Below are 56847 nucleotides of genomic sequence, written 5' to 3'. Positions count from 1 at the left end.
TGGGGTTCGAACCCATGACCCCTACCCTGTCAAGATAGTGCTCTCCCGCTGAGCTACCGTCCTGCAACGAAATTTATAATACCACAGGATGTGAGGAGATGGCAATGTTTTTTTCACGGTGAATTTACTCACTTACAACTTGTTCCATAGTCTCTATGCTCGGATTAAATTAACTTTTGCGTAGGGAGTGATTCCATGGCGACCATTTTCAATGAACACAACATCTCTTTTAAACAAAGGCAGTCTCCGGTTCCGGAATTTGCTTGGCACACCAGCGAGAAGCTGGCGGGGGTGGTAGGTTCGAAGCATTTGATTTTTGATATCCGGTCATTGGACCCGGGCAAGTACTCGTATCCGTATCACTTTCATAGAAATGCTGAAGAGCTGTTTGTGATTTTGGCGGGCAGTGCTATGTTAAGAACTCCCGACGGGTTACAGGAAGTCCATGAGGGCGATACGATATTTTTCGAAACCGGTCCATCAGGTGCGCATCAGCTGTTCAATCATACGGAGACACCTTGCCGCTATCTCGATTTACGGACGAATAACGGGTTGGATGTTGCGGAATACCCTGACTCCGGGAAAATCAATATTTTGCCGTATGAAGAGCTGTATGAAACGGAGGATAGGGTGGACTATTATAAAGGCGAACATTTGACCCGGGAGATATGGGCGCAATTGAACGCTCAGGGCAAGGGTGAGGAGAAGCGGGGAGAAGACGGTGGTGAGTGATTCTTTTGCCGGCGGACGTGTGAATGCTTCTATTATATAATAGATGAAACTGTTGGAAGAAATATCAAGGTATTCTATACATAGGTTAAAACCAGAGATAATAGGAACGTCACATCCGGTAATCCACCAAAACTCTATCGGTTTTGCCGTCTAAGGAGATGCTTGTGAATGAAAGTTACTATACACGAGACGGGAATAAAGGAGGAAAATCTAACCTACGTCGTTATTATCGTAAGGCATAATGAGCAGTGGATATTAGCTCGGCAGAGTGGTCGTACCACATGGGAATTTGCAGGTGGACATATTGATGAGAATGAAACGCCTGATGAAGCAGTTGCAAGAGAACTGTATGAAGAGACAGGAGCGGAAGACTATACGTTATTTCCAATAAGTATTTATTCGGTTACCGGAGAGTCAATGCCGGATAGTTTCGGAAAGCTCTACCTGGCCACCGTTAATAAGTTCGGACAATTGCCGGCTTATGAAATGGAAGAAATATGCGGGTTCACGGAGGTGCCGGAAGAGTTAACCTATCCGATGATCTATCCTGCATTGCTATCCAAAGTCAATGAATTTGCTGAGCAGTGCAATATTCAACTATAAAGATCATGGGAGGTCAATAACATGGCTATGCCAACTCATATTGTGGCTGTCGGCGGGATCGTGGAGAATGAGCAGGGAGAAGTGCTTTTGGTCAAAACGTTTCATGGTGGCTGGGTGTTCCCTGGGGGTCAAGTGGAGGCCGGAGAGAATCTGATGGATGCGCTCATCCGGGAGATCAAGGAAGAAAGCGGAATAGACACCGAGGTCTCTCACCTGATCGGAGTGTATTCGAATACCGGAATGTACAAATGGTATGACGGCATCACCGATGTTCCGACGAAAGTAATGCTGGATTATGTATGTAAGCCGGTGGGCGGAGAACTTGCCGTTTCAGAGGAAACGTCGGAAAGCTGCTGGGTGGCTAAGGAGCTTGTGTTGGACAAGATCACAAGCCCGGCGATCCGCACGCGTTATCAGGCTTATTTGGATTTTGCAGGGAGAGTATCCTACATGGCCTATGAGACCAAACCGGAGTTTGCCGTCTCGCTGAAACGGAAGATATAGAACCAGCGTGGCAATCCTGCTATTCTTCACTTCGATGGCTGCAGCTAGCCTTTTTTTCTCGTTCAGGGTCAAATGTTGCTAAAGCGCTGTCTTCGTTTCTTGTTAAGGGTATGGATCAGGATATCCATCAACCAGTGACTAAAGGGTTCCCTGAATATAAGTCCGTCAATAACAGGATTACAGCCGACCAGCAGCACATTGGCAAGGGCGCTCCCAAGGTGGTCGCTGAGACAAAGACATAAACTTAGGAGGGGCAGCCACAATGAAAATCTGCGCATAAACAAACACCTCGCTTCGACTATTTACTAATATACACCTAAGGGGAAATTCAAATGACAGTCGAATACGGAAAGCTCACCTTTTTGGAAATTAAAGAAAAAGCAGCGGAAGGTTATCTGGCAATTATTCCGACGGGCTGTACGGAGCAGCAGGGTCCACACTCCACCGTTGATTTTGATACATGGCTGGCCACAGAGCTGTCCATTGAAGCAGCGCAGCAGGCCAAACTGAAATATGGAGTCAAGTCTCTGGTGATACCGACAATTCCTTTTGGACCTACGCCGGAGCACCGCAGCTTTGGATACGGCTTTATCGATATTCCGCAGAAGCTGTATGAAGATGTAATATACGCTGTTCTGACTTCCCTGGTGGACCAAGGCTTTAGACAGCTGGTTATTTTTCGCGGCTGCGGCGGTCACTTGCTGGGCAATGTGGCAGTAAGGTTCAATCAGGAATATGAGGGAAAAGCCAAGGTCGATATTCCCCATCATCCGTTTCATGAGATCTGGTGCAGGAATGCTGATCCCGACATTCCGGGTGGTCATGCAGACAGCTTCACTACTTCTCTGGGACTTTATAAACATCCTGAGGATATTAGGGAAGCGCAGATCTTTAATCCTGGCAGCAGTGAGCCGGAATGGGATGATACCAATCTGGATTTTGGCAAGTATTCCACAACAGGCGTTATAGGTGACCCAACCCATGCCAATAGGGATCTTGGCGAGAAGTTGTGGAACGGCTCCGTTGAAGCCATTGCAGCAATGCTGCAGGAAATTGCTCTAGCTCAGTAAAAGTTGCACAAAAGTGTGTCCGCAGCAGTCGCGTTTATAACTGTTCGGGCACTTTTTTTATTATGACGCTGTGGGACACGTAACGACGTAGGCTTGCTCAATGATGAACATCCGTTTTAATGGATAACAATTAATGGAATTTCATTAAAATAGACGCCTTAGCTCCCTGAAAGTTGCTGCTAGTGGATATTTGAGTGCAGCAAGCACGGACAAAGGTTTAAGTATGGAACATGTTAAGCTAAAATGGATCGTAATGATTCAGTGAGAAGAGGTTGTGTATGCTTAGTGAGAATAGTAAAGCCAAAACGCTCGGCGATTATCTGAAATCGCGCCGAAACCGGCTTCAGCCGGAACAGGCAGGGCTTAAAGCATCCTATAGCCAACGAAGAACGCCGGGACTCCGAAGGGAAGAGGTTGCTATGCTGGCAGGTGTCAGTGCAACTTATTATACCTGGCTGGAGCAGGGCAGAGAAGTAACTGCGTCCAGAGATATCATCGAAAATATCGGGAGGGCGCTGCAGCTGACGCCGGATGAGCAGCAACATCTGTTCGAGCTATGGAATCCCCATGAGCGTGCTGCTGTTTCTTCTATTAGTACAACGCTTAATCCGCAGTGGAGGGAAATCATCGGGCAGCTGCCCTATCCGTCTTTCATCAGCAATGAAAGATCCGAGGTTCTTGCCTGGAATGAAGAGGCAGCGAAGATGCTGATTGATTTTGACGCAATACCTGATTCTGAACGGTTGATGATCCGGCTGCTGTTTCTGGATTCCGGGCTTCGCCGCCGTATGATCAATTGGGAAGAGTTCACTCTGCATTCAGTTGCCGTGTTCAGAACCTACTATGATAAGCATCCGGAAGATCCATGGTTTCAGGATATCGTCGAGCAGTTGTGTGTGGAGAGCAGGGAGTTTGCGGACATATGGAAGCTGCACAACATCCAGCTCAAAACTGTAAACCGGGTTTACATCCAAACTCCTGCTGGTGATGACAAGACGGTTGCCTACGACATTCATTCCTTTGCAAGTCCAACCGATCATCCCGATCTGCATGTGTGCGTATATACACCGGTTAAGGATTGACAGCCTGGTAATGATCTTACTAGCATAAACATACTGTGGTTGCTTTTGTTCGGGCTGATTAGAATAAAGTGCATGTTCATTTATTTTAATCTATAGAAAAGAGGAACCACACATGTTGACAAGAAAACTGGGAAACGAAGGGCTGGAAGTGTCAGCTCTGGGCCTCGGCACCATGATGATGCCGGACAATGAAGAATCGGTAGATACGATCCGGGGATCGCTGGAGCTGGGTGTGACACTTTTTGATACAGCAGATCTTTATGGTGAGGAATACCTGCTGGGGCGTTTCGGAGGCAATGAGAAGCTGCTGGGCAGGGCGCTCAAAGGCCACAGGGATAAGGCTGTAATTGCGACCAAATTCGGGGTGACGCATACACAAGGCCCCAAGGGAGATCCCGCATACATTAAAAAATCAGTAGACGCCAGCCTGTACCAGCTCGGGGTCGATTATATCGATCTGTACTATCAGCACCGCATGGATCTGAATACACCTATTGAAGAGACGGTTGGAACGTTGGCTGATCTGGTGAAGCAAGGGAAAATCCGTTATATCGGTTTGTCGGAAGCTCCTGTGGAGTTGATCCGCCGTGCACATGCGGTGCACCCGATAACTGCGGTGGAGACCGAATACTCGCTGTGGAGCAGAGAAGTAGAGGATGAGATTTTGCCGCTGCTGAAGGAGCTGGGCATTGGATTTGTGCCTTACAGTCCACTGGGCCGCGGGTTTCTGACCGGTCAGATCAGAAGCTTCGACGATTTGCCCGTGGATGATTACCGCCGCCACTACCCAAGGTTCCAGGGCGAGAATTTCGCTAAAAACCTTGAAGTCGTCTCCCTGATTGAAGCGATGGCCGTACAAAAAGGCTGCACGACTTCACAGCTTGCTCTGGCTTGGCTGTTGGCACAGGGCGACAATGTTGTTCCGATCCCTGGGACAAAGCGGCTGGATAGAGTGAAGGAGAACCTCGGAGCGCTTCAGGTATCCCTGTCGGCGGAAGAGCTTGCCCAAATCGAAAATATCTCACCGAAGGGGGCTGCAGCCGGCGGGCGGTTTCCGGGCCAGAATTAACCTGGATAACCGGTAGAATTAGAGAAAGCATGAGGAATACCGTGGTCTTTTGCAGTACAGCCGTTTTTTTCTACAGCCTTACGATATCAACCGGGCTATAGAAAAATCGGCTTTTTTCGAGAGAAGGTACCAGTTATTGTATTCCTGCATTGATAGTTTCAATGAATTCATAATCATAGTAGAACTGAGCCGCCGCCTCTGCTCCGAAATCGTTGTAAATGACCAGCCTCTTGTCGGGTAAATTCTAGTAATACCGCTGAAAATTGGCATCATTGCTATACTTCCCTACACCGTAGATGCCCGCGTATTTCTCCGACAGTTTCCGGACGAGTGCTGCTCTGGCCTCTTGATCCTTAATATAATAGATGTAACCGGCGCCGCCTAACTTGTGATTCTGCTGTTCCGGGAACAAATAGTACACCCAAGCATCGTCAAATTCCGGTGAAAGATATTTATATTGCAGAATCTTTAGAGCACCATCGCCGAGCTCTTTAAAATCCAACGTTTCGCTTTCCCTAACCTCGGTAATGCTCATTCCCCAGTCGGCGCTCCGAAAGGAATGCTTCATTAGAAAAGAAGAAGAAGGCAGAAAAAGCAATATACATAAAATTGGAGCTAGAGTTAGAGTTTTTCTCATAGTTTCACCTTTAATAGAATTGATATCATCCCGAATATAAGCGGAACTTACAGGCGGAGGCTGCCTACCACATAATAATCTCATCCTCCGCCATATGGCAGTAGTATCTATAAGGATTAGTTACTTAGCATCTGGCTCTCCAGCCGCGCTGTTTCCTCTTCAATCCGTCCGGTATCAATGCGTTCGAAGAGCAGCTTCAGTTCATTGATGGTCTGTCCTGCCGGAACATAGGACTGCTGCCATCCAGCCTCATCAAGGGACAAGAAGGTCCGGAGTTCATCACAGGAAAAAGGAATGAACGGATTCAGCAGATTAGCCAGATTAGCAATGATCTGTACGCAGGTGTAGAGGGTATCTCCGCAGGCGTTGCGGTCTTCCTTGATCTGCAGCCAGGGTTTCTGTTCATCAAAGTATTTATTGGCTTGGCGAATATAACCAAAGATAAACTCCAGAGCCTCCTTAAAACGCCCGGATTCGATCAGCCTGCCGGCTTCGGCGTATAAGGTGTCGAAGTTCGCTCTCCACTTAGGTTCCAGTACTCCGTCCGGCACACAACCCCCGAAGGCTTTATTTATGAAGGCCAGGCTGCGGTTTACAAAATTGCCGAAGGCGCCGAGCAGCTCGCCATTATGGCTGTGGATGAACTCCCTCCAAGAGAAGTCGGTATCACGTTTCTCGGGGCCGTTCGCAATCAGGAAGTACCGGATTGAATCCGGCTGATAGCGGCTGAGAATATCCGGTACCCAGACCGCCCAGTTGCGGCTGGTAGAGAATTTCTGCCCTTCCAGCGTCATGTATTCGCAGGCAAACAGACGGTCAGGCAAATGCAGTCCGCCCACTCCCAATAGTATACCCGGCCAAATCAGACTATGAAAAGGCACGTTGTCTTTCCCATGCACATAATAAGCAGTTGTCTGGCCATCCTCATCGACGCTGTCGCGATTCTCCAGCCAGAAATCCTCCCAGCGGTTTCCAGTCTCTGCGGTCCACTGCTTGCTGGCAGACAGATAGCCGCTGACCGCTTCGATCCATACGTAGATTTTTTTGCCGGTAAATCCGTCTACCGGCACATCCACGCCCCAATCGAGATCACGGGTAGCCGCGCGGTCTTGAAGTCCCTCTTGCAGATAACGCTGAGTCAACCGGACGGCATTATCCCTCCATCCCTGAGATGATCCTGCATAGTCTGCCAGTTCCTTTTGAAAGCTTGAAAGAGAAAGATAGTAATGCTCTGTAGGCCGCAGCACCGGAGGGGTTCCGCAGATTTTACAGGATCTGTCCAGAAGATCGGACGGGTCGAGCAGGGTGGAGCAGTAATCGCACTGATCGCCGCGTGCCTGCTGCCCGCAGACCGGACACGTTCCCTCCACGTACCGGTCGGGAAGAAACCGCTGATCCTGCTCGCAATAGCACTGGAGCGTTGTCTTTTTGTACAAGTGCCCGTTGTCCAGAAGTTTAAGAAATAGCTCACGAACGACCGTGTGGTGGGTTTCCTGATCTGTCCGCGTGTATAAATCGTAAGTAAAACCAAGCTTGCCGAAGCACTCCACAAATTCCTCATGATAGCGGTCGGCGAATTCGCCCGGCGTTACGCCCTCTTTGGCTGCCTGGACAGCAACCGGTGTTCCATGGCAATCGCTGCCGGACACATACAGCACCCGATCACCGTTAGCCCGGTGGTAGCGGGCCAGAATGTCACCGGGCAGAATGCTTGCCAGTCTTCCCAGATGCAGAGAGCCATTGGCGTAAGGCCACGCCCCTCCGATAAAGATATTGGACATTTTATCTCCTCCTAAATTTTAATGCCCTTGCGGGCACAATGTGTTATGAAAATAGGTTTGAGGTTTAACCGACAAGCATCCTGTACATACCAGATACTAAGCAGGACAGGTAAAGTCGGTAAACTTATTGTGTGTACGACCTCGACTCCTAAATTGAAATACGGCCGTCTTCGAGTACAATGTATTGTTGCCCCGAGCACCTCCATCAAATTTCACTGGATCGGACGGCCCGTAGCCCTGCCAAGAAAGGATGTTTTGTTTTGGACGCTATTCGTCAATGCTGTGCCGGCCTGGATGTTCATCAAGCCACGATTGTCGCCTGTATTCTCAAAGGACCTTTAGACACCAAACCCACCAAACAGATTCGCGAATTTCCTACCGTCCTCTCCGGTTTACTCTCTCTCGCCGATTGGCTGGAGCATGAAGGCTGTACCGACGTCGCCATGGAAAGCACCGGCGTCTTTTGGAAGCCTGTCTTCAATGTCCTCCAGGATTCCTGCTCCTTAACCGTCGCCAATGCGGCTCATGTCAAGAATATCAAGGGACGCAAGACCGACGTCAAGGATGCCGAATGGCTCGCCCAGCTTCACCGTTGCGACCTCATCCGCAGCAGCTTTGTTCCCCCCCAAGAGATTCGTAACCTCCGTGACTTGACGCGTTACCGCAAGAAGCTCCAAGGTAATGAGGCCTCCGAACGCAATCGCATTCACAAGGTTCTTGAGGATGCCAATATCAAGCTCTCCAGTTTCGTCTCCGACCTCTTTGGCGTTTCCGGACGCCTTATGCTTCAAGCCATTGTCGACGGTGAAGTCCTCGACCCTGAGGTTGTCGCCGATCTGGCCAAAGGTAAGCTTCGGGCCAAACTTCCAGAGTTGACCGCCGCCTTGAACGGTCGCGTCACCAAGCACCACCGCCAGATGATTTCCCATTCCTTGAAGCATCTGGTCTTTCTGGAATCTTCTATTGCTGAACTGGAGGCAGAGATGGACATCGCCTTTGCTCCTCATCTTCCGAAACTTCAGCACCTTCAAAGCGTTCCAGGTCTCGGTCCGCATACCGCCAAGATTCTAGTCGCGGAACTCGGGATCGATATGTCGGTGTTCCCGACAGCTGCTCATCTGGCTTCCTGGGCTGGACTTAGCCCAGGCAGTAACGAAAGCGCCGGTAAAAAAAAAGTTCAGCTACCCTCAAAGGCAACGCCGCACTTCGCAGCGCACTCGTTGAAGCCGCTTGGGCTGCCAGTAAAACCCGAACGTTTTTAGGGGCAAAGTTCTGGGCTCTTGCCCGCAGGCGGGGAAAACCTAAAGCCATTGTTGCCCTCGCCCATAAATTACTTGTCATCGCCTATCACATCTTGAGAACGAATGAACCCTACCGGGAGCTTGGCACCGACTTCTTACTCTTGCGGAATCCGATTTCTTCCGAAGATCGTCTAATCCGCCAGCTGCAACGACTCGGGTATACCGTTCAGAAGCCGGCTCCCTCCGTATAGTCCCTTTTCAAAAGGAGATTCCAAGCCTCCCGGGCATCCTATTGCCTTTTTTAGCGTTCACCTCGCAAGGGAGTGATTCGTTTGGACAAGACCCCGTTGAAGTTACTTCGTCCGTCCGCGTTATTTTCCCATCAAAGTTTTGTGAGCGTTACTCCCAGATTGTCCATCGAACAAAACTCGCTTCGGAAGCATAGGCTAAAGTTTTGTGAGCGTTACTCCCAGATTGTCCATCGAACAAAACTCGCTCCGGGAGCATTTTTGGGCAACAAAAAAGACTCCCGTCCCCAAAAGGGACGAGAGCCTGTGCTCACGTGTTACCACCCAACTTCATCAATGCCTTGCGGCATTCACCTCTTCAGGTACGTCCGCTGTTCGCGGGTATACCCTAGCACGATAACGGATGCGGGTTCCGGCGCAGCCTACAACCCTCCTGGAGGGGTTCGATGCGCAGCTCAGAGACCATATTCCCTTGGATTTTCTTTGCTCCTTTTCAGCGGCCGGAGCTCTCTGTGAAAGATTGGCCAAGGTACTCTTTCTCTTCTTAGCTTTTGTGGTTATCCTAATTAATGGTTATCTTACGGGAGGAACGTGGTAGAAGTCAAGCGTTAAATGCAGTTTTTGAATCTGGATTCAACAAAGACCGCTGATCAGTTTAATAACCTCACGAATCGTCAAAGCTGTGTAGAGCAGAAGACGATAGGAGGGAAAAGATGCGCAGAATTAAGATATGGAAAGCAGTAGTGTGTTTAATGCTGCTTCTGACGGCAGTTGGATGTGCTTCGTCCTATCAGGCGCCGAGTGTTGTGGAGATCCAGAGCATGACTGGCTTGGATGGAAAGCCTGAAGGTTTAGACAGCCCTTTATCGCCTGTATTGGAGGATGTATACGACCGCTCGATTTCCACTGAGGTCTATTCGGTCGAATAATGGCGCTCTTCACAGCGTAATGAAAATTCTGTATAATGGGTCAACTATCGTTTTTATATAAAGAGAGGAGACCTGTGGAAGTATGGCGGCGGAAATCGTACATGTAACGACAGATGAACAGCTCCAGATGGGACTGGACATCCGCAAAAAAGTATTTGTTGAAGAGCAAAAGGTACCGGAAGAAGAGGAAATTGATGAGTATGATGTAATCGGCGACAATGTGCATCATATCTTGCTGATGGATGAGGGTCTCCCGGTAGCTACCGGAAGATTGATTTATTATAAAGCGGGCACTGCGAAAATGCAGCGTATAGCAGTCGACAAAGACTACCGCAGCAAGGGATACGGGCGTATCCTGCTGTTGGCACTGGAGGAGCTTGCCCGTGAGCTGGGCCTCGAATCATCCATCCTTGATGGACAATGCCAGGCGGAAGACTTTTATAACAAGCTGGGGTATGAAGTGATCTCTCCAGAGCCATTCTATGATGCGGGTATTTTGCATGTGAGAATGCAGAAAACGCTGTAAACCTCAAAGTACATATTCTTTCGTTAGCAGGGCAAGCTAGAGTTGAGCCTAATGGCCAATCCAAGCGCGAAGGAGTAGATCCTAAGTGATGAACAATGAACGCGAACGGTTTACAGCGGCCCAAAGAAACGGTGACGGCGACCTGATGAAGTTCCAGACCTCTTCAGGTCGTGTGCTGGACTACCAGCAAGCGCTGCAGGAGGTTCAAGCGGGAAGTATAGCCGGAGTGAATGTGTTCAAAGGCAGAGATGGCGAACTATACATCCGTGGCGATGCGGATGGCGATCCCACGAATAATCTGGATCAGCTGCCGCAGTTCTAAAACCGCATAGATAAGAACAGCCGGACAGGCAGTGTCAGTTGACACTGTTGTCCGGCTTTTTTACAGCTTCAAGGTTATAAACTGCGGAAAATAAAGATACGCGAAACTGAACCTCAAAGCTCATATATCTCATGCTGTACAAGAAACTCCATGCCACCGGTCATCCCCTCAAATTCAGGCTTCCGGTCGCTGTAATGCATTAAATAGATCAACTTGCGTACATCATCAGGCAAAGACATCAGTTCCCGGAGTGTAGTATGAACCTGCCCCGATCCGCTGAGCTCACAGTCGTGAAAAATCTTCCGGACGCCATGCTTGCGTACAAGTTTGATCAACAGCTCAGGCTGGAAGGTCATATCGGCGCTGTAAAAGATATCGTCATTCAGCAGCAGCGAGTAGCTGTCCCGGCCGCGAATATGCGGGGTGCGAATCAATTGCAGTGTAATTTCCGGGGAAAGGGTATAAGACTCACCTGGACGCAGGGCAGTTACATTGAACAGTTCTTCGAGGGAATCTGCACGGCCTTCCTTTGAGTGAGCGCTCTTGCGGATGTGATCCCACAGCGGTTTGAGCAGTGTTTCTGACAACAGCAGCTGCATCTTCCGGTTATTATCTTGCTTCAACTCCAGTGCCAGCTCCTCCAGTCCGCCGACATGATCATTATGGATATGTGTGATTAGCGTCGCGTTCACCTCACGGAACGATCTCCCTAATTGATGAATGGCGAGCGGGGCTGTAGCACCACAGTCTATGAGAAGCGAGAAGTTGCCATCCAGCAGCAGCCCGTTGTTATTATAGTAGTTATTGGAAAAAGCATCGCCTGTACCTAACATTTGCAGTTGTATTGTCATACCGAAAATCCTCCAGTTCTAATTGTTGCCAAAGCAGGTTAACGTTATATTTTCAATATAGTAACATTTTGATGACAGAAATGAAATTTTCATCTCACTTCGGCGCAACTTGTGTCACCCATGGCAGTATATATTAACAGCATGAATTATTTGGAGGGTCTCTGCTTATGAGGTGGAAAAAAGTTGCTCTGTGCGTAGTTGTATTTTCCCTGATGGGAAGTTCATTATTGTTCGCGGACGCTGTAAATCAGAAAATCAGGGTATGGAGCAATGGGAAGGAAATGGCCGATGGCGGCTATTTGATTGATGGCAAGGCTTATATCCCGGCCAGGGAAGCTGGAGGCGTCGTGAACTGGGACGGTTCAGGCAAAGTGACCATTCTTAAGCCGAATGTACAGATTATTCTGTATAAGGGCGATGATGTATTTGGTAACGTGAATATCGGAAAACTCAAATTTAAGGTGTTGTCACAGGTGGACAGCTTGACAGATAGCATCGCAGCAGTAAAAGTAGCCATTACCGATCCATCGGGAAATGTGAAGGACATTCAGTCGCAGGAGCTGGGCGGTTCGAAAAAAGAAGATTTCTGGTTCTCCACTTCGGAGTTCACCTATGATTTTAAAGAGTCCGGGAAGTACCGTGTGGGCTTCTATATTAAAGCCTCCAAGAATGTAGATTACGTACTTGTGTCAGAGAAGGTAATCACTGCCCTAGATTAGGTATTTTGCGCCTCCCTCAAATTGACCTGAACTTATCATACGTGTTACGATACCAAATGTAGGATAATTCAATTCAAAGTGAGGTATTTCAATGAGCGATCACAAACATGAGCATGGCCATGAACATGGTGAAGCATGCGGTTGCGGACATGATCACGACCATGAGCACGAGGAGTTTGTGCTGACCTTGACGAACGAGCAGGGCGAAGATGTAGAAATGGTGCTGGTAGAAACGTTCGATGTGGGCGAGAAATTATACGCGCTGTTGCTGGAACGCGAAAACCCTGAAGCGGATGGCATCATTCTGCGCATGGAAGAAGAAGATGAAGAAATGGTGCTTTACAACATTGAAGATGAAGCTGAATGGAAAGCCGTTGAAGAAGCTTACAACGAGCTGCTTGCCCAGCAAGAATAGATTTCAGTGTAGCACAGCCTGAGGTTGCATGGATTCAGCACTGAGGCTTGCATGCAAAAACCCGATACCTAAAGTATCGGGTTTTTGTATGAATGCCTATGTTTTGCGGAAAGCCGGCCGATCAAGAGATCGGATCAGCTTCCACGACTACCTTGACAAAGTTGATGCTGCGGTCCTCCGGACCTTTGACCGGCAGTCCGATTTCCACATGGTCGATGATATAATCAATGTTATCCTGGGTAATTATTTCACCGGGGAGCAAAATCGGAATGCCCGGAGGATAAACATAGATGAATTCCGCAATGATATAACCTGCGGATTCGCGGAACGGAACAACCTGAGTATCCGCATAAAAGGCATCTCTTGGAATAAGGGCAAGCTGTGGAATTTCCGGCACCTGCACCTTAAGCTCATAGATCTCACCTTTGCTGTAATGGATGGCTGACAATACCCGCAGGGCAGAAAGCAGCTTATCTACGGAATCTTGGGTATCACCAGGCGTAATCAGGCAAAGAATATTATACATGTCGCTTAGTTCTACTTCGATGTTATACTTTTGGCGCAACCAGTTTTCTGTTTCATAACCGGTTATTCCCAAATGGCGGACATGAATGTTAAGCTTGGTTGGATCAATATTAAAGGTGGCCTCTGTGCCAAGAATCTCTCTGCCAAAGCTGTACAGACCGTCGATGTTGTTGATGGCCTCCCGGGCATAATTGGACAAGGCTATCGTTCTTGCGGCCATTTCATGGCCGTTCAGAGCCAGATTGCGTCTGGAAGTATCCAGTGACGCAAGCAAAATATATGAGGTGGAAGTTGTTGTAAGCATACTGAGAATCGTCTGTACCCGCTGCGGGTTGACCAGCCCGGTTTTGGCATTCACGTTAAGCACTGAGCTTTGCGTCATGGAGCCGCCCAGCTTGTGAACGCTGGTTGCCGCCATATCGGCACCGGCCTGCATGGCTGATACCGGAAGATCCTCATGAAAATGAATCAATACTCCATGTGCCTCGTCCACCAATACGGGAACCCCGTAGCTGTGGGCCAGGTCAACAATCGAACGCAGGTCAGCGCATACGCCAAAATACGTTGGATTGATTACTAGAACTCCTTTGGCGTCCGGATGGCGCCTTAATGCTCGTTCCAGCGAGCTGGTGGTAATGCCGTGGTCTATCCCAAGATTCTCATCCTGTACAGGTGAGACGAAAACAGGCTTGGCTCCGGAGAAAATAATTGCCGACATCACGGATTTGTGAATGTTCCGCGGCACAATTATTTTGTCTCCTTCTGAGCAGACAGAGAGGATCATAGTCATGATGGCATTGCTCGTGCCCTGTACGCTAAAATACGTATAGTCGGCGCCGAAAGCCTTCGCAGCCAGCTTCTGAGCTTCTTGTATTACGCCGGTAGGCTGATGAAGATCATCAAGCGGTGCGATATTGATCAAATCTATGGATAGAGCGTTATCGCCGATAAACTCACGGAATTCGGCATCGGTTCCTAGCCCCTTCTTATGCCCGGGAATATGAAATTGAACTGGGTTTCCAGCGGCATGCTTTTTGAGAGCAGTGAAGAGGGGAGTACGGTGTTGATCCATTTAATGCTGTCACAACCTTTCGCGAATAGTTTTTTTCAAGCAAGCATCAGTATAACAAATCAATCAACATAATACTAGGATGTGATCTAATGTCTGGCAAAGTAGCACAACGTATGCATATCAGCTTGGCCTCGCCCTTCATTATGGAAATGTGGGCTATTATCTTTTTGGTGGAATTTGTGAAAGGCTCGCTGCTTGTCGCCCTCCTGCCTGTGTATATGGAGAATATCCTCGGCTTGTCGGTAACGGTGGTAGGTTTTGCTTTTGCGTTGCAATATCTGGGGGACAACCTCTTCCGCAGCCCGTTCGGCTGGGTGATGGAGCGTATCGGCTACCGCTGGACAATGACGGGCGCCCTGCTGCTGCTGGTAGTAGCGGTAGGAATGATTGTCTATGCCAAAGATGCGGTCAGTTTATCCATAGCCTGCCTGATTCTGGGCATTGGAACATCGCCGCTGTGGCCTTGCACAATGACAGGGATTACGGAGCTGGCCGGTTCTACGAAGAGCGGCAGCAGCGGTGCGGCGATGGGCGCAGTAGAGATGGCCTCGCTGGCCGGAACCGGGATCGGGCCGATCACCATGAATTTTCTGATGGATCATGGCGGTCAAGGCTACCGTACGGTATTTCTTGTGCTTATGGGATGTGCAGCTGCTGTTGCTGCCGTTGCCCTGCTGCTCCCGTCCAAAATCGGTGGTCATGCTCCCCATGTTGTGCGTGACCTCCACAGTGAAGAAGCTCCTGTGGAACAGCGCAGACCGTTTCAGCCGCTGCAGAGCCTCAAGCGGACGATGCACGCGGTCAGAAGCTCGCTGAAGGTAAGCCGGCTGCTGTTCCCGGCATTATTTCTGCAGGCTTTTGCCATCGGCCTTATGACACCGGTAGTTACGTTGTTTGCCCATTCGGAGCTGCATGTCACGCCGAATCAGTTCAGCCTGCTGCTCATTGCCGGTGGGGGGATCACAGTGCTGGCGCTCATTCCCGCCGGGAAATTGGTGGACCGGATCGGGACTACAGTGTTTCTGAACATCGGATTTCTGCTGGCAGCCGGTTCACTGGCCTTCTTCTCCCAGGTGCGCTGGCTGCCGCTGGCCTTCTGCGCTGTTGCGCTGGTTGGTGTAAGTTATGCGCTTATTCTTCCGGCCTGGAACGCATTTATTGCTTTACAGGTGCCAAAGGGGGAGCGGGGCACCGTATGGGGCCTTTTCCTGACACTCCAAGGCTCCGGCATGGTCGCAGGCCCCGTGCTGTCAGGCAGACTGTGGGATTCCGTCAGCCATAGCGCTCCTTTTCTGGCCAGCTCATTTGTGATGGTGCTGCTCTTCGGACTGCATCTGCTTATTGTCCATCGGACAAAATTAAAGACAGGAACTAGCTGAGCTGGAGTGGGTTGGGAACGATCGGTGACACCAAATAAGCCGCAGGCTGACGGAAAGAATTCATCCGTCAACCTGCGGCTTTATTGCAGCCATAGACTTATATATGTCTAGAAGGACATACGGTACAGCGGCAGCAGCGTCTCGAAGGTCTGCTGAATAAGCTCAAGGAGCTTATCCTCATCCGACAGAATCGGATCATCCTTGTCGATCCGCAGACCACACGTAATCTCGGCTTTCTTGACTTCCTTCAGCTTGCGGGCAAGCTCGGCGAACTGCCGGTCGTCCATGTCCGATTCCTGGATACCCTTAGGATCCAAGTGGTCGGTCGACCAGAAATAGCTTCCCGGAAGCTCGGCGCGGATATCTGCGGATTGCTTCGCCAGCGCATTCGCAAAGACCACCTTGTTGGAGCTCTCATAGATAATGGCAAAAACAACAAACAAGTGGCTGTGGAACATACCAACCTGGAAATGCGGCAGAGCCTTGTACCCGCGTTTATTCGGGCCCCAGGCCACCCATGTATCATTCGGGGCATGAACGGTGCGCCGGGCGTGCTTGGCTACATGCGGGAACATTTCTTCTCCGCACAGCGCGGACAGGACTGGAGCAAGTTCGTTGCCAAGCTCATTCAATTTAGGCCGCACCCGGGCGATGAGGGCGTCCATTCTCGGCTCCAGCCCCTCAATTTGAAATACTGCAAAATCATCATGTGTAAATCCTTGAAATGGCATTATAGCGTCTCCTTGTTCAAAAGATAGATTAGCATGCACATAAGCATTGCTGAAATTGCTGCCGCTGCCGCATATTTCCATCTCTAAGCCTCTAAATCCAGTAAAAACAGCGGGAAGCGTTTGGGATTAGCAGGAAACGGGTAAAAATAGTCAATAAACCAAGTTACCGCTACATAAAATGAAGTATAAAATAAGAGTAAGACGAACGCAAAGTAAAGATCGCAAGTGGAGGTCCGGCAGTCAATTTTACCTAGGAAAAAAGCTAATAAAGCTGGTTTTGCAGAAGCAAAGCTGTTAGGGGGGAGTGCCGTGAACAAAAACGACGAAGTGGAGTATTGCAATCTGGAGCTGCGGTTTGACCGACAGCATATACAGGATCTTATCAAGGACTTGATAAAAGATGGCTATTCCCTTTACTGGAGTGAGAATGAAAGTGTTTTTTTGATTTCGGTGCGCACCGGCCGCAAGCTGGTAAAGCTCCGCTTCCAGCGGATTAAGGATGGCTACAAGCTGGTGGGCGATTATATGATCCGTGATGCGCGCCTGTCCGAATGGATGGAGAAGCTGATTGGCGATATGCGAGGGCATGCCGTAGTCAAACGTTTCCGCGACCGCCAGATTATCATTGAGAATATTTTATTTGGTGAAGTGATCCGTCTGGTGGAAATTTCCGGATACCAGCAGCGTGTCCTGTATCAGAAAGGGCCGATGCTCACGGATCAGGAGCTGACAAAGCTTTTTTACTCCGGTGAAGGAGAAGAGCGGATCCGCCAGCGGAGGATTGAGGTTGATGAACAGCTGGACCGCTTGAATCAGGCCCTTCGCAGTGAAGACGCTGCACTTGCAGAGTCCTGTATGGCGGAGCTCAGCTTTTTGCAGCGGGAGCTAAATATGCTTGAATGGTAACAAAGATCGGCTTCATTTGGTTAAGGGCATCCCTCAGCAGGGGTGCCCTTAACTTTGTATTTCAACTTGTGGACAGGGGTTCACTTCTAGCGGTAAAAACGTTAAAATAGTCATTGTGAGCAATTTCCTGCAACTTAAGGACTTTGTCAATGAAATTGCTCTCTATTTCGCAGGCGGAACTTTGCTGTATCTGACAAAGGGTGGTATTCTTATACTGCGAGAAATGGATTTCACAAAAATATAGGATGCAAAGGGTGGAGGACCAGATGGCAAAACAACAAATCGGCGTTATTGGCTTAGCGGTAATGGGTAAAAATTTGGCTCTTAACATCGAGAGCAGAGGCTTTACCGTATCGGTATTCAACCGTTCCCCGGAGAAGACACATGATCTTATTGCCGAAGCGGAAGGCAAAAATCTGGTGGGTACTTTTTCCATTGAAGAGTTTGTAGAATCACTTGAAGTGCCGCGCAAAATTCTGATCATGGTTCAGGCGGGCAAAGCTACCGATGCCACAATTGAGCAGCTTCTGCCGCATCTTGATCAAGGCGATATTATTATCGACGGCGGTAACGCTTATTTCCCTGATACGGTTCGCCGCAGCAAAGAACTGGAAGAAAAAGGTTTCCGTTTTATCGGCACCGGAGTTTCCGGCGGTGAAGAAGGTGCGCTTAAAGGACCTTCCATTATGCCAGGCGGTCAAGAAAGTGCATATAAGCTTGTTGAACCTATCCTTACGGCAATTTCGGCCAAAGTGGACGGAGAGCCTTGCTGTACATATATCGGACCGGACGGTGCAGGACACTATGTAAAAATGGTGCACAACGGCATCGAGTACGGCGACATGCAGCTGATCTGCGAAGCTTACCAGCTTTTGAAGGATGTGCTTGGTCTGGATGCCAAAGAGCTGCACAGCATCTTCAAAGAGTGGAACAGCGGCGAGCTTGACAGCTATCTGATCGAAATCACAACGGATATTTTCGCACAATATGATGAAGAAACCGGCAAACCGATGGTTGATGTTATCCTCGATGCCGCCGGCCAAAAGGGAACAGGCAAATGGACAAGCCAGAGCTCGCTCGATCTTGGCGTGCCGCTGTCCATGATCACCGAATCCGTATTCTCCCGCTTCCTGTCTGCAATGAAGGATGAGCGTGTAGAAGCCAGCAAAGTGCTGAGCGGACCGGAAACAGAGCCTTTCCAAGGGGACAAAGCAGAATTTATCGAAAATGTGCGCAAAGCATTGTTCGCGAGCAAAATTGTATCCTATGCACAAGGTTTTGCGCAGCTGCGCGTAGCTTCCGACGAATACGGCTGGGATCTGAAATACGGCAGTCTGGCCAAGATTTGGCGCGGTGGCTGCATTATCCGCTCCCGTTTCCTCCAGAATATCACCGATGCCTATGAAACCAATCCAGAGCTGAAAAACCTGCTCTTGGATCCGTTCTTCAAAGACATCATGGGTTCGTACCAATCCGCATGGCGCAAGGTTGTTGCCGCTGCTGTAACTCAAGGGGTTCCGGTTCCGGGATTCGCAAGTGCATTGGCCTACTATGACAGCTACCGTACGGAACGCCTGCCTGCGAATCTGCTGCAAGCACAGCGTGACTACTTCGGCGCCCATACTTTCCAACGTGTGGACAAAGAAGGCGTCTTCCACCACAACTGGCTCGCTGAATAGGTTATTTGGCTTAGCTGCAAACAGCGGCCCGAACGGCTTCCCGCACCCGGGAGGCTTTCGGGCCTTTTTTTTCGGAATCTACAGGACGGGAATCGCATTGTGCAAAGTTTTCACCCTGTGTTATGATATGACAAATGTCGCGGTTGGAGGGTAGTCATGACTGGGGAGTTAGAACAACAACAGAGTTTCAATACCTTGCATAAAAATATTATCCTTGTAGGAATGATGGCCACGGGCAAGTCGACAGTGGGTGCCATGCTGGCGGAGGAACTGGGCTTTGAACTGGTTGATTTGGATCATGTCATTATAGAGAGTGAAGGCCGGAGCATTGCCGATATTTTTGCCGATGGGGGTGAAGCGTATTTCCGGAAGGTTGAAATTGCAGTACTTCAGCGGATGCTTGAAGGAGAGGGCAGAATTATTTCGACAGGCGGAGGTGCAGCACTGGCTCCAGGGAATGCCGAGATGATGTTGGAAAAGGGGCTTGTTGTGGCGCTTACGGCCACGGAAGAAGTCATTTTATCCCGTGTCAGCGGAGATCAGAACCGGCCGCTGCTCGCTGGCAACGCGCAGGAAAGGGTCCGCACCATCATGGAGCAGCGCCGGGAGGCTTACCGTTTCGCGCATTGCACAGTCGATACTTCGGAGCTGAGTGCGGCAGAAGTGTCGCAGCATATTTTAATGCATTACCGCGGTTGAGCTTTTAAGTATACTTGTGTGCGGCTTACGCCTCTGCACTTTCATTCCATTCAATCATTCCGCCGCTGAGGTTGGAGCCTTTGAAGCCGAACTGCTGCAGATATTCGCAGACACGCTGGCTGCGGGCACCTGAGCGGCAAATGAAGACGATCTCGGTCTCTGCCGGGAGCTCTTCCGTGCGCTGCGGAATCTCGCCCATTGGGATATGCTGAGCGCCGGGAATCATCCCGAAGGCGACTTCATCATCTTCACGTACGTCTATCAATACAAGGTCTTCGCCTGTCTCCAGACGCTTCCGCAATTCCTGCGGTGTAATTTGGGGGATCTCATTCATGGTTGTGACCTCTTTTCTATCGGAAGATTGGTTTAATGATAACACAAGTGGAGAATAGCCTGTCAAACGAAGCACTATATATCAACTACATTAACTAAGGAGCGCTTATATCATGGACGTTATTGTTAGGCCGACGCCAGCTTTGCAAGGAGAATTTGGAGCTTTGTCTTCCAAAAATTACACTACACGCTACCTGCTCGTTGCCGCTCTGTCCGAGGGCGTCAGCACGATCTACTATCCTGCACATAGTGAGGACAGTGATGCGATCCGCAGATGTATTGCCGATCTTGGAGCGGTTCTTACGGAGGATGAAGAGAAGATTGTCATTCAAGGCTTTGGCCGGCATCCCCGTGACGTCAAGGAACTTAATGTAGGGAATGCCGGGGCCGTCCTGCGCTTTCTGATGGCTGTAGCTGCGCTGAGCCCGGAGGTGACTTTCGTGAACACGTACCCGGATTCTCTGGGCAAACGCCCGCATGATGACCTCATTGCAGCACTCGGCCAGATTGGTGTTCAAGTGGAGCATAATAATGGAAGACTTCCGATTACCATTCGCGGCGGCAAGCCGGTTGGCGGCCGGATTACCGTCTCCGGTGCAGTCAGCTCACAGTATCTTAGTGCGCTGCTCTTCCTGACGCCGTTGCTAGAAGAGGACAGCGAGATCATTGTACTGGATGATCTGAAGTCGAAGGTTGTTGTCGGCCAGACGCTGGAGGTGCTGGAGCAGGCAGGAATCGTAGTTCATGCTGCTGAAGATTATATGTCCTTTAAGGTGCCGGGGCGCCAGGCTTATGCGGCCAAGTCTTACACCGTGCAGGGGGATTATCCGGGATCTGCGGCTGTACTTGCGGCAGCGGCTGTCACCCAATCGGATGTGAAAATTCACCGGCTTGCCGAGAAGAGCAAGCAAGGGGAACGGGCAATTGTGGATGTGCTGCGTATGATGGAAGTACCGCTTACTCACGAGGACGGCACAGTACATGTGCAGGGGAACGGCATTCTGAAGGCTGTGGAATTCGATGGTGATGCGGCAACCGATGCCGTGCTAGCGATGGTGGCGGCGGCGGTATTTGCCGAAGGGACCTCGCGTTTCTACAACGTGGAGAATCTGCGCTACAAGGAATGCGACCGGATTACTGACTATCTGGCGGAGCTGACCCGTGCCGGAGCCAAGGTTGAGGAACGCCGCGACGAGATCATCGTGCACGGCATGCCTGAGGGTGTCGAAGGCGGCGTAACGATCAATGCGCACTATGATCACCGGGTAATCATGGCGCTGACGGTAGTGGGCCTTCGTGCCCGCAAGCCGCTGCTGATCAAGGACGCCCATCATGTCGCCAAGTCCTATCCGCAATATTTCGACCACCTGCGCGCGCTTGGAGCAAATGTGGAGTGGGTACAATAACAATAAAGGATGCTGATCCAGGTGAAGTCGGCTTATAATAGGAAGTCTTGGTTTCACCTGCTGATTCGGCACTAAAGCGAAAGGGGTAACAAACATGAGCTTTGAGAACCCGACCCGGGAGCAAATCGGTGATATTCTTGCTTCCGCAGGTAATATTGCTGTTGTAGGTCTTTCTGACAAATCGGACCGTACCTCCTATATGGTGGCTTATGCGATGCAGAGCCGCGGATACCGGATTATTCCGGTTAATCCTACAGTAGACGGTGAGATTCTAGGGGAGAAATGCTACCATACGCTGGCTGAAATACCGGAGCCGGTGGACATTGTCAATGTGTTCCGCCGCAGCGAATACTGCGCCGAAGTGGCGCAGGAGGCAGCTGATATCGGCGCACATGTGCTGTGGCTCCAGCAGGGCATTATCAGCAAGGAGGCTGCTGACATTGCCGCAGAGCATGGCATGACGGCAATCATGGACCGCTGCATCAAGGTCGAGGAAACGATCACGATGCACGGGCGCATCCGGCAGTAGTATTCAGGGGGAGTTCGGGGAGGGATCCAGTACTCTCGTAATTCTGGAACCCTGGAACCCCGGAACCCCGGAACCCCGGAACCCCGGAACCCTTTAGCCTAGGTGGGGAAGGAAGGTATACAGCAAGTTTTGCTGCTCTGATCCTATTTCATCTAGAAATAGCCAGGTTGTGTTGCTATACTGGCATTAGACGAAGAACGTCCATTTAGCCGTGATTATTTTGCGGGAGATGGGCGTTCTTTTTTTATTTACCGGGAGGGGATCAGATGGAGTTTGAGGCAGCACATCGTTTATTCATCGAGCAGCATACGTCGGAGAGAAGTGGGGAGCGTAAGGGGAGGCTGGTCAGAGGTCACAATTTTGCGGAGCGGCTGTTTTTGCAGAATGTGTGGTGGCCGCTGTTTGAATCGCTTGAGCATTTGCATCCAGAATATGAAGTTTACGATTGGAACCGCAAATCGCAGTTTCTGGACTTCGCCTTTCTGCCGCAAAATGGGGGCCGGTTCGGGATCGAATGCGACGGCTTTCAAAGTCATGTCAAAGACATGGACCGCGAGAAGTTCAGCTATTCCTTGAACCGCGATAGTTTCCTCACCGGGATGGGCTGGAGGATGCTCCACTTTTCCTTCGACGATGTTCAGCAGCGTCCTGAAGTATGCAGGATGCTCCTGCAGCTGGTACTTGCGCCGTATTTAGCCAGAAAGACGCTAGCCGCAGATATTTTGTCCGAAGAGAAAGAAGTGCTGCGCCTGGCCTGGCGTATCGCTAAACCGCTCCGCCCCAAGGATGTGTGCGACCATTTTCAGATTAACTATCGTACGGCCCGGAGGCTGTTGCAGTCCCTCAGTGACAAAGGATTACTCAAACCGGTAAATTCAAAGCAGAGGGTGCGGTTCTACGAAGTAAAAGCAATGCAGGCTGATCAAATATGGTAAGTGGATAGGGAAATGAAAAGCAAATTTAAGTAATCTTGACTGCACTCTTGCATGCAGTCTGATTGAGGTACAGGTGGAATTAAGGAACTAAGTGAGGTTTGGTTGAATAGCAGGATAAAAATAGAATATATGTACTTCATGCAACTAAATGATGCTAAAAGTTCCTTTTTTGAAGTTTAGCTGCGCTTGGTACAACTAAAAGTTGCTAAATGGCTCCTTGGAGCAGGAAATGCGATTTGTAGATGTATAAAGTGCAGTTAAACTAATATTACTGTTTGAAAGTGCTGTTTTAGTTGTACAGAATACACTTAAGAGGCTGAAGTAGCTGAAGTAGCTGAAGTAGCTGAAGTAGCTGAAGTAGCTGAAGTAGCTGGAGTAGCTGGAGTAGCTGGATTGATTCCCCATGCCCACGCATGCTCGCTAATGATCGTTATAATGCCTTATAGGGCCTACTTCTCTGTTTCCTTCACAGCAGCGAACACCACATCCAGACCACACTAAATTACGAATAAAGTTTCCCATAATCACGGGAACCGTGGTATCCTAATTCTTGCCGCATTCTTTTGACAAAAGCTGTCGCAGCGCGTACCATTCAATATAGAATGAAAGGAGAGGGTCACCTTGAATTGGCTCGGATCATTGCAGCAGTTGGGCAGAGCCATAATGCTTCCTACCATGGTGCTTCCGGCGGCCGCCATCCTGCTTAGTCTGGGCAGCTTACCGTGGTCTGCATGGGGACTTTCTTCGGTATCCGAAGTGACTACATATGCGGGGCAGGGAATATTTTATTTCATGCCTTATTTGTTTGCTGTCGGCGTAGCGTGGGGGTTGTCCAATCAAGCCGGACCGGCTGGGCTGGCTGCACTGGCGGGAATGTTCACTTATGACCGGATTGTTACCCATATGGGGAACGGGGATATTCAGCCTGCTACATTAATCGGAATCATACTCGGGATTGTCGCCGGCGTGGCGCATAACCGGTTTAAAAATATCAAGCTTCCAGAAGCCATACAATTCTTCGGAGGTTCACGGTTTGTTCTGCTGTTCATGGGCCTGTTCTCGGCCTTATTCGCTTGGGTGATGCTCGGCGTTTCTCCGCTGCTTCAGCAAGGGCTGGACGTGCTTTTCCGGGATATACAGGCGACCGGCGGATATGGCGTGTTTGTCTACGGGGTGCTTTACAGGGTGCTTACGGCCTTTGGCCTCCATCATATTCTAAATAATGTGTTCTGGTTTCAGCTGGGGAGCTTTGCTACTCCTGACGGCAGCGCGGTCGTCCAGGGGGATTTGCCGCGGTTTTTTGCGGGAGATCCTACTGCGGGCATCTTTATGGCCGGGCTTTTTCCGATCATGATGTTCGCATTGCCGGCGATTGCCTTAGCTATTATTCAGGAAGCGCGGGAGGATTTGAAGCCGAAGATCCGCAAAACTTTTTTGCGTGCCGCAATGGTCTGCTTTTTGACCGGTGTGTCGGAGCAAATTGAGTTCGCTTTCCTGTTCGCTTCGCCATATTTATTCGCGCTGCACGTAGTCATGTCCGGTCTTGCGATGGTGCTGACCTATTCGCTTGGCATCCATCATGGATTCTCTTATTCGGCAGGGGTCATTGACTTTATCCTCAACCTGCACCTGTCGCAGCGCGCCTGGCTGCTGATCCCGATCGGGATCGGTTATGGGATTGTCTATTATAACGTGTTCCGCTGGGCGATCCGCCGTTTCCAGATTCCGACACCGGGGCGTGAGGAAGGCTCTGAACTGGGCGACTGGGCAGGGAATATCCCGTATCAGGCTCCGCTTATTCTGGAGGCGCTCGGGGGCAAAGAGAACATCGTACAAGTTCAGGCTTGCATCACCCGTTTAAGATTAACTGTGCATAATGACCGATTCATTGATACCGGGGCGCTCAAGGGATTGGGCTCGGCCGGAATTATAAAGCTGGGCGGCGGGAACGTGCAGGTGGTATTCGGCACCTACTCAGAGCTGATCCGTGAGGAGATTGACAAGCTGATGCTTCGTGATCTGCCGCAGGTGCTGTTCAGTTCTCCAATGCAGGGCCGAATGATGCCGATTGAGGAAGTGCCGGACCATATTTTCGCCGCGAAGCTGGTTGGGGACGGGGTGGCCTTTTTCCCGGACAAAGGGGAGCTGGTCTCACCCGTGTTTGGCAAGGTGATGCATGTGTACCCTACAATGCACGCAGTGGGCATCTCAACGCCCGAAGGGCTGGAGGTGCTTATGCATATCGGTATCGACACTTCACAGCTTAAGGGGCCATTTGAGGCGCTTGTGCAGGAAGGGGACAGTGTGGAGCCGGGCCAGTTGCTGGTGAGATTCGATATTACCTTTTTGCGTGAACATGCGGCTTCGCTTGCTACACCGATGGTGATTACCAATCCTGACCGTGTGAAATCCTGGAGCTATGCTCCATTTAAAACTGTGAAAAAGGGGCAATCGTCCGTAATGTCCGTGGTATTACATGAAAGCAATGTTGGAGGGATTGAAGCATGATACAAGGCATAGGCGCTGCAGCAGGTGTTGCCATCGGGAAGGCCTTTGTCTTGCCGAACTGGGAATGGAGCCTGCCGGATACGCAGGTAAATCCGGTGGATCTGGCCAAGGAATTTGAGCGTTTATACGAAGGAATCCGCACCTCGAAAGATGAAATTGAGTTTATCAAAAGAGAATTCAGGGAAGTCGTGGGGCCGGAGGAATCGAGTATTTTTGACGCCCATCTGGCAATTCTGGATGATCCCCTGTTCATGAGTGAAATCCGTGGCATTATCGAACGCCAATACAAGGCGGCTGAAGTGGCGGTCAAGGAAGCCATTGACCATTTTGTAGCGATGTTTGATCTGCTGGACGATGAATATATGAAAGAGCGGGCAGTTGATATCAAGGATGTCGGCAACCGTCTGCTAAAGCATTTGCTGGGTGCACCCGAGGTAACTCTGCCGTCTGATACACAGCCCTATATACTGGTGGCGAAGGAGTTATCTCCCTCTCAGTTGGTTCATTTGAATCCGGTCTATGTGCTGGGTATTGTCACCATGATGGGCGGCAAAACTTCCCATTCCTCCATAATGGCCCGGGCGCTTGGGATTCCGCTGGTGGCTGGCTTGGAGAACAAGCTGCCCACTCCGATCCAGACTGGAGATCTGCTGGTGCTCGATGGTGAAACCGGGATTCTGCAGCTTCATCCGGACGAGCTTACGGTAAGAGACTATGCAGCGAGACGTGATAAGCAACAGCGTAAGAGAGAGCAGCTGGAGCTGCTCGCTACAGTGGAGGCCATCACCAAAGACGGTGTATCTCTGCGGCTGGCCGGTAACATCAGCTCGGTCAAAGAGCTGGATATGGCGCTGAAGTACGGAGCGGAGGGCGTTGGTTTGTTCCGTACAGAATTTTTGTACATGGACCGTCATTCCTTCCCGACGGAAGAAGAGCAGTTTGAGGTCTATAAGCTTGTCGCCGAAAAGGTTGGCAGCAACACCGTTGTAATCCGTACCTTGGATATCGGGGGAGACAAGCATCTGGATTATTTCCAGCTTCCTGACGAGCAGAACCCATTCCTGGGCTACCGCGCCATTCGGATCAGTCTCGACCGTAAAGATATGTTCAAAACACAGCTGACTGCGATCCTGCGTGCCAGCCACTACGGCAATGTGAAGTTGATGTTCCCGATGATTTCCTCCGTAGAAGAAGTACAAGCTGCCAAAGCGGTACTGAACGAGGTCAAGGCAGAGCTGGACGAGCAAGACATTCCGTATAACCGCAATGTACCGGTAGGCATCATGATTGAGGTTCCGGCTGCCGTTATGATCGCGGATCTGCTGGCGGAAGAAGTGGACTTTTTCAGCATTGGGACAAATGATCTGGTGCAATATGTGCTGGCTGTTGACCGGATGAATGAACAGATCGCCCATATGTATCACCCTTATCATCCAGCGGTATTGCGCATGATTCGGATGACAGTGGAAGCTGCGCGGCAAGTAGGCATCGGTGTGAGTATTTGCGGTGAAATGGCTGCCGATGAACGGTCTCTGCCGCTCTGGCTGGAGCTGGGAATCAGCGAGCTGAGCATGTCGCCGCAGGCCTTGCTGCGGGTGAAGCACCGTACACTGAACACACTGTCGTCGGAAGCCAGAGAGATGGCCAAAGCATGTTTCCGGCACCGTACCAGTCTGCAGACGGAAGAGATGCTGAGCGCATTTGTAGGACGGAGCGGCTTATCGCTGAGTACGCCTGGAGATTCGAATGAGAAGACATCCTAGTCTTAGGCAATCAGAATAATATTCGATGAAGTGAAGGGTCCGGCGAACGCGCCGGACTTTTTGCGTTACTGGTCTTGAACCGCCATTTATAAAAAAAGTAAAACCGTTTTTCCCTTGGGAGAGTCAGTATAGATGAAAGTACAAAAAGGCGCTTTTTGAGGCTGCTGTATGAGGGAGGCAAAGCAAGCGGAGAATGGAAAATCTAATGGAGGTTGAACGGGTCCAGTTCGGTGATGAGAGTGGACAGGCTTTTATCCGGCTCGTATCAGAGCAAAAGAAAATACTATACGGGATCGCTTTCAGTTACTTCCGCAGTGAGTCAGATGCACTCGAAATGCTGCAGGAAGCTACGTACCGGGCGTGGAGCAAACGTAAAAGCCTCAAAGATCCGGAACGGTTTGCACCTTGGGTGACACGAATTCTGATCAACTGCTGCAACGATGAACTGAAGCGGAGAAAACGGTTAGTTTCCGTAGAGCCTGCAAGTGCAGGCAGTACTGGAGTGATGGAAATGACCAGTGACCGCAAGCTGGACATGGAGCAAGCCCTTGACAGTGTGAAATTCAAATACCGTCAGGTGCTTGTGCTGAAATATTACCGTGATATGACACTTACAGAGATTGCTGAAGTACTCGGCAAGCCGGAGGGGACGGTCAAGACCTGGCTGAATAAGGGCTTAAAGCAGCTGCGTGACAAAATGAAAGGGGGACTTGTACATGGCCGGTAGCGAGGAGAATATGCTGAAGGAATATTTTGACGGGTTGTCTGGGCAGGTAGAGGAGACATCGGAGATCAAATTGAATACGGCGATACGCAGCGGGATGTCTGGACCCCGACGTTACCGTATATCAGCAGGCAAGCGCTATTCGATCGGTCTAGCGGCGGTATTAGCAATTGTGATGTTGTTTGCCTTCCCTTGGATCGGTAAGCAGGCAGAGCCGCAAAATGCCCAGAGTCCGCTGGTATCAGCCCAGAGCAGCAATGCATTTGAGGCATACCGTAAAGTGGCAAGCAGCAATATTACGGTATCGTCGGCAATCGATGCGGGATTAGTACAGCGCATCAGCGGTGCTTCAGCACAGCAGAATGGGTACGTGCTAACGGTGGATGGGATCGCCGCCGACCGCAAGGGAATCCTCATATTGTATTCGCTGCAAAACAATACGAGCCGTAAGTCGCAGGTGAACCGTCTGCAGCTTGCGGGTGAAGGATATTCAGCCGTGAACTATCCTAACGGGTGGTCTCCTAAAGATGTGCAGCAAGGTATTACCCTCGGTTATGAGGTATTGCAGTGGGGCGGCGATTTCAGGTCACTGCCTGATCAGATCACATTCGAACTGAATCTTGGTGAGAAGACACAAACAGCTACTTCAAGTGGAGTAAAGCCTTTGGCACAACTGTCTGTACCGATCACCCTTGATCACGATAAAATGGCCAAAACAGGAGAACTCATCCGTGTAGACCGTACTCTGACCATTGCAGGACAAGAGGTCGATGTCAATGAGGTATATATTTCAACAACCGGTATTTATGTGGAAGAGGAGTATAATCCGCAGAATTCAAAGCAAATTTTCGCACTGCTTAATCCCAGAATGTTATTAGGCAGTGAAGATCAATTTATGAGTCTAAGTTCATTCCGTACACTAGTTGTAGAAGGCAAGAAGAGTCTGGTATTTGCAAATGATAACAATTCCAAGCAGCCGCTCAGACTGCAGATTGACGGAATTCATGCGCTGGCCAAGGATGCAACGGAATTGATTATCGACACAGAGAAGCAGCAGATTATTAAAGCACCCGATAAAAATTTGAAAGTCTCCGTAAACAGTACTGCAGAAGGTTCCACCATGATTCTGGAATATTATTCACCGTCACCAAAGACCAGATTTTCTGATTCAATAATTCTGCTGTTAAACGATGAGTTTAAGGATGCCTCAGGCCAGGTGTACTCCACCATTATGTCCGATATCAGTATTCCGGCGCGCAAGGAGTCATCAGACAAGGCGGCCTTACCGCCAACATTGTATTATTATGCTTTAGGCAAAGCAAAGCTTCCTCAGCCATTGACATTCACTTTGAACGGCTACCCGAATCCGCTGAAGGAAACGGTATCCCTCTCCATCCGCAAATAGCTGCCTTAACGCGGTAACAAGCCCTGCACCTCGGTAAGTTGAGAGGCAGGGCTTATTTATCTTTGTGAGAAGATTGCTTTCAGCTTATTCTCCGGCTAGAGCATCGCAGAAGGCTTTGCCGTAAGGCGGCAGATCCGGCGGCCGGCGGGCGGAAATAATATGCCCGTCAGTAACCACGGGCTCGTCCTTCCAGATGGCTCCCGCGTTTTCCATGTCATCACGGATGCCGGGCGTAGAAGTAACGGTTACGCCTTCCAGGATTTTGGCTGAAATCAGCACCCAGCCTGCATGGCAGATTTGGCCGATCGGCTTCTTGGCTTCATTGAAATCCTGTACCAGCTTTAGTACGGCGCTGTAGCGGCGGATCTTATCGGGCGCCCAGCCTCCCGGTACCAGAATGCCGTCGTAATCGGCTGCGCTGAGCTCATCCCAGGAATATTCAGCTGTGGCGGGAACCCCGTATTTGCCGACATAAGTCTTGTCCTTCGTTAGGCCTGCCAGATGCACTTCGGCTCCTTCTTCTCTTACCCGGTATACGGGATACCAGAGCTCCAAATCTTCGAATTCATCGTCTACAAGTGCGATGACCTTTTTACCGGCCAGTCTCATGTTCAGCAGCTCCTTTCAGGAATGTGATTCTTGTCCTGTACATTCTATCAAATTTGAAATATGAAGTCATCTTACGGGATTGAAAACACTGGGTTAATTGCCAAATAAATCTTTATATGCAAATCAGCAGGGATTATGGAGAGAGAGGTCGAATATAGCTATTGAAAAGGCGGACTCTCGTGTTGTTTCAATATTATTCCTGAGGTGTGGGAGATGAAAAAAGACAATCTGGTAAAGAAGACATGCGGCTGCGGCGGAGTTATGACTATACATATGCATACATTGATTTATAGCGGTAAGATAAAGATTACCCATGTTCCGGTCTACACCTGCGGAGTATGTGCCCGTTACGAACCCTTGCCCTTTATCAAACGGGATCTGGGCGAACTGATCGGTGAGATGGGGGAGCATCCAGCCAAACTCCATCTTTCTCTTGCTGACAGAAATGAATGGGCCAATGTGCTGAAGGAAACTTTCTCCTCGGGCTTTTTCCACGGCGGTATCTCTGAGCTGGAAGAGAGCATTCGCTCAGCTATTCAAAGCCGTATTGATCTGTTGCTTGATGTCTATCGCGTTGCCGGGGATCTGGCTGACCTGAAATGGATGGAAGAAACGGCTCAAAGACTGTCACAATTGACGTTACAATGTACAAAAAGCGCCAAATGAAAATTTTTTCTGCAAAATCAATGAAAATTTTTCACGAATGTTGGATTTTTCACGCGCTTTTTGTTACGATAGTACTAGGTTAGTTGAATTGTGGCAGTGCGGATGAGAACTATTGCTGATTTCCACCCCTTCCCTGGCTGCTGATATTTCAGTTTTGCGAGTGGAAAGCTATATTGAAGCATTAGTGAATACAGCTCGCGTCAGGATGATGTGTTCAGCCTTTGAAAGAATTTTGAAAGGAAAATGAAGCGTTATCATTGCACAATTGTACAAAGTGTCGTATCATAATTTTAATTAGTCGAACGATAAAATTTATCGCAATGGAGAGAGTAATTTGACGGTAACCATTTACGATGTAGCTCGAGAAGCAGGCGTATCTATGGCTACGGTATCACGGGTTGTGAATAATAACCCCAATGTGAAACCGCAGACTCGGAAGAAGGTTTTTGAAGCGATTGAGCGTTTGGGCTATCGTCCAAATGCCGTGGCGAGAGGACTCGCCAGCAAGAAAACGACAACTGTTGGGGTTGTCATCCCCGATATCTCAAACTCGATTTTTGCTGAAATTGCACGCGGGATTGAAGATATCGCCAATATGTATCATTACAATATTATTCTGTGTAACGCAGACAAGCGCAAAGAGAAGGAAATCCGGGTCATCAACACCCTGCTTGAGAAACAAGTGGACGGGCTGCTCTTCATGGGCGGAACAGTGACGGAAGAACATATCCAAGCCTTCCAGACTTCTGCCGTACCGATTGTTCTTTGCGCAACGCGTGATGAGAAGGGAACCTATCCTTCGGTTGATATCGATCATGAGAATGCTGCATTTGACGCTGTCAACACACTTATCCGCCACGGTCATCGTGAGATTGCAATGATCAGCGGAACGCTGCAGGATCCTGCAAACGGTTATGCACGTTTCCATGGCTATAAGAAAGCACTGGAAGCTGCAGGTATTGAGTATCAGGAGGATCTCGTGCGAATCGGTAATTACCGGTACGAATCCGGTGTCGAAGCCATGAAGTACTTCCTGGGCCTTAAGAAGAAACCAACTGCGATCTTTGCCGCAACAGATGAAATGGCAATTGGCGCCATTCACAGCATCCAGGATGAAGGCCTTAAGGTGCCGGATGATTTCTCGATCATCAGTGTGGATAACATCCGCATGGCTTCAATGGTTCGCCCTCTATTAACGACTGTAGCACAGCCAATGTATGACCTGGGAGCGGTAGCTATGAGACTGCTCACGAAGCTGATGAAGAAGGAAACCGTTGAGAATCCGCGCGTCATTCTGCCGCATGAAACGATTCTCCGCTTGTCCGTCAATCATGTGAACAAATAATACTGGCTTACAAGTAGCATATAAGATCATAAAAAGCTCCTTTTGGGGCTTTTTATGCTGTATACATATAATTAATGATCAGGAGGAGTACCGATGAGTGAAGTGTTCGGATTAATCGGAGCCATGGATGAAGAAATTAAACTGCTGCTGGAGAGTATGGATAATAGGGTGACAACGGTTAAGGCAGGCATAAAGTACTACACAGGGACGGTGTTTGGCAAGTCGGCTGTTTTGTGCAAATCAGGGGTAGGCAAAGTTAACGCTGCGGTCACGACGCAAATTCTGCTGGACAGCTTCGGCGTCTCGCGGGTATTGTTCACAGGAGTAGCAGGTGCAGTTCATCCTGGACTGAACATCGGTGATATCGTGATTTCTTCGCAGTGTATTCAGCATGATATGGATGTATCTGCATTGGGATACCCCAGAGGGGTTATTCCTTATCAGGAGATTTCCGCCTTTCCGGCAGATCAAACACTGGTGCAGCTTGCTGAACAAGCCTGTCATGACCTTAAGCAGCAATCCGTGACCGGAGTTGTGTTGTCCGGTGATCAATTTATAGCCAGTGCGGAGTTGGTCGCCAAGCTGCGGCTGGAGCTGAACGGCGCCTGCGCCGAGATGGAAGGGGCTGCTGTTGCACAGGTGTGCTTCATGAATGAAATACCCTTTGTCATCCTACGTTCAATGTCAGATAAGGCTGACGGGTCGGCGAATGTCAATTATCACGAATTCACAGTAGAGGCTTCCGAGCGTTCCCATGCCATACTTGAATATATGCTGAAGGCAATGTGATTAGGCAGAGCAGACAATCCTAATACATAAAGCGCTGTCTGAAGCGCACTCTGTCGAAGGTTTCCTGAGATGACATCGGAACTTCCCGTCCGATACGGACCATAAGGCAGTTGGCCGGATGAGAGCAGATTTCCGGATCATCCGTAGCATACCATACCATATCTACGGTCTTCATCAGCTTCTCCATCATTTTCCGGTAGGCCCATACATCAAGCCCGCTGCCTTTCAGGTCCCAGTGCCAGTAATATTCCGTGGTGTATACGATGCAGTTCTCCAACTGCTCCCGCTCAAAGGCGGTGGAAATCAACAGCTTGCCAAGCCCGCTCCCTCTATACCCGTTAGCCACCTCTACAGCCCCCAGCTCAATGAGATCCATCATTCCCCCCTGTGACCAAAGCTCCAATTCATCCGGATAGTGAAAGGTAACATAGCCTATAACAGTTTGGTCCTCGACAGCGGCGATCACCCGCCCCTCAGGCAGGCCTGCGATGTCTATGAGTGCTTCCAGCTGTTCGCTTGGTTTGCGGAAGGCATCCAGATCAGGATGCATATGCAGGCCCTCCAGCAGGCCTGGAGATAAAGGTCCACTGACTGTAATGTTCTTGCTGTTATATACAAAGGTATGGGAAACGTGGATTTTGCGGTGCTCCATGAATGGGCTCCCTTCGCTTAACTAAAATATGGAATGTAATCGCTTGCTGTGATATACTAATTCCGACATAAAAACTTCACATTTAATACATTGACAGGATTTTCATGGAAATCAATCTCGCCCTTAAAGCTTAAATCAAACTAGTAAGGGAGGCAAGAGTAATGGGGCAAGTCCACAGCGAAATTTTGCCGGGCCGCGTGCAAAACGCAAATATGGCGGATTATTCCCAGGCAGTCAGCGAATTCCGGTGGGAGGATGTAGAGAGGGACTTCTCCTGGTATAATACCGGCAAGGTAAATATGGCCCATGAAGCCGTGGACCGTCATGTGCTGGAAGGCCGTGGGGCGTCAACCGCCTTGCTTTACAGCGATTCTTCGAGAGAGGAAAGATATACCTTCTCCGATTTGCAGGAACGCTCCAACCGGTTCGGCAACGTTCTGCGCAAGCACGGCATTGGTAAAGGAGACCGTGTGTTTATTTTTATGCCGCGGAAGCCGGAGCTGTATTTCAGTCTGCTGGGTATTCTCAAGATCGGAGCAGTGGCTGGTCCGCTATTCGAGGCATTTATGGAAACGGCGGTTAAGGACCGGCTTGAGGACAGCGGCGCAGTGGCGCTGGTGACTACGCCGGAGCTGCTACACCGGGTGAAGCAGAGTGAGCTGCCGGAACTGCGCCATATTATTGTTGTCGGCGGTGCAACCGATGTGGAGCAGGGGATACTGGGCTTTGAACAAGAGATGGTGGCAGCTTCAGCTGAACTTGAGCCCGAGTGGCTCAGTTTGGATGACGGGCTGATTATGCATTACACCTCGGGCTCCACAGGTAAACCCAAAGGTGTCTATCATGTACAAAGAGCAATGATCCAACACTATTATAGCGGCAAAATCGTACTGGACCTGCAGCCTGACGATGTCTATTGGTGTACGGCTGATCCAGGCTGGGTCACCGGCACTTCTTATGGCATCTTTGCCCCTTGGCTGAACGGAGTAACCAATGTGGTGCGGGGCGGGCGTTTCAGCCCGCAGGACTGGTACAAGACGATTGAGCGTTTCGCCGTTACTGTATGGTACAGTGCACCTACCGCATTCCGCATGCTGATGGGAGCAGGGGAGGCTAGCCTGGAGGGCATCGACCTAAGCAGCTTGCGCCATGTGCTGTCCGTAGGGGAGCCGTTAAATCCGGAAGTTGTCCGCTGGGGTGACAAATTCTATCATCAGCGCATTCATGATACGTGGTGGATGACAGAGACAGGCGCGCAGTTAATCTGCAATTACCCGCGGATGGATATTAAGCCGGGTTCCATGGGACGTCCGCTGCCGGGCATTGAAGCAGCGATATTGGATGACCGGGGCAATGTACTGCCGCCTTATTCCATGGGGAATCTTGCGATTCGAACCCCCTGGCCGTCCATGATGGGCGCCATTTGGAACAATAAGGCCAAATACGACGAGTATTTCCGGATTCCCGGATGGTATATCTCGGGTGACTCAGCCTACATGGATGAGGATGGTTATTTTTGGTTCCAGGGCCGGATAGATGATGTAATCAATTCCTCTGGTGAACGGATTGGTCCATTTGAGGTGGAAAGCAAGCTGGTAGAGCATCCGGCGGTAGCCGAGGCTGGGGTCATCGGCAAACCTGATGTGCTGCGGGGAGAGATCATCAAGGCGTTTATTTCCTTGCGGGAAGGTTATTACCCGACCACGGAGCTTAAAGAAGAGATCGCCGCTTTTGTCAAAGCCGGTTTATCCGCTCATGCAGCGCCCCGGGAGATCGAATTCAAGGATAAGCTGCCCAAGACACGCTCCGGCAAAATTATGCGCCGGGTGCTGAAAGCCTGGGAGCTGCATCTGCCTGAAGGGGATTTGTCGACCATTGAGGACTAAGCCATACCGGCAGCATAACAAAAAACACCGTTTCCCGCGAATCCGCGGAAACGGTGTTTTTGCTGTTCTGTATGGATCGCCTCAGGCAATCCGCTATAGCGGTTATTGCCCGTTGCCGGTAGCATTTCCTCCGGCAGCGTTACTTCCACTTCCGCTGTCAAGAGGTGTCTCCGTTCCGTTCACAGGCGGAACGATGATCATACCGGGATCTTCGGTGGCACCCGGTATAATCTCCCCTTCCGGCGTTGGTTCTGTCCCCGGCAGTTCAGCCGGAGTAGGCGTCGCTTCGGGAGTCGGGGTAGCACCTCCGGCTACACTGCCGGAAGCTGACTCATGATCGGCCACATCAACGGCAGCCACGTAGAAGGTGGCATTCACACTGGAAGGTGTGCCCGATGAGAAAGCGTTGCCTTCACCGGCTGACAGCACAAGCTGTTTCTTGAATGGGCCTCCGTTCATGGAACGGTACAGCCGGTAGCCTACAACGTCTGATGAGCTGCTAGGCGTAAAGCTGATTACGGCTTTGCCGCTGTTGTAGGACACGTTTACTTCGCCTGGAGCAGCAGGAGCCGTACCGTCGTCGACACGCGGATCAACCTCGGTCGGGAAATCGGTTTTGGCATCAGCCGGCATATAATAGGACAAATCCTTGTGCTCTTTCATTGCAGGGAAAGCAGCGAGCAGCTCCTTGACCAGATCCTGAATAGGCTTCTCGCGTTTCACCACGATTTTCTCCTTCAGGAAATCCTCAGGGGTTCCTTCCAGCGGAATATAATTCACGCCTTTGTATGTGATGTATTTGGCCTTGGATATTCCGTCATCACTTTCCGTCGGTACATACTTGGCATTGAACATGTCTGTAGTAAACCTGTCGGTTAAACTGGTAGGCAGCTTGCCGCTGTATGCCGAAACCGTCTTTTTGACGATGCCGTCAGGCTTACTGAACTCTTTCGTTACGAACAGCTCAGGCCGCTTGGCAATCACAGCATTCATGACCTTGGTCCATAACGTCTGGGCCTGCCGTTTCTGGGCATCTCCCTGGAGCGTATTGATCTGCTCCTTATAGCCAACCCACATTCCGAGAGTGACATCCGGTGAGTAACCCATAAACCACACATCGCCGTAATTCTGGGTAGAACCGGTTTTGCCGACAATCGGCACGTCCTTGAAGTGCTTATAATTCTTTCTGACAGTGCTGGCAGTTCCGTCGGTAATGACTGTGCGCAGCATATCCGTCATGAGGTATGCCGTTTGTTTGGAGTAGACCTGCTCCGGATTGACCTTATGCTGGTAAACGACTTTTCCTTCCGAATCGACGATCTTCTCGATCATGTAGGCATCGGTAAAAGCGCCATTGTTCGCGATGGAGGAGTAGGCATTGGTCAGTTCCTCGACGGATACACCATAACGCAGACCGCCGATTACGCCGGTTTTTGCACTGTAGTCTTCATCTTGGATGGTCGTAATCCCCAGCTTCTTGGAAAAAGCCCAGGCGTCTTCGATGCCAACCTTCTCATTAAACAGCTTGAGCGCAGGAATGTTCAAAGACTTGTTAAGCGCATAGCGGGCGGTAACCAGACCCTGATAACGGTTGTTGGCATTCTTCGGGATGTGGAATCCCTTGGAGCCATCCTTCAGTATGATTGGAGCATCGTCGAGGATGCCGGCAGGCTGGATCAGACCTGCATCAAGTGCAGGCAGATAAGCAGCAATCGGCTTCATGGTCGAGCCCGGCTGACGGACCATCTGCGTAGCATAGTTCATCTGTTCAATGTTGAAGTCCCGGCCTTCGATCATCCCCAGGATGGCTCCGGTCTTATTCTCAATCATCATCCCGGCTGTCTGTTCCTTGCCTCTGGCCTTGCTGTCTTTTGTGAAATTATCACTGTTCTCGGAGATCCTGTGCATAGCGCTGTATACTTTTTTGTCAATCGTAGTGTATACACGGTATCCGCCGGTCATTAGCTTCTGACGGGCTTCCTCCAAAAGCACTGTGTCTTCTACCGAACTCGTGGTATCTTTCGCTTTTTTCTTGTCTTCGTTGATCGACAGTAGGATCTCTGCCGCCTTGCGTTCGGTTTCCAGCATCAAGTAAGGGAATGTAGCATAGGCCTTCTTAGAATGCGGTGCCAGAGAGCCTTTGATGTCAAAGAGGCGCGCTTCATCATACTGGGAGGAAGTGATTTTGTTCTCCTCCAGCATCCGCCGCAGTACGAGCTGCTGGCGCTCCATGGCTCTGTTAAAGGCCGTCTCGTTGAACTCACCCACTCCGTTAAATGCGGAATACTTAGAAGGAAGCTGGGGCAGACCGGCCAAATAGGCAGCCTGTGCAACATTCAGCTTCTCAAGGTCCTCCACACCGAAGATGCCCTTGGATGCGGCTTTGATACCGAACACATTATAACCGTTGGAGCCGTTCCCAAAGGGAACCTTATTGAGATATGCCGTAATAATTTCCTGTTTGGATAAAAAACGTTCAAGCCGCAGGGAGAGCAGGATTTCCTTCACTTTGCGGTCTTCCGTACGGTCCAGATTCAGAAATACACGTCTTGCGAGCTGCTGGGTAAGCGTACTGCCCCCGGTCTGGACCGATTCGTTGAGCAGCTTCTGCTTGACGGCACGAAGGGTACTGCTGAAATCCACTCCTTTATGGTCATAGAAGTTATTGTCCTCTATAGCGAGGACGGCATCAATCACAAGCTGTGGAATATCGTTGAATTCAATTAGCCTGCGGTCTTCTTCGGTGCGAAGCTGACCGATCGGTTGCCCATCCCGGAAATAGGCAAACCCGGTGACGGCGTTCAAGCTGACTTGCTGCTGAATCAATTCTTCGGTGCGCACAGGATCATCTTTCACAATGGAAGTTATGTAGCCTGCCAAGGCACCACCAGCAAACAGAATGCCTAGTATGCCGAGTATAAACATCCACTTTACGACTGAACCGAACCTGCGGAGCCAGGATCTTCGGGGTGGATGCTGTTTTACGGTCTTCTTTTTGTTCTCCTCAACCATCGACGATAATCCTCCTTTTAACGGAACTATTATAGCACAATTTGGCGTATTTGAATGCGCTTCTGCCTGAAAGTCGAATTCATGAGGTGTTGACTTTTTAAAAGGTCCTATGGTATAAGTTTACTCAATTGGATATTCGAAAAGCGTGGAAAGACATCAGTAGAAGGAAAGCCATGTGTTTCAGAGAGCCGGTGGATGGTGCGAACCGGCAGCAGGCCCCTTTGAATTACAGTCTGGAGCTGTCCGGAGGAACTACAAGCGCATTTCGCTTGTTCAGTAGTCCTGGACCGGGTGCAAGCCCGTTATGGCAATGAAGTGAAAGAGAATGCTTGTGCTCCGGCACGGCAAATCTTTAATTAGGGTGGTACCGCGAGCCTCTTACTCGTCCCTTGGGATGAATGAGAGGCTCTTTTTGTGTTCTTTGGAATGATTAGTGTTGAAGAACTGGGAGGAATAAGGAAATGACTTGGGAAGAGCTTTCAATCAGCCAACAGCAGGAAGTCGAGCGTCAGATGGAAGTGATCATGCGCGGTGCCGTGGAAATAGTGCCGGAGGAGGAAATGAAGCGCAAAGTGATCCAATCCGTCGCTGCGGGTATTCCGCTAAACATCAAACTGGGTCTTGATCCGTCGGCGCCGGATATTCACGTGGGACACACCATTGTGATTCATAAGCTGCGCCAGTTCCAGGAACTCGGACATCAGGTGCAGCTGGTCATCGGAGATTTCACCGGACGTATCGGGGATCCTACAGGCAAATCCGAGACACGGAGGCAGCTTAGCGAAGAAGATGTGCAGCGCAATGCCGAGACTTACAAGAAGCAGATTTACAAGATTCTTGACCCGGAGAAAACAAAGATCTTCTGCAACTCGGAATGGCTCAGCCCGATGTCCTTCTCGGATGTTGTAAATCTGGCGGCAAAAGTAACCGTAGCCCGGATGATGGAACGCGACGATTTCTCCAAACGCTTCCAGAGCGGCCAGGCCATCAGCATTCATGAATTTTTCTACCCGTTGATGCAAGGGATGGATTCCGTTGCTCTTAAGACCGACGTGGAGATTGGAGGCACGGACCAGAAGTTCAATGTGCTGATGGGCCGTACACTGCAGAAGGAATATGGCCTGGAACCGCAAGCTGTTATACTGATGCCGCTGCTGGAAGGAATCGACGGTGTGCAGAAGATGAGCAAGAGTCTGGGGAATTACATCGGCATTGATGAAGAGGCTAATGAAATCTATGGCAAGGCGATGTCCGTGCCGGACGAGGTGATGCTGAAATACTACGAAATGGCTACAGATATCAGCAATCAGGAGCTCGCTGCCTTGAAAGCGGGTCTGGCCGACGGGACGGCCCATCCGCGGGATGTCAAAATGCGTCTTTCATATACATTAGTACGAATGTACCATGGAAAAGCAGCCGCGGAGGCCGCGCAGCAGCACTTCATTACAGTGTTCCAGCAGCGTGCGCTCCCGGAGGATATTGAGACAATCGGCATACCGTCTAAAGAGTTGTTGAGCGGCACAATCAAGCTGGTCACGCTGTTAACGCTGCTTGGTTTTGCAGGCTCCAATGGCGAAGCTAAACGTTCGATCCAGCAGGGCTCAGTGAAGCTGAACGGGGTGAAGCAGGAGGATCCGAACGGGGAAATCCAGCCCCAGGAGGGCGACGTTGTCCAGGTAGGCAAGCGGAAGTTTGCCAAATTAACATTAGCTTAGGGGTGATTTTGCATAATGCAGCCTAATCTGCCGAAGCTTCCACTACATAATTCTCTTTAGTTAACTCGTAGTCAACTGAAGATTGCAGCTCCCCGAGCTGATTTCTCCAGGAGTCATGATGAACCGCAACTTTGCGAAAGCCGAGCTTCTCATAGACATGCTGCGCCCTGTAGTTCTTGAGATTGGTATCCAGAATGATTTTTTGAATCTCCATCTGCTTAAACAGGGAGCTGATAAGCATAGTAAGAAACGCACTCCCAAGTCCTTGATTATAGTGGTTGAAGTTGCAGATTTTAATGCCAATCTCTGCACAGTGCCCGGCAAATATTCTAAAGTTCATTTCCCCAATGGGCATACCATCGATTTCCAGGATCCGGCGATGGTCGCAGCCGGCAGCAGTCTGAAGCATATCCAGAGTCTCTTGGACTGTAGTACCGAGACCTTCAGGATATCCGGCATGGGCCATGATCATTCCATCGTTCCACCAGTTGCACAATATTTGCGCATCGTCGGTAGTTGCTTCACGAATGACTAAATTATCTTTTATTAGATGCATTCAGGTTCCTCCGATTCAGTAGTTATCCTGAATTTACCACAGAAGCTAATTCAGAAGGAATGGAAAAGACTTGTTAAATAGAATTATCTCGCCTGGCACAAGAACAAGCATACAAAAAAGCCTCCGGAATTCTCCGGAGGCTTTGCTTTGCATTCGCTGTTCGCGAAATCTTAACGGTTGTAGAACTCGACGATTTGTTTCTCATCGATGTCTTGGGAAAGCTCAGCGCGTTCTGGCAAACGGATGTATTTGCCTTCGAAAGATCCGTCAGCATATTCCAGGTAAGCTGGAAGGTGGGAGCGGTTTTCCAAAGCTTCTTTGATAGAAGTCATAGCGCGGCTTCTTTCGCGAAGTCCGATAACGTCGCCCACGCTTACACGGTAAGAAGCGATGTCGACTTTTTTGCCGTTAACGGTTACGTGTCCGTGGGATACCAACTGACGTGCGCCTGCACGGGAGTTAGCGAAACCAAGACGGTAAACCAGATTGTCCAAGCGGCTTTCGAGCAGGAACATGAAGTTTTCGCCCGCGATACCTTGGATCTTTTGTGCTTTAGTGAAAAGAGTTTTAAACTGCTTTTCGCCCAAGCCGTACATGTGGCGCAGTTTTTGTTTTTCCAAAAGCTGCATTCCGTAGTTACTTACTTTTCTGCGTTGGTTAGCGCCATGCTGTCCTGGTGGGAAAGGGCGTTTCAGGTCTTTGCCTGTACCGCTAAGGGAAATGCCCAGACGGCGGCTGAGTTTGAATTTAGGTCCGGTGTAACGTGCCATGTTATAGTAGACTCCTTTATATTTGAAATTTCATTGTAGGGCCTATTTGCGCCGCAATCCGTATCCGTGAAAGCGTCAAATGGTTTCACACTGCCAGGGAAGTTCAGCCGCTGCCCTGGCAGTAACGAAATGCGTAGAGGGTGACACAACGTTACGCCCAATTAAGACTTGTTACAGTCTTGTTCAACAATAAATATTATATGAAAACAACAGTTAAAGTCAAGTGCATCTTTAAGGAGATTTTGTCTATCTTTGTCGTTAGTTCTTTGGTCCTAAAAAAAATCCCTCAAATCAGGAAAATATAATGCAATACAGGAAAAAAGAGAGTAAAATATAGCTAATTAGATGTTATCGGAAGATTAATAATATGAGACGCAAAGGGGATCCGCTTATGTCAGTTCAGGAAGCATACGGCCGCAAAGACACTCGTATGCTGTTGCAGGACACTATGCAGTCAAGCGGAGATATGATAGATCCCGCCGCATGGCTCAGGGAAACGGATATTGTATCCTATGATTTCCCGTATGCAGCCAATTTGATTGCGGAAAGCTTCGCGGACTGGCGTGGACTGGCTGTCCCTCCCTTCGCGGAATCATGGGACTGGGGTCTGCTGGATTTTGAAGGGAAATGGATTGAACCTTTAGACTCAGGTGCCGGCAGTATCCGAGAGGAGGGCTGGGATGCGCAATGGGCGGAAGCTGCAGGACTAAGCCTGCTTTCCGGAGAGACCAATGCTGCCCCGGAACAGAAGAACGGACAAGCTGTGTACCTCTTGACCTTACCAGTGTTTACCCGAGGTCAACGGGAAATCTTCGCTCTGCTTGCCTGCTCCATGACAGCCGTGGAGTATGAGCAGGGCGGAAAGAATACGGCTGAAGCAATGGCCATGCATTTCCAGACCTGCTTTTACCGCAGGTTTGAGCATGTTTTTGTATCAGATCTAGCGGGAGTGTACCAGCATGCCGAACGGGAAAGCATCCGCCGTTCGCTCCTGTTTCAAATTGTCCAGCGGATGCACGACAACATTGATGTCGACGCCGTTCTAACCGAGGTCATTGAGAGCATTGCTGCGATGTATCCGGGTGCCCGTCTGGAGCTGTTTATGTCACAGGACCACCGCAGCACGCATCCGCAGGTAAAGCCGCTTCCGCTGCTTTGGGATAGTGATGATGTCTGCGCGCGCGCTTTCAAGGATGGCCGGGTAGCACTGCATGCCGGGCGCGAGGACAGTCAGCATGTGGAGGTTGGCCTCCCGCTCGGAGGGAAGCAAGGCGTGTACGGTGTCTTCCATATGATTATGGATAAGCCCGTTTTTTCGGAGGTTGACCTGCGTTTCCTCTCGATGGTTGCAGATACGGCCGGGACAGCGTTTGAGAATGCCAAGCTGTATGAACGCTCCAACCAGCTAATTCGTGAATTGCGTATGAGCAATGAAATGACACAGCGTTTGAACCAAAGCCTGCGGTTGGGTGATATTTTTCAGTATGCCTTTGAAGAACTGCTGGAGATGTTTGCTGCCGATTATTGCTGCATTCTGCATATGAATGAGGAAAAAGGCGGGCTGGAGGCGATTGCCTGCAATCATCTTCCGCTGCGCAATGAACTTATAGAAGTAGGGCAAGGGCTGGGAGGAAATGTCTATACTACAGGCGAGCCGATCATTTTGTCGGATTATTTAAATACGCCGGGACCCTCTTCGAAGCTCATGGACGCAACTTGCTCGCAGTCGCTGATTGCTACTCCCCTTAATGTAGGCGGGGAAGTACGCGGTGCTATTATGCTTGCTCACCGGGAACCATACTTCTTCTCTTATGACAGCTTCAGGCTGCTGCAGGCGATGGCGGGTCACATCGGGCTTGCGGTAGGCAACGCCCGGCTTCATGCTGAGGTACGGTTCCTGGCCAACCGTGACAGTCTCACCGGACTTTATGCCCGTCATTACCTGGATGAGGAGATCAAGGAGAGGCAGACGTCGGACTTCTGCGGCTCTTTGATTGTCGTTGATATTGATCAGTTTAAGACGGTCAACGATACCTACGGCCATCAGAAGGGCGATAAAATTCTGAAGCAGGTGAGCGAAATTGTGAAGTCCTCCATCCGCCAAGGCGATATTGCTGCCAGATGGGGCGGGGAGGAGCTGGCCGTCTATTTGCCGCAGCTGGGGGTGCAGCAGGCTTTTTATGTAGCCGAACGGATCCGCAAGCGGGTAATGGGTGAGACCGAACCTCGTGTTACCGTATCCTGCGGCATCGCGGAATGGAGCTGGACAGATGAACGGGTGAGTGTGGAGTCACTGTTCTACAGGGCCGATATGGCACTTTACGAAGCGAAGAACAACGGCCGCAATCAGGTTGTCATCGATACCAAGAAAGTGGATAGTACGGCAAAGAATCCTCTGGCCTGACGGCGGGGATTCTTTTTTTTGAGATATATATCAAAGTATAAGCCCGGGGAGCAGGGGGAACCTATTAATAATTGTTCACCCGGGTATTTCTACTTGGCCTCGGCTCCGCCTCCGGGTGAATTTGTAGGAGCAACTACACTTGGACCGGGAAAGGCTTGAACACGATGAAATTACTTTTATGGCGGCGGGAGGCGATCCTTGCCGTAGTTCTATCTTTATATTGCCTACTATGCAGCGGCTGTGGTGCCATTTCGGATAAGCCGGCTGACCAGGAACTGAGTCTTGTTCTGGCCGGGATGGATGGTACAGACGGGGTATCCTTTGAAGGTGCTGCTGCATTACTGCTGGGAGGGAAGACGGTTGAGGAATCGGCGCTCTATTATGGTGGGAAGGTTGCAGATCACAACAAGGTAAGTCTGTATACTTTGCTGCCGGATGAGAATGGGAAGACCAAGGCAGCAGCTAAAGCTGGTCTGAAAAAGCTTGAACAGAGACAAACTCCCGAGGCATACTACACGCAATTGGAGAAAAAAGACGGGGAATGGACGATGCTGACCGGTGCTCCAGCAGCCAATGCAGGTAATCCGCTTCCTGAGCTCAATCCGCTGCTTCAGCTGGAAGAACTGGAGGGCAATGAGAAAAAGGTAACGAAGCGGGCGGGAGCCGCCAGAGGGACCAAAGAACTTCGGATCGAGCTGACACCAGGAGAGGCAAGGAAACAGCTGTCTGCCGAGCTGGAGAGAGAGATGCTGCTGATCCGCCCATCCGGTGACAGCAAGCCACAGGAGGCCGCAGGTAAGCCCAAGCAGGTCAATGAGGCAATGATGGCATTATGGGAGCAGAAGGACGAGGAGCTGCGGCAGAGGCTCGAGCAAGCCGAAATTTCATCGGTGTATTATCTGAAGGTGGATGTGAAGCGCAATCTGCCCAAGCGGCTGACCTGGACCCGGAAGATAAAATATCCATCTGCCGCCGGAAGTGACGCCGAAGAAACTTACATCACCAAAGTTGATTTTTATGGGTTCCGGTGAAGCAGAGCTGACTGACCATGAGATCTTGCGCTCTTTAGCGGGCGTGCTACAATAGAATAGTATGTTTATTTTTAGTGATGAGGAAGGAAGAGAGAAGAATGAAGGATCCAAGAATTCAGAAGCTTGCGGCAAACCTTGTAGGGTATTCCGTAAATGTGCAGCCGGGCGAGAACGTGCTCGTTGAAATGATCGGCAGCGAAAGAGATCTAATTAAAGCTGTTGTGGAGGAAGTCGGCAAAGCCGGAGGTAACGCATTCGTGCAGCTGACGGACCGGACTGTTCTGCGCAGCATGCTTCAATATGCTACCCGTGAGAGTCTGCAGACCTGGGCGGAGATTGATCTGAACCGGATGAAGCAAATGGATTGTTATATCGGTATCCGTGCAGGAGAGAATGTCAATGATCTGGCTGATGTGCCGGAAGAGAATATGAAGCTGTACAACTCCCTATATTCCCACCCGGTACATAGTGAACAACGCGTGAAGCACACCAAATGGGTGGTTCTGCGCTATCCGAATGCGAGCATGGCCCAACTGGCAAATACGACTACGGAAGCATTCGAAGACTTCTACTTCGAGGTGTGTAACCTGGATTATGCCAAAATGGACAAAGCACAGGATGCGCTTGCCGAGCTGATGCGTGCAACTGATAAGGTTCGTATCGCGGGACCGGGAACAGAGCTCACATTCTCCATTAAGGGCATCGGCGCCGAGAAATGCTCCGGCCAAAAAAACATTCCCGACGGCGAGGTTTACAGCGCTCCTGTTCGTGATTCCGTCAACGGCACGATCAGCTACAACGCTGCGACACTTTATAACGGCGTGACTTTTGAAAATGTGAAATTCAAATTCGAGAACGGAAAAATTGTCGAAGCGTCCAGCAATGATACGGTTCGCTTGAACGAAATTCTGGATTCCGACGACGGCGCCCGCCATATCGGTGAATTTGCCATTGGCTTTAACCCCTACATTCTGCATCCGATGAAGGACATTCTGTTCGATGAAAAAATCGCCGGCAGCTTGCATTTCACCCCGGGCCAGGCTTATGATGTGACTGATAATGGCAACCGCTCGTCCATTCACTGGGATCTGGTGCTGATTCAGCGTCCAGAATACGGCGGCGGAGAAATCTATTTTGATGATGTGCTGATCCGCAAGGATGGTATCTTCGTTATTCCGGAACTTCAAGGTCTGAACCCGGAAAACCTGAAATAAGATGTAATAAAAAGAAAACACCTTGCGCGAGTAAGCGGATTCAATGTATCATGGAATTGATTAGAAAAGACTTTGTTCCATAATCAAGTTGCGGAGGGATTCCTATGTCCAGTAACAATGCGGCAATCGTGGATATTGCCCAAACGGCAAGCCAGTTCAACTCTTCTATCGTTCTTCAAGCGGACAACAAGTATATTGATGTTAAGAGTATTCTTGGGTTGTTCACTACTCTGGTCTCCAGCCAAAGCTACGAGCTTCATGTTCATGGCACAGATGCCGAAGAAGCGAAAAAAGCAATGAGTGAAGTTTTTGCCAAACACGGTTTGAATTTTACAGTTGTTGCGGAGTAATCTACTATTTCCGAAGACGTCCTGCCCTTGCGGTGGGACGTTTTTATATATATTAAAAACTGAATTCTTGTATTGGGTTCGGATTTCGACTAATATTAAATTAAATAGCATTTGCAGCTGTAACTTTTGGACATGGGGGGGAAAATGCATGACTTCATCGGATTTGCAGGAACAGCTTAATCTTAAAGCGATTACTCTTCTACAAGAAGATGCCGATAAAATTCAGAAGCTCATCGAAGTGCAGATGGAGAATCTGGCGACTCGTTACTGCCCTCTCTATGAGGAAGTGCTGGATACCCAGATGTACGGCTTCTCCAAAGAGGTCGATTTTGCGGTCAGAGCGGGACTGGTGCCTGAGCAAACGGGCAAGCTTGTGCTGAGCGAGCTGGAACGCAATTTGGCAGTGCTGTACGAGGCTCTGAATAAGAAGGCGGAAGAGCGCGAGCTGTAAGCCAAGTCTCTAACCATTTATAAAAACGCACATGAGGACCGCCGGGCCGCTCATGTGCGTTTTTTGTTTCGTATGAAGTGTAGCAGCTTCCGGGGGCGTCAACCTTATACCAGGTAGAAAGAGACACCTAGAATCATATAAACAACGAGCAGCAGAAGTCCTTCGTACCAGTTGGTTGCACCGTCCTGTATGATCGATTTAGCGATAAACACTGAGACGGCGATGGCGACGATCTCGATGATGGTGAACACAATATCCATCGTATCGCCCATAAAGTAGCTGGCAAAGATCAGAACGGGGGCTACGAACAAGGCAATCTGCAGGCTGCTGCCGACGGCGATCTCCACGGCGGCGCCGATCTTGTTCTTCATCGCCAGCATGATTGCGGCACTGTGCTCCGCGGCGTTACCGATAATCGCCACAAGGAATGCACCGACGAACAGCTCACTGAACCCGAAACGTTCGGTTAACGTCTCTAGCGTACCCACCAGCCATTCACTGACGAAAGCGACCATCACTGTAGCCAGTACAAGATAGAGAATGGATTTGTTCTTCGACCAGGCGGGCGCGTGCTCGTTCGGCAGCTCTTCGTCGCCGTCCACAGTGACATCCTCCAAGTATTTCTTGTGTGTTATCATGGAGAAGACCAGCCAGGCGATATACGCAGCGATAAGCAGCCCTGCGACAACAAGACTTAGCACATCGGTGTCCTTCTCCGTGATGGAGTGGGTGTTGAAGAACATGGCGGGAACAAACAAAGCAATGACGGCCACGATCATCAAGGAACCGTTCAGTCCGGCCAACGTGACATTGAAATTCTGAACCTTGAATTTCATGCCGCCGGCAAAGATGCTGAGCCCGAGAACGAGCAGCAGATTACCGATGATCGAACCGGTGAGAGAGGCTTTAACCATGTCATACAGCCCTTCCTTGACCAGGAAGAAGGCGATGATCAGTTCGGCCGCATTGCCGAAGGTTGCGTTAAGAAAACCTCCGAGCCGCTGACCGGCGTAGTGGGCTACGCTTTCTGTGGCCCTTCCGAGGAAGCCTGCCACAAAAATGACGGCGATGGCAGATACCACGAACTGAAGGGTGTGGTCCCAATCTGCATAGTGACCAATTGCGCTAAGTAGGAAAGTAATGACCATTAGCGAAGGTGAAATCCATTTTTTCAAGTGTGGCACACTCCAGTCTTGTATATGTAGGTTGAATTCATAATTCAATATAACCAAATTGATCCAGTGTGTAAACGGGCATGATAGAAAGTCATTTGCTTTTTAGCCTGTTTTCGAATTACAATAATTGATAATGAGTGTAGGGGGGATATGGCATGGCGGAACAACTTCAATTGGAAATGGGAAACATACGGATATCAAATGATGTCGTCTCGAAAATTGCCGGCTTGGCTGCCTTGGAGACTCCGGGAATTGCGGCCATGTCAGGCGGCTTGTCAGAAGGCTGGGCTAAGCGTCTGAGCGGTAAAAACGTGCAAAAGGGTGTTACCGTTGAAGTGGGACAGCTTGAAGCAGCAGTTGATTTGCGTATTATTGTTCTCTATGAAACTCCGATCCACGAGGTATGCCGGATGCTTCAGCAGAATGTGCGCGAAGCAGTGGAGAGCATGACAGGGCTTCATATTGTTGAGGTTAATGTCAAAGTGGAAGGCGTAGCCTTCAAGAATGACGAAATTTCGTAAGCGGTTATTCCCGTCTCTCCAAGTGAGTCGCGGGGCATGACAAAAAGGCAGTCCGGGAGGTTCTCTCCGGACTGCCTTTTTGTAAATATAATAATTTATATGCTTCACGCTATAAATTATCCACTATTTCTCGCTGAAACGGATACCGTCCTTTTGAGGACGGAGAAGCCGTTTCCACTTGATTTAACCAAGAATTCCTCCTATGTACCCTTAGCGGGCCCGGACACCTCTGACGGTGGTCACGGATTTCGTGACCTCCTCCTTGGCGGGACGGTTGGTTTCTCTCGAAATGCTGAGCATGATTCCCATGCACAGCATGGAAACAAGCAGAGAGGAACCGCCATAGCTGATGAAAGGCAGGGTTACTCCCGTCAATGGAATCGTCTTCGTGACCCCGCCGATGTTGACAAAGGCCTGGATAGCAATCAGCCCCATGACTCCGATGCCGACGAGTGTGCCGAAGGGATCGGTGCACCTGAGTGCAATCAGAATGCCTCGCCAGATAAAGTACAGATATAGCAGGAGAAAGATCGAGGTTCCAACAAACCCCAGTTCCTCCCCGATTATCGCAAATATAAAGTCAGTATACGGATATGGCAGGTAATGAAGCTTCTGCACGCTTTGTCCAAAACCGGAGCCTGTAGTTCCGCCTTCTCCGAGGGCAATCAAAGACTGCATGATATTATACCCGCTGTCTGAAGCATCTTGAGCGGGATCCAGGAAGGCTGAAATCCGGTCTTTTCTGTAATCATTGGCGGCAATGTTCTCACTTGTAGGCGGGGACAAGGAATCAATTGCTGTCTTTGCCCCCATGACAAGTCCAACCCCCAGCACTAGCAAGGCGATTGAACCGAGAATATGCTTCATACTGGCCCCCCCGGCATAAATGACAAGCCCGCTGGTAGCCACCAGAATAAGACAGGAGCCCAGATCCGGCTGCATCATAATCAGACCGGCCACAATTCCCACAATGACCATCACCGGAATATAACCGGTGCGCAAATCCCTCAGCCGCTCGCCTTTTTTGGAAATGAGTGCAGATAAATAAAGGATAATTGAGAGTTTGGCCAGCTCGGTAGGCTGGATGCCCAGCTTCCCGATGCTCAGCCAGCTTTTTGCACCGTTGATACGCTCCGTAAAAGCCACTACAAGCAGCAGAATCAAGGTAAGGATGAAAATGGGCACGTACCACTTTTTGAATTTGCTGTAATGGATATTCATGACCGTAAACATGACGATGATTCCCAGTATGACAAAGACAACTTGTTTTTTTACAAAATACAACGAATCATTGCCGAATTTTTGACTGGCCAGGGTGAGACTGGAGCTGGCGCTGAAAACCATAACCAGTCCAAAGCCGACAAGGAGCAAAGTGAGAATAAGCAGTTGGAAGTCGGGTGTTCCTCTTTTGGGCAGGCTGACTTTTTTGGTTGTCTTTCCCTTTACGCTACTCAAGCTTCCAACAGCTCTTTCAGTTCAAGTATCCGCTTGGCAGCAGTGTCCAGTACAGGCTGCGGCACAGGGGATGTATACTCCAGGCCATGGGGAAAGGTTGCTTTGCCCAAGTAAACGGCTTCAATGGTAAGTATGGTATCCGGCTTCTCCAGCTTTCCCTCGACAGCGCGCGTATTGATCCGCAGGAAGTATTCTCCGCCGTTCTGCTGATCTTCGATCTTACAGTCGTAAGTGGCGCGATAGTATTCCCATTGCCAGCGGATGAACCCGGCCTTGGCCGCGCTTTCGTCCAGATAGAGAAGATCGCTTTTCAATCCTACGAGGCCCGTGTTCTCAAATATCATAGCGCACATATCCCCTTTATGAAGTATAATGATTATTTCTGATCGCAATTATAGACGTCTACCTCATGATAGTATGTTTCCCAAGGTTGCGCAAGGGCAGGCGGGGCCTGGAGATACCCACTTTTTTGCGTTTCTGCTACAATAAAAGAAATATAGCTCTTTGCGGCCGGGATATGAAGATGCGGAGCGCTTGCTGTCTTGGCCGGAGCGGGTTATCGGGAGAAGGGAATGGAGCGAATATGGACAGGTTAGCAATCGAACAGCTGCTTCCGGAAATGGTGAAATGGCGCCGCCATCTGCACCGTCATCCGGAATTGTCGTACCAGGAGAAGGAGACGTCAGCTTATGTAGCGGCCAGATTGGCCGAATTCGGAATTGAGGTCAGAAAAAGCGGAGCCGGTTATGGACTGACAGGAATCCTTAAGGGAACGCGGCCAGGCAAAACAGTGGTCCTGCGCGCGGATATGGATGCCCTGAATATTACGGAGGAGAACAGCAGCGAGTATGCCTCACAGAATACAGGGGTCATGCATGCCTGCGGCCACGACGGTCATACAGCCATGCTGCTCGCCGCTGCTTCGTATTACAGCACCCGCCGTGAAGAGATCACAGGAGAACTGCGGTTTCTGTTTCAGCCGGCGGAAGAAATTTGCCCCGGCGGAGCGCAGGGCATGATTGCCGAAGGGGTGCTGGAGGGGGCGGACGCTATCTATGGGCTGCATCTGTGGACTCCGCTTCCACTGGGCACCATCGGCAGTGCCCCCGGACCGCTAATGGCTTCTGCGGATGAGTTTTTTATAGATATTACCGGCAAAGGCGGACACGGCGGCATGCCCCATCGCACCATCGACAGCATTGTGGCCGGTGCAGCGCTTGTCACTGCACTGCAAAGCATTGTCAGCCGTTCCGTTGATCCGCTCTGTCCCGCTGTTGTCAGCGTAGGAACGATCCAGGGAGGCTCTGCCCAGAATATCATCGCGGAACGCTGCCGGATAACCGGAACAGTACGCGCGTTTGATGAGGAGACGCGTTACTTAATCCGGCGGAGAATCGAAGAGCTTACAGCCTCTATAGCCGCAGCATATGGTGCGGAATCCAAGATCGACTACCTCATGGGTTACCCGCCGCTGGTCAATCATGAAGCGGAATTCAACCGCTTTTTCCGGGTGGCTCCTGAGGCACTAGGTGATTCCGCAGATGTTATCCTTATGGAGAAGCTTATGCCGGCGGAGGATTTCTCGTATTATGTCAAAGAGATTCCCGGCTGTTTCATCTTTGTGGGCGCAGGCAATCCGGATAAAGGGGCGGTTTATCCGCATCACCACAGCAAATTCGATTTTGACGAAGAGGCCATGCTGCATGGAGCCAAGCTGCTGGTGGCAATGGCTGATTCTTGTCTGAACGAATAATCTTTTACCGTATAATTTGAAGACATTGAGGAAACCCTACTCCCGTATAACATGGCGACATGACAGGAGGAAGGCTTCTTGAAGACAGTCAAAGAGGTAATGACCACGCACACTGCGACAGTTACGCTGCTCGATAATGTATATGAAGTTGCCGTCAAAATGAGAGACTATGACACCGGATTTGTTCCCGTAGTTGATTCTAATGACGGAGAAACATTGATTGGCGTAATTACCGACCGGGATCTCGTGCTTAGAGGTTATGCGGACAAGCATTCCGGATCAACCTCCGTGGAAACGGTGATGAGCAAAGAGGTCATCACTGTTTCCGAATCTGCATCTGTGGACGAGGCGGCTGAACTCATGGCTTCAGCACAAGTCCGCCGCCTGCCGGTGGTTCGGGGGAAGAAGCTGATCGGCATCGTATCGCTCGGCGATTTGGCGGTGAAGCGTATCTTCGCGGACGAAGCGGGAGAAGCGCTGAGCGAAATCTCGCAGCGGCAGCTGCATTGAATAAGAATACAAGGGAAGCTCATGTCCGCTGGCGCGGAGATGGGCTTTTTCCGCTATCCTGCGGGTGGGATACGGGATACATACCCCAACTCAGGTTGAACATGACATAAGCACAGGAGGGAATTCGATGAATGGAACAGGGTCCTGCATCACCCGGAAAGATCGGACAATCCTGCTGGATTGCGCTCATCCCGGGTTCGAGGCCGCAAGAATTGCACTGGCGGATTACGCGGAGCTGGTCAAAAGCCCAACCGCTTACCACACCTACCGGATTACACCATTGTCGCTCTGGAATGCCGCCGCTTCCGGTCATACAGCGGAGAATATTATTTCCAGCCTGAAAAAGCTCTCCCGCTGGGGGGTTCCTGGCGAACTGGAGCAGGAGATTGGTGAGCTGATGTCCCGGTACGGCAGCTTGGAGCTGTATGCTCATGCGGGGGATCCCCGATGTATTATTTTACGTGCCAATCAACCCGGACTGCTGGATGAATTGGAAGTGAACCAATCCTTACAGGCGTTGGGTCTGCGGAGGCACCTCCCCCAGGAAAGCGTCTGTCCCGCTGAACAGCGCGGAATACTGAAGCAAGAGCTGACCAGGCTGGGCTATCCTGTGCTGGATTATGCCGGTTATCGTGAAGGGCAGACTTTAAGTCTAGCCTGGAGGGGAGCAGAGGGGCTGGAGCTGGAACCGGAACCGGGAGCCTCATTCGGACTTCGGGATTATCAGCAGGAAGCTGTCCGTATGTTTCGGGGGATTGGGGGCACGGGAGGCAGCGGTGTTGTCGTTCTGCCCTGCGGGGCGGGCAAGACGGTTGTAGGTCTTGCTGTGTTGGAAGATCTGCAATGCGAGACGCTGATTCTGACTTCAAGCTCTACCTCCGTAGGACAATGGCGTGATGAACTGCTGCGGTGGACGAATCTGGATGCAAATGCCGTAGGGGAGTATACCGGTGAGAAAAGAGAAGTACGGCCAATCACCGTGGCCACTTATCAAATTCTGACGTTTCGCCGGGCCAAAGACGGACCGTTTCTGCATATGAATCTGTTTAATGAACGGAACTGGGGGCTGATCATTTATGACGAGGTCCATTTGCTTCCAGCTCCTGTATTCCGGGCTACGGCGGATATACAGGCGACCCGCCGTCTGGGGCTTACCGCCACGCTTGTCAGAGAAGACGGACGGGAAGGGGATGTATTCTCCCTCATCGGTCCGAAATGTTATGATCTGCCCTGGAAGTCGCTGGAGAAAGAGGGCTGGATCGCCGCTGTGGATTGCATAGAGATGTTGATACCCATGAACTCCGGCTTAAGGAGCAAGTATATCTATGCTGGCGGAAAAGAGCAGTTTCGGCTTGCTGCCGGGAATCCGGCCAAGGCAGCGGCTGCCGCTAAGATCATTAAGTCCCATACCGGTGCTGCTGTACTGGTCATCGGCCAATACCTGGATCAGCTGGAGCAGCTGGCCGAAAGCCTGCAGGCGCCCTTGATCACGGGGAAAACGCCACAGCGGGAAAGAAGCCAATTGTATGCTGCCTTCAATGAAGGGCAGCTGCGGGTGCTGGTGGTCTCCAAGGTGGCCAATTTTGCCGTGAATCTTCCGGATGCCTCGGTGGCGATCGAGGTTTCGGGAGCCTTTGGTTCACGGCAGGAGGAAGCCCAGCGGTTGGGCCGGATTCTGCGCCCGAAGCCGGGTGAGAATAAAGCGTATTTCTATACACTTGTCTCGGAGGACAGCAGAGAACAGGATTTTGCTCTGCGGCGGCGGCTGTTTCTGACCGAGCAAGGCTACGATTACGCCGTCAGAGGCGTGGACACGCAAGAGGAGGCGGTTTTATGAACGGGTTATCGCCCGAAGCGCAGGAAGTGCTGAAAATGATCTGCGCGGTCTATGCGGCCCAGCCCTTTGCGGTGGAGAAGGCAGACAGCTTGCGTCCTCCCACCCTGTGCCGCGCCGAGCAGCAGCTTGCACTGAAGGAGCTTCGTCAGGCTGGAATACTGGAGCTGCGGCAGAAAATATGGGGGGAGAAGCTATATCAAATTCCCGTGCTGCAGCTCGCAGCTATCCACCAGCATTTCTTCTCCATGAGCCCGTTGCCAGTGGCAGGCGACAGGGTGATGCTTAAGCTTGCCGCAGGCAGCGGATTGCCGGGTGAGCTGTTTCGTGCGTTGCTGTTCACAGCGCATGAAGGATTACCTCTGACTGCCAAAGGTGTGATCCACAAGAAGAATATCAGCCGTCTGGCGGCACTGCTCTCTTTGCGCGAAGAGCATTTACGGGGTTTGATTCCCGGCGATGCTTATGCTGAGCCCCAGCCTCTGACAGCCATGGTTATGGTTGATCTTATGCTCATGCTTGGACTGATCAGCCGGCAGAGTGAGGCTTATATGCTGGAGATGGAAAGGCTGGATCAATGGTTTGCGCTCAGTGAGCCGCAGATGAGCCATATTTTGTATAACCTGATCTTGAACCGCTACGGCTTGCAGGAGCCAGTCAGGCAGCATTTTCGATACTGTATTTCCGCTGGAGAGTTCGCGCCTGGTCAATGGTTCTCCCTGCCTGATATTCTGGACAGGATGCATAAGTTAAATCTTGCGGCAGATTATCCTGAAACAGGAGTGGAAGCCTCCTGTCTGGCATGGTTTAGCTGTCTGGCCGGGTTTGGCTGGTGCGAGCTGGGGTATAGTGATTACGGGGACTGGTGCTTCCGCTGGACGGACTCCAAGCCTTCGCCCGATCCAGGCGGGGGAGCAGGAGACAGCTGCGTGAACCTGTTCACTGCGGATAGGCCAGCTCCCGGCTGCGGGACAGTGGAAGACCTGAATGCTCCAGCGCCCGTGGAGAAGCGGATATTACAAGACTCCACCCTTCAGTCGTTTATCGTTCAGCCGGATTTCGAGGTGCTGGTGCCGCCGGAAGTACCATACACTATCCGCTGGACGCTTGGCGGTTGCGCGGAGCTGCTGCATAGTGATGATCTATGGAGCTTCAGGCTGACCCGGGAAAGGCTGGAGCATGCCGCTGAACAGGGGCTGTTGCCAGAGACGGCGATTTCCTGGCTGGCTGCCCATGCACAAGGGGGATTGCCGGAACAGGTGGCCCTATCTTTAAGACAGTGGGCAAAGGGGATTGGCCGGACGGCATTCTCCGAGGTGATTCTGCTGTCCTGCAACAGTGAGGCGGATGGAGCAGATATTGCCGCCCATCCCCGGCTTGGCGGCAGCCTCACCCGTGTAGGCCCGCTTCATTTTATCGTGCAGAGAGATCAGGTGGAGCAGGTGCGCAAGGAGCTTGCAGCAGCCGGAATGGCCCCGCCGCGAATCATCGGCGGCAGGGAAGGCAGCGCGAAGCAAAAACTATTTGATCTAGGCGATCCCTGCCTGCCATTGGCTGACTTCGTTCTCCCGGCTCCGGACCCCAAGCGGGGAATCCTTGGCGGGGAAGCTGTTTATCAGCCTTTACCGCTGTCCTCAGCTGAAGTGGAAGAGAGTATTTGGACCGGTGAAGAAAACGTTCCGCAAATGTGGATCAAGGAATGGCGGAAGTATCACGGTTCCACGGCCCAAAAGGTGATGGAGCAGGCGCTGAAGTGGGGGATTAAAGTCCGGCTTTCCATAAGAGATGAAGTTTGCGACTTTATTCCCGGGCGGATCAGCGGACATCCATGGAGAGTCTCCGGATGCCTGCTGGATTCCGATTCACAGATCCGTGATGCGGAAATGGAACTGGACCCGGGAGATTGGGATGAAATGAAGCTGCTGATTCCTGCGGAGCTGAGAAATTCTTCTTCTGCTGGAGCAAGTGGTTATGTTATGATAAGGTAGTCTACTGTTTACGGTAGAACATTAACGTAGAAAAGAGTTGAAGTTCATGAGCGTAGCGGAGTTGAATACGGTCGATATGGCCGAAGTGCTGACATACGCCTATGAATTAGGCGACATGATTAACCAATCGGCCGAAGTGTCGGATTACTTATACTGGAAAGGCCGGGTAGATTGCAACCCGGAAATCCAGGCCATGGTCAAACAGCTGCAGAACAAGAAGGAGCTGTTCGAAGAGACACAGCGGTTCGGACATTTCCACCCGAACTATCATTCGGCCAAGGATGAGGTATCGCGGGTGGAGCAGGAACTTGAACAGTTCGAGGAAGTTGCCCGCTTCAAGCTGGCCGAGAAGACGCTGGATGATATTCTTCATTCCATGTCGGAAGCGATTGCGTTCTCTGTATCGGAGAGCATCAAGGTTCCAAGCAATGACCCGAATCCTAAGGGCGGCGGATGCGGCAGCGGAGGCAAATGCTCCTGCGGATAAGCGCCTCTGAGAGGGAGAGAAAGAAAGGCGGATGAGCTAATGTTTGCGGAACGGACAGGATATATCGTATGGGTTAGCGACGTTAAGGCGGCGCGTAATCTGGAGAAATATGGAACACTGCATTATGTATCGCGGAAGATGCATTATGCGGTGATGTATGTGAATGCGGAACGCGCCGAGGAAGTTATGAAGAATGTCCGCAGACTTTCCTACGTGCGCAAGATTGAAAGATCTTACCGCAATGAGTTGAAGACGGAATACACCAGTAACGGACCGGACAAGTCCCGTTATTACGGATTGTAATTCCTGAGGCTGAAACTCTCGAAGGATGACAGGCGCCGCTGGCGCCTG

Annotated in this window: 54 protein-coding genes, 1 tRNA gene and 2 other annotated features (1 of these 57 only partly in view); of the genes, 40 read left to right on the top strand and 15 right to left on the bottom strand. The window is 50.5% G+C overall.

Features of this window, described 5'->3' with window-relative positions; translation table 11 throughout:
- A tRNA-Val gene (locus tag ACQ76X_RS30005) sits at nucleotides 1-63 on the bottom strand (it extends 9 nt beyond the left edge of the window).
- 132 nt (nucleotides 64-195) lie between these two features.
- Here ACQ76X_RS30005 and ACQ76X_RS30000 point away from each other — a divergent pair.
- From ACQ76X_RS30000 to ACQ76X_RS29975, 6 genes are all read left to right on the top strand, one after another.
- Nucleotides 196-732 carry a cupin domain-containing protein gene (locus ACQ76X_RS30000; protein ID WP_438497427.1) on the top strand — a complete coding sequence of 179 codons (537 nt, stop codon included), beginning with the start codon at nucleotides 196-198 and terminating at the stop codon, nucleotides 730-732.
- A 168-nt stretch (nucleotides 733-900) separates the two neighbouring features.
- A complete protein-coding gene (locus ACQ76X_RS29995) occupies nucleotides 901-1335 on the top strand; it encodes an NUDIX hydrolase (protein ID WP_438497426.1) in 435 nt (144 codons plus the stop codon).
- A 21-nt stretch (nucleotides 1336-1356) separates the two neighbouring features.
- The gene (locus tag ACQ76X_RS29990; RefSeq protein ID WP_438497425.1) at nucleotides 1357-1839 is read left to right on the top strand and encodes an NUDIX hydrolase; all 483 of its coding nucleotides are present in this window, start codon (nucleotides 1357-1359) and stop codon (nucleotides 1837-1839) included.
- 332 nt (nucleotides 1840-2171) lie between these two features.
- A complete protein-coding gene (locus ACQ76X_RS29985) occupies nucleotides 2172-2909 on the top strand; it encodes a creatininase family protein (protein ID WP_438497424.1) in 738 nt (245 codons plus the stop codon).
- Nucleotides 2910-3187: 278 nt separating this feature from the next.
- Nucleotides 3188-3991: a helix-turn-helix transcriptional regulator gene (locus tag ACQ76X_RS29980; RefSeq protein WP_438497423.1), complete on the top strand. Its 804-nt coding sequence runs from the start codon at nucleotides 3188-3190 to the stop codon at nucleotides 3989-3991.
- 112 nt (nucleotides 3992-4103) lie between these two features.
- The gene (locus ACQ76X_RS29975) at nucleotides 4104-5060 is read left to right on the top strand and encodes an aldo/keto reductase (RefSeq protein WP_438497422.1); all 957 of its coding nucleotides are present in this window, start codon (nucleotides 4104-4106) and stop codon (nucleotides 5058-5060) included.
- Between the two features lie 244 nt (nucleotides 5061-5304).
- Here ACQ76X_RS29975 and ACQ76X_RS29970 read toward each other — a convergent pair whose 3' ends face one another.
- Nucleotides 5305-5595, bottom strand: a complete 291-nt coding sequence (locus ACQ76X_RS29970; protein ID WP_438497421.1) for a hypothetical protein — start codon at nucleotides 5593-5595, stop codon at nucleotides 5305-5307.
- Nucleotides 5596-5813: 218 nt separating this feature from the next.
- On the bottom strand, nucleotides 5814-7478 hold the full coding sequence (gene metG / locus ACQ76X_RS29965; RefSeq protein WP_438497420.1) for a methionine--tRNA ligase: 1665 nt from the start codon (nucleotides 7476-7478) through the stop codon (nucleotides 5814-5816).
- A 260-nt stretch (nucleotides 7479-7738) separates the two neighbouring features.
- On the opposite strand from metG, the gene ACQ76X_RS29960 reads away from it, so the two are divergent.
- The 4 genes from ACQ76X_RS29960 to ACQ76X_RS29945 all read left to right on the top strand — a co-directional run bounded on the left by ACQ76X_RS29960 (nucleotide 7739) and on the right by ACQ76X_RS29945 (nucleotide 10744).
- Nucleotides 7739-8740 carry an IS110 family transposase gene (locus ACQ76X_RS29960; RefSeq protein WP_438497419.1) on the top strand — a complete coding sequence of 334 codons (1002 nt, stop codon included), beginning with the start codon at nucleotides 7739-7741 and terminating at the stop codon, nucleotides 8738-8740.
- A gap of 516 nt (nucleotides 8741-9256) precedes the next feature.
- Nucleotides 9257-9522, bottom strand: a binding site (T-box leader).
- Nucleotides 9523-9680: 158 nt separating this feature from the next.
- Nucleotides 9681-9896, top strand: coding sequence for a hypothetical protein (locus tag ACQ76X_RS29955; protein ID WP_438497418.1), 216 nt, complete (start codon nucleotides 9681-9683; stop codon nucleotides 9894-9896).
- An 82-nt stretch (nucleotides 9897-9978) separates the two neighbouring features.
- Entirely contained in the window at nucleotides 9979-10422 is a 444-nt protein-coding gene (locus ACQ76X_RS29950; protein WP_076112079.1) for a GNAT family N-acetyltransferase, read from the top strand.
- Between the two features lie 85 nt (nucleotides 10423-10507).
- The gene (locus ACQ76X_RS29945) at nucleotides 10508-10744 is read left to right on the top strand and encodes a DUF3892 domain-containing protein (protein WP_038590405.1); all 237 of its coding nucleotides are present in this window, start codon (nucleotides 10508-10510) and stop codon (nucleotides 10742-10744) included.
- Nucleotides 10745-10857: 113 nt separating this feature from the next.
- Here the strand turns inward: ACQ76X_RS29945 and ACQ76X_RS29940 are convergent, their stop codons facing one another.
- Complete coding sequence (locus ACQ76X_RS29940; RefSeq protein ID WP_438497417.1) at nucleotides 10858-11595, bottom strand: MBL fold metallo-hydrolase; 738 nt, start codon at nucleotides 11593-11595, stop codon at nucleotides 10858-10860.
- Nucleotides 11596-11762: 167 nt separating this feature from the next.
- Here ACQ76X_RS29940 and ACQ76X_RS29935 point away from each other — a divergent pair, with 167 nt between their 5' ends.
- The gene (locus ACQ76X_RS29935; protein ID WP_038590410.1) at nucleotides 11763-12314 is read left to right on the top strand and encodes a copper amine oxidase; all 552 of its coding nucleotides are present in this window, start codon (nucleotides 11763-11765) and stop codon (nucleotides 12312-12314) included.
- A gap of 91 nt (nucleotides 12315-12405) precedes the next feature.
- On the top strand, nucleotides 12406-12729 hold the full coding sequence (locus tag ACQ76X_RS29930; protein WP_019911532.1) for a DUF1292 domain-containing protein: 324 nt from the start codon (nucleotides 12406-12408) through the stop codon (nucleotides 12727-12729).
- 121 nt (nucleotides 12730-12850) lie between these two features.
- On the opposite strand, the gene ACQ76X_RS29925 is transcribed toward ACQ76X_RS29930, so the two are convergent.
- Nucleotides 12851-14326 carry an aminotransferase class I/II-fold pyridoxal phosphate-dependent enzyme gene (locus tag ACQ76X_RS29925; protein WP_438497414.1) on the bottom strand — a complete coding sequence of 492 codons (1476 nt, stop codon included), beginning with the start codon at nucleotides 14324-14326 and terminating at the stop codon, nucleotides 12851-12853.
- An 89-nt stretch (nucleotides 14327-14415) separates the two neighbouring features.
- Here ACQ76X_RS29925 and ACQ76X_RS29920 point away from each other — a divergent pair, with 89 nt between their 5' ends.
- Nucleotides 14416-15705, top strand: coding sequence for an MFS transporter (locus ACQ76X_RS29920; RefSeq protein WP_438497413.1), 1290 nt, complete (start codon nucleotides 14416-14418; stop codon nucleotides 15703-15705).
- 107 nt (nucleotides 15706-15812) lie between these two features.
- Here ACQ76X_RS29920 and ACQ76X_RS29915 read toward each other — a convergent pair whose 3' ends face one another.
- Nucleotides 15813-16436 carry a DUF1054 domain-containing protein gene (locus ACQ76X_RS29915; RefSeq protein ID WP_438497412.1) on the bottom strand — a complete coding sequence of 208 codons (624 nt, stop codon included), beginning with the start codon at nucleotides 16434-16436 and terminating at the stop codon, nucleotides 15813-15815.
- A gap of 309 nt (nucleotides 16437-16745) precedes the next feature.
- Here ACQ76X_RS29915 and ACQ76X_RS29910 point away from each other — a divergent pair, with 309 nt between their 5' ends.
- From ACQ76X_RS29910 to ACQ76X_RS29900, 3 genes are all read left to right on the top strand, one after another.
- Nucleotides 16746-17342 carry a hypothetical protein gene (locus tag ACQ76X_RS29910; protein ID WP_438497411.1) on the top strand — a complete coding sequence of 199 codons (597 nt, stop codon included), beginning with the start codon at nucleotides 16746-16748 and terminating at the stop codon, nucleotides 17340-17342.
- Between the two features lie 266 nt (nucleotides 17343-17608).
- A complete protein-coding gene (gndA, locus tag ACQ76X_RS29905; protein ID WP_038590418.1) occupies nucleotides 17609-19021 on the top strand; it encodes an NADP-dependent phosphogluconate dehydrogenase in 1413 nt (470 codons plus the stop codon).
- Nucleotides 19022-19177: 156 nt separating this feature from the next.
- Complete coding sequence (locus tag ACQ76X_RS29900) at nucleotides 19178-19720, top strand: shikimate kinase (RefSeq protein WP_438497409.1); 543 nt, start codon at nucleotides 19178-19180, stop codon at nucleotides 19718-19720.
- Between the two features lie 25 nt (nucleotides 19721-19745).
- Here ACQ76X_RS29900 and ACQ76X_RS29895 read toward each other — a convergent pair whose 3' ends face one another.
- Nucleotides 19746-20054 (bottom strand): rhodanese-like domain-containing protein, encoded by a 309-nt coding sequence (locus ACQ76X_RS29895; RefSeq protein ID WP_038590436.1) that lies wholly within the window; start codon nucleotides 20052-20054, stop codon nucleotides 19746-19748.
- 112 nt (nucleotides 20055-20166) lie between these two features.
- On the opposite strand from ACQ76X_RS29895, the gene aroA reads away from it, so the two are divergent.
- The 7 genes from aroA (at nucleotide 20167) to ACQ76X_RS29860 (ending at nucleotide 29323) form a co-directional block, all read left to right on the top strand.
- Entirely contained in the window at nucleotides 20167-21459 is a 1293-nt protein-coding gene (gene aroA, locus ACQ76X_RS29890; RefSeq protein WP_438497408.1) for a 3-phosphoshikimate 1-carboxyvinyltransferase, read from the top strand.
- Between the two features lie 94 nt (nucleotides 21460-21553).
- Entirely contained in the window at nucleotides 21554-21988 is a 435-nt protein-coding gene (locus ACQ76X_RS29885; protein WP_438497407.1) for a CoA-binding protein, read from the top strand.
- Nucleotides 21989-22254: 266 nt separating this feature from the next.
- Nucleotides 22255-22923, top strand: a complete 669-nt coding sequence (locus ACQ76X_RS29880; protein ID WP_342439756.1) for a hypothetical protein — start codon at nucleotides 22255-22257, stop codon at nucleotides 22921-22923.
- 621 nt (nucleotides 22924-23544) lie between these two features.
- On the top strand, nucleotides 23545-25431 hold the full coding sequence (locus tag ACQ76X_RS29875) for a glucose PTS transporter subunit IIA (RefSeq protein WP_438497406.1): 1887 nt from the start codon (nucleotides 23545-23547) through the stop codon (nucleotides 25429-25431).
- Nucleotides 25428-27194, top strand: a complete 1767-nt coding sequence (ptsP, locus tag ACQ76X_RS29870) for a phosphoenolpyruvate--protein phosphotransferase (protein WP_438497404.1) — start codon at nucleotides 25428-25430, stop codon at nucleotides 27192-27194. The genes ACQ76X_RS29875 and ptsP overlap by 4 nt, the downstream gene beginning before the upstream one ends.
- Nucleotides 27195-27387: 193 nt before the next feature.
- The gene (locus ACQ76X_RS29865) at nucleotides 27388-27921 is read left to right on the top strand and encodes a sigma-70 family RNA polymerase sigma factor (protein ID WP_438497403.1); all 534 of its coding nucleotides are present in this window, start codon (nucleotides 27388-27390) and stop codon (nucleotides 27919-27921) included.
- Complete coding sequence (locus ACQ76X_RS29860; RefSeq protein WP_438497401.1) at nucleotides 27911-29323, top strand: hypothetical protein; 1413 nt, start codon at nucleotides 27911-27913, stop codon at nucleotides 29321-29323. Before ACQ76X_RS29865 ends, ACQ76X_RS29860 begins: the two co-directional genes overlap by 11 nt.
- 84 nt (nucleotides 29324-29407) lie before the next feature.
- On the opposite strand, the gene ACQ76X_RS29855 is transcribed toward ACQ76X_RS29860, so the two are convergent.
- Nucleotides 29408-29932 (bottom strand): type 1 glutamine amidotransferase domain-containing protein, encoded by a 525-nt coding sequence (locus ACQ76X_RS29855; protein WP_038590459.1) that lies wholly within the window; start codon nucleotides 29930-29932, stop codon nucleotides 29408-29410.
- A gap of 213 nt (nucleotides 29933-30145) precedes the next feature.
- Here ACQ76X_RS29855 and ACQ76X_RS29850 point away from each other — a divergent pair, with 213 nt between their 5' ends.
- The 3 genes from ACQ76X_RS29850 (at nucleotide 30146) to ACQ76X_RS29840 (ending at nucleotide 32732) form a co-directional block, all read left to right on the top strand.
- Complete coding sequence (locus tag ACQ76X_RS29850; RefSeq protein WP_076112052.1) at nucleotides 30146-30598, top strand: hypothetical protein; 453 nt, start codon at nucleotides 30146-30148, stop codon at nucleotides 30596-30598.
- A 334-nt stretch (nucleotides 30599-30932) separates the two neighbouring features.
- On the top strand, nucleotides 30933-31943 hold the full coding sequence (gene ccpA / locus ACQ76X_RS29845; protein WP_038590464.1) for a catabolite control protein A: 1011 nt from the start codon (nucleotides 30933-30935) through the stop codon (nucleotides 31941-31943).
- A gap of 93 nt (nucleotides 31944-32036) precedes the next feature.
- Nucleotides 32037-32732, top strand: a complete 696-nt coding sequence (locus tag ACQ76X_RS29840) for a 5'-methylthioadenosine/adenosylhomocysteine nucleosidase (RefSeq protein ID WP_438497398.1) — start codon at nucleotides 32037-32039, stop codon at nucleotides 32730-32732.
- 19 nt (nucleotides 32733-32751) lie between these two features.
- On the opposite strand, the gene ACQ76X_RS29835 is transcribed toward ACQ76X_RS29840, so the two are convergent.
- A complete protein-coding gene (locus ACQ76X_RS29835) occupies nucleotides 32752-33384 on the bottom strand; it encodes a GNAT family N-acetyltransferase (protein ID WP_438497396.1) in 633 nt (210 codons plus the stop codon).
- Between the two features lie 161 nt (nucleotides 33385-33545).
- Between ACQ76X_RS29835 and acsA the strand changes: the two genes are divergently transcribed.
- Nucleotides 33546-35270 carry an acetate--CoA ligase gene (gene acsA, locus ACQ76X_RS29830; protein ID WP_438497394.1) on the top strand — a complete coding sequence of 575 codons (1725 nt, stop codon included), beginning with the start codon at nucleotides 33546-33548 and terminating at the stop codon, nucleotides 35268-35270.
- A gap of 102 nt (nucleotides 35271-35372) precedes the next feature.
- Here acsA and ACQ76X_RS29825 read toward each other — a convergent pair whose 3' ends face one another.
- Nucleotides 35373-38282 carry a transglycosylase domain-containing protein gene (locus tag ACQ76X_RS29825; RefSeq protein ID WP_438497392.1) on the bottom strand — a complete coding sequence of 970 codons (2910 nt, stop codon included), beginning with the start codon at nucleotides 38280-38282 and terminating at the stop codon, nucleotides 35373-35375.
- 137 nt (nucleotides 38283-38419) lie between these two features.
- Nucleotides 38420-38675 (top strand) — a binding site (T-box leader).
- Between the two features lie 68 nt (nucleotides 38676-38743).
- On the opposite strand from ACQ76X_RS29825, the gene tyrS reads away from it, so the two are divergent.
- Nucleotides 38744-39997 carry a tyrosine--tRNA ligase gene (gene tyrS, locus ACQ76X_RS29820; protein WP_438497390.1) on the top strand — a complete coding sequence of 418 codons (1254 nt, stop codon included), beginning with the start codon at nucleotides 38744-38746 and terminating at the stop codon, nucleotides 39995-39997.
- Between the two features lie 22 nt (nucleotides 39998-40019).
- Here tyrS and ACQ76X_RS29815 read toward each other — a convergent pair whose 3' ends face one another.
- Both ACQ76X_RS29815 and rpsD read right to left on the bottom strand, forming a co-directional pair.
- The gene (locus ACQ76X_RS29815) at nucleotides 40020-40553 is read right to left on the bottom strand and encodes a GNAT family N-acetyltransferase (RefSeq protein ID WP_438497388.1); all 534 of its coding nucleotides are present in this window, start codon (nucleotides 40551-40553) and stop codon (nucleotides 40020-40022) included.
- A gap of 170 nt (nucleotides 40554-40723) precedes the next feature.
- Entirely contained in the window at nucleotides 40724-41323 is a 600-nt protein-coding gene (rpsD, locus tag ACQ76X_RS29810; RefSeq protein ID WP_038590482.1) for a 30S ribosomal protein S4, read from the bottom strand.
- Nucleotides 41324-41714: 391 nt separating this feature from the next.
- Between rpsD and ACQ76X_RS29805 the strand changes: the two genes are divergently transcribed.
- The 5 genes from ACQ76X_RS29805 to ACQ76X_RS29785 all read left to right on the top strand — a co-directional run bounded on the left by ACQ76X_RS29805 (nucleotide 41715) and on the right by ACQ76X_RS29785 (nucleotide 46773).
- Nucleotides 41715-43727, top strand: coding sequence for a sensor domain-containing diguanylate cyclase (locus tag ACQ76X_RS29805; RefSeq protein ID WP_438497386.1), 2013 nt, complete (start codon nucleotides 41715-41717; stop codon nucleotides 43725-43727).
- A 164-nt stretch (nucleotides 43728-43891) separates the two neighbouring features.
- Nucleotides 43892-44758 (top strand): hypothetical protein, encoded by an 867-nt coding sequence (locus tag ACQ76X_RS29800; RefSeq protein ID WP_438497384.1) that lies wholly within the window; start codon nucleotides 43892-43894, stop codon nucleotides 44756-44758.
- 98 nt (nucleotides 44759-44856) lie between these two features.
- Nucleotides 44857-45972: an aminopeptidase gene (locus tag ACQ76X_RS29795; RefSeq protein WP_038590487.1), complete on the top strand. Its 1116-nt coding sequence runs from the start codon at nucleotides 44857-44859 to the stop codon at nucleotides 45970-45972.
- A 104-nt stretch (nucleotides 45973-46076) separates the two neighbouring features.
- Nucleotides 46077-46322: an HPr family phosphocarrier protein gene (locus tag ACQ76X_RS29790; protein WP_038590490.1), complete on the top strand. Its 246-nt coding sequence runs from the start codon at nucleotides 46077-46079 to the stop codon at nucleotides 46320-46322.
- A 148-nt stretch (nucleotides 46323-46470) separates the two neighbouring features.
- Nucleotides 46471-46773: a YlaN family protein gene (locus tag ACQ76X_RS29785; RefSeq protein ID WP_038590492.1), complete on the top strand. Its 303-nt coding sequence runs from the start codon at nucleotides 46471-46473 to the stop codon at nucleotides 46771-46773.
- A gap of 104 nt (nucleotides 46774-46877) precedes the next feature.
- Here ACQ76X_RS29785 and cax read toward each other — a convergent pair whose 3' ends face one another.
- Entirely contained in the window at nucleotides 46878-47948 is a 1071-nt protein-coding gene (cax, locus tag ACQ76X_RS29780) for a calcium/proton exchanger (RefSeq protein ID WP_076112038.1), read from the bottom strand.
- 155 nt (nucleotides 47949-48103) lie between these two features.
- On the opposite strand from cax, the gene ACQ76X_RS29775 reads away from it, so the two are divergent.
- Complete coding sequence (locus ACQ76X_RS29775) at nucleotides 48104-48469, top strand: Asp23/Gls24 family envelope stress response protein (protein WP_019911482.1); 366 nt, start codon at nucleotides 48104-48106, stop codon at nucleotides 48467-48469.
- A 210-nt stretch (nucleotides 48470-48679) separates the two neighbouring features.
- On the opposite strand, the gene ftsW is transcribed toward ACQ76X_RS29775, so the two are convergent.
- Complete coding sequence (gene ftsW / locus ACQ76X_RS29770) at nucleotides 48680-49924, bottom strand: putative lipid II flippase FtsW (protein WP_076112037.1); 1245 nt, start codon at nucleotides 49922-49924, stop codon at nucleotides 48680-48682.
- Nucleotides 49921-50268 carry a YugN family protein gene (locus ACQ76X_RS29765; protein ID WP_076112035.1) on the bottom strand — a complete coding sequence of 116 codons (348 nt, stop codon included), beginning with the start codon at nucleotides 50266-50268 and terminating at the stop codon, nucleotides 49921-49923. The genes ftsW and ACQ76X_RS29765 overlap by 4 nt, the downstream gene beginning before the upstream one ends.
- Before the next feature lie 239 nt (nucleotides 50269-50507).
- Here ACQ76X_RS29765 and ACQ76X_RS29760 point away from each other — a divergent pair, with 239 nt between their 5' ends.
- The 6 genes from ACQ76X_RS29760 to ACQ76X_RS29735 all read left to right on the top strand — a co-directional run bounded on the left by ACQ76X_RS29760 (nucleotide 50508) and on the right by ACQ76X_RS29735 (nucleotide 56799).
- Nucleotides 50508-51677, top strand: coding sequence for a M20 family metallopeptidase (locus tag ACQ76X_RS29760; protein WP_438497381.1), 1170 nt, complete (start codon nucleotides 50508-50510; stop codon nucleotides 51675-51677).
- A gap of 78 nt (nucleotides 51678-51755) precedes the next feature.
- The gene (locus tag ACQ76X_RS29755; RefSeq protein WP_438497380.1) at nucleotides 51756-52187 is read left to right on the top strand and encodes a CBS domain-containing protein; all 432 of its coding nucleotides are present in this window, start codon (nucleotides 51756-51758) and stop codon (nucleotides 52185-52187) included.
- Between the two features lie 127 nt (nucleotides 52188-52314).
- Nucleotides 52315-54024 (top strand): DNA repair helicase XPB, encoded by a 1710-nt coding sequence (locus tag ACQ76X_RS29750; protein WP_438497378.1) that lies wholly within the window; start codon nucleotides 52315-52317, stop codon nucleotides 54022-54024.
- Nucleotides 54021-56009 (top strand): helicase-associated domain-containing protein, encoded by a 1989-nt coding sequence (locus ACQ76X_RS29745; RefSeq protein WP_438497376.1) that lies wholly within the window; start codon nucleotides 54021-54023, stop codon nucleotides 56007-56009. The genes ACQ76X_RS29750 and ACQ76X_RS29745 overlap by 4 nt, the downstream gene beginning before the upstream one ends.
- A 46-nt stretch (nucleotides 56010-56055) precedes the next feature.
- Entirely contained in the window at nucleotides 56056-56496 is a 441-nt protein-coding gene (locus ACQ76X_RS29740) for a YlbF family regulator (RefSeq protein ID WP_038590509.1), read from the top strand.
- A gap of 39 nt (nucleotides 56497-56535) precedes the next feature.
- Complete coding sequence (locus ACQ76X_RS29735; protein WP_020432997.1) at nucleotides 56536-56799, top strand: YlbG family protein; 264 nt, start codon at nucleotides 56536-56538, stop codon at nucleotides 56797-56799.
- The last annotated feature ends 48 nt before the right edge of the window (nucleotides 56800-56847 follow it).

This window comes from Paenibacillus sp. IHBB 3054 (assembly GCF_051594305.1).
Classification (GTDB): Bacteria; Bacillota; Bacilli; order Paenibacillales; family Paenibacillaceae; genus Paenibacillus_AQ.
This window is presented reverse-complemented; position numbering and strand designations above follow the sequence as displayed.

Excerpts from the sequence above, each read along its gene's own strand:
- ptsP (WP_438497404.1), top strand. The coding sequence starts at position 25,428 with ATGATACAAGGCATAGGCGCTGCAGCAGGTGTTGCCATCGGGAAGGCC.
- metG (WP_438497420.1), bottom strand. The coding sequence starts at position 7,478 with ATGTCCAATATCTTTATCGGAGGGGCGTGGCCTTACGCCAATGGCTCT.
- acsA (WP_438497394.1), top strand. The coding sequence starts at position 33,546 with ATGGGGCAAGTCCACAGCGAAATTTTGCCGGGCCGCGTGCAAAACGCA.
- ACQ76X_RS29975 (WP_438497422.1), top strand. The coding sequence starts at position 4,104 with ATGTTGACAAGAAAACTGGGAAACGAAGGGCTGGAAGTGTCAGCTCTG.
- ACQ76X_RS29790 (WP_038590490.1), top strand. The coding sequence starts at position 46,077 with ATGTCCAGTAACAATGCGGCAATCGTGGATATTGCCCAAACGGCAAGC.
- ACQ76X_RS29895 (WP_038590436.1), bottom strand. The coding sequence starts at position 20,054 with ATGAATGAGATCCCCCAAATTACACCGCAGGAATTGCGGAAGCGTCTG.
- ACQ76X_RS29915 (WP_438497412.1), bottom strand. The coding sequence starts at position 16,436 with ATGCCATTTCAAGGATTTACACATGATGATTTTGCAGTATTTCAAATT.
- ACQ76X_RS29950 (WP_076112079.1), top strand. The coding sequence starts at position 9,979 with ATGGCGGCGGAAATCGTACATGTAACGACAGATGAACAGCTCCAGATG.
- tyrS (WP_438497390.1), top strand. The coding sequence starts at position 38,744 with ATGACTTGGGAAGAGCTTTCAATCAGCCAACAGCAGGAAGTCGAGCGT.
- ACQ76X_RS29900 (WP_438497409.1), top strand. The coding sequence starts at position 19,178 with ATGACTGGGGAGTTAGAACAACAACAGAGTTTCAATACCTTGCATAAA.
- ACQ76X_RS29740 (WP_038590509.1), top strand. The coding sequence starts at position 56,056 with ATGAGCGTAGCGGAGTTGAATACGGTCGATATGGCCGAAGTGCTGACA.
- ACQ76X_RS29925 (WP_438497414.1), bottom strand. The coding sequence starts at position 14,326 with ATGGATCAACACCGTACTCCCCTCTTCACTGCTCTCAAAAAGCATGCC.
- ACQ76X_RS29885 (WP_438497407.1), top strand. The coding sequence starts at position 21,554 with ATGAGCTTTGAGAACCCGACCCGGGAGCAAATCGGTGATATTCTTGCT.
- ACQ76X_RS29840 (WP_438497398.1), top strand. The coding sequence starts at position 32,037 with ATGAGTGAAGTGTTCGGATTAATCGGAGCCATGGATGAAGAAATTAAA.
- ACQ76X_RS29995 (WP_438497426.1), top strand. The coding sequence starts at position 901 with ATGAAAGTTACTATACACGAGACGGGAATAAAGGAGGAAAATCTAACC.
- ACQ76X_RS29930 (WP_019911532.1), top strand. The coding sequence starts at position 12,406 with ATGAGCGATCACAAACATGAGCATGGCCATGAACATGGTGAAGCATGC.
- ACQ76X_RS29785 (WP_038590492.1), top strand. The coding sequence starts at position 46,471 with ATGACTTCATCGGATTTGCAGGAACAGCTTAATCTTAAAGCGATTACT.
- ACQ76X_RS30000 (WP_438497427.1), top strand. The coding sequence starts at position 196 with ATGGCGACCATTTTCAATGAACACAACATCTCTTTTAAACAAAGGCAG.
- ACQ76X_RS29815 (WP_438497388.1), bottom strand. The coding sequence starts at position 40,553 with ATGCATCTAATAAAAGATAATTTAGTCATTCGTGAAGCAACTACCGAC.
- ACQ76X_RS29920 (WP_438497413.1), top strand. The coding sequence starts at position 14,416 with ATGTCTGGCAAAGTAGCACAACGTATGCATATCAGCTTGGCCTCGCCC.
- ACQ76X_RS29850 (WP_076112052.1), top strand. The coding sequence starts at position 30,146 with ATGAAAAAAGACAATCTGGTAAAGAAGACATGCGGCTGCGGCGGAGTT.
- ACQ76X_RS29985 (WP_438497424.1), top strand. The coding sequence starts at position 2,172 with ATGACAGTCGAATACGGAAAGCTCACCTTTTTGGAAATTAAAGAAAAA.
- ACQ76X_RS29980 (WP_438497423.1), top strand. The coding sequence starts at position 3,188 with ATGCTTAGTGAGAATAGTAAAGCCAAAACGCTCGGCGATTATCTGAAA.
- ACQ76X_RS29940 (WP_438497417.1), bottom strand. The coding sequence starts at position 11,595 with ATGACAATACAACTGCAAATGTTAGGTACAGGCGATGCTTTTTCCAAT.
- ACQ76X_RS29935 (WP_038590410.1), top strand. The coding sequence starts at position 11,763 with ATGAGGTGGAAAAAAGTTGCTCTGTGCGTAGTTGTATTTTCCCTGATG.
- ACQ76X_RS29990 (WP_438497425.1), top strand. The coding sequence starts at position 1,357 with ATGGCTATGCCAACTCATATTGTGGCTGTCGGCGGGATCGTGGAGAAT.
- ACQ76X_RS29860 (WP_438497401.1), top strand. The coding sequence starts at position 27,911 with ATGGCCGGTAGCGAGGAGAATATGCTGAAGGAATATTTTGACGGGTTG.
- ACQ76X_RS29835 (WP_438497396.1), bottom strand. The coding sequence starts at position 33,384 with ATGGAGCACCGCAAAATCCACGTTTCCCATACCTTTGTATATAACAGC.
- ACQ76X_RS29955 (WP_438497418.1), top strand. The coding sequence starts at position 9,681 with ATGCGCAGAATTAAGATATGGAAAGCAGTAGTGTGTTTAATGCTGCTT.
- rpsD (WP_038590482.1), bottom strand. The coding sequence starts at position 41,323 with ATGGCACGTTACACCGGACCTAAATTCAAACTCAGCCGCCGTCTGGGC.
- ACQ76X_RS29825 (WP_438497392.1), bottom strand. The coding sequence starts at position 38,282 with ATGGTTGAGGAGAACAAAAAGAAGACCGTAAAACAGCATCCACCCCGA.
- ACQ76X_RS29765 (WP_076112035.1), bottom strand. The coding sequence starts at position 50,268 with ATGATATTTGAGAACACGGGCCTCGTAGGATTGAAAAGCGATCTTCTC.
- ACQ76X_RS29760 (WP_438497381.1), top strand. The coding sequence starts at position 50,508 with ATGGACAGGTTAGCAATCGAACAGCTGCTTCCGGAAATGGTGAAATGG.
- aroA (WP_438497408.1), top strand. The coding sequence starts at position 20,167 with ATGGACGTTATTGTTAGGCCGACGCCAGCTTTGCAAGGAGAATTTGGA.
- ACQ76X_RS29865 (WP_438497403.1), top strand. The coding sequence starts at position 27,388 with ATGGAAAATCTAATGGAGGTTGAACGGGTCCAGTTCGGTGATGAGAGT.
- ACQ76X_RS29805 (WP_438497386.1), top strand. The coding sequence starts at position 41,715 with ATGTCAGTTCAGGAAGCATACGGCCGCAAAGACACTCGTATGCTGTTG.
- ACQ76X_RS29800 (WP_438497384.1), top strand. The coding sequence starts at position 43,892 with ATGAAATTACTTTTATGGCGGCGGGAGGCGATCCTTGCCGTAGTTCTA.
- ACQ76X_RS29750 (WP_438497378.1), top strand. The coding sequence starts at position 52,315 with ATGAATGGAACAGGGTCCTGCATCACCCGGAAAGATCGGACAATCCTG.
- ACQ76X_RS29775 (WP_019911482.1), top strand. The coding sequence starts at position 48,104 with ATGGCGGAACAACTTCAATTGGAAATGGGAAACATACGGATATCAAAT.
- gndA (WP_038590418.1), top strand. The coding sequence starts at position 17,609 with ATGGCAAAACAACAAATCGGCGTTATTGGCTTAGCGGTAATGGGTAAA.
- ACQ76X_RS29795 (WP_038590487.1), top strand. The coding sequence starts at position 44,857 with ATGAAGGATCCAAGAATTCAGAAGCTTGCGGCAAACCTTGTAGGGTAT.
- ACQ76X_RS29735 (WP_020432997.1), top strand. The coding sequence starts at position 56,536 with ATGTTTGCGGAACGGACAGGATATATCGTATGGGTTAGCGACGTTAAG.
- ACQ76X_RS29970 (WP_438497421.1), bottom strand. The coding sequence starts at position 5,595 with ATGAGCATTACCGAGGTTAGGGAAAGCGAAACGTTGGATTTTAAAGAG.
- ACQ76X_RS29855 (WP_038590459.1), bottom strand. The coding sequence starts at position 29,932 with ATGAGACTGGCCGGTAAAAAGGTCATCGCACTTGTAGACGATGAATTC.
- ACQ76X_RS29745 (WP_438497376.1), top strand. The coding sequence starts at position 54,021 with ATGAACGGGTTATCGCCCGAAGCGCAGGAAGTGCTGAAAATGATCTGC.
- ACQ76X_RS29880 (WP_342439756.1), top strand. The coding sequence starts at position 22,255 with ATGGAGTTTGAGGCAGCACATCGTTTATTCATCGAGCAGCATACGTCG.